Annotated in this window: 48 protein-coding genes; 27 read left to right on the forward strand and 21 right to left on the reverse strand. The window is 37.4% G+C overall.

Features of this window, described 5'->3' with window-relative positions; translation table 11 throughout:
• The 3 genes from FFR48_RS01720 to FFR48_RS01730 all read left to right on the forward strand — a co-directional run.
• Positions 1–187 (forward strand): hypothetical protein (locus FFR48_RS01720; RefSeq protein WP_162501829.1); only part of this gene is annotated, 187 nt, incomplete at its 5' end.
• 489 nt (positions 188–676) lie between these two features.
• Positions 677–1,336 carry a tRNA (adenosine(37)-N6)-threonylcarbamoyltransferase complex dimerization subunit type 1 TsaB gene (gene tsaB, locus FFR48_RS01725; RefSeq protein WP_137666148.1) on the forward strand — a complete coding sequence of 220 codons (660 nt, stop codon included), beginning with the start codon at positions 677–679 and terminating at the stop codon, positions 1,334–1,336.
• A gap of 41 nt (positions 1,337–1,377) precedes the next feature.
• The gene (locus tag FFR48_RS01730) at positions 1,378–2,061 is read left to right on the forward strand and encodes a Uma2 family endonuclease (RefSeq protein ID WP_201277555.1); all 684 of its coding nucleotides are present in this window, start codon (positions 1,378–1,380) and stop codon (positions 2,059–2,061) included.
• 384 nt (positions 2,062–2,445) lie between these two features.
• Here the strand turns inward: FFR48_RS01730 and FFR48_RS01735 are convergent, their stop codons facing one another.
• The gene (locus FFR48_RS01735) at positions 2,446–3,714 is read right to left on the reverse strand and encodes an aspartate aminotransferase family protein (RefSeq protein WP_137666149.1); all 1,269 of its coding nucleotides are present in this window, start codon (positions 3,712–3,714) and stop codon (positions 2,446–2,448) included.
• Between the two features lie 350 nt (positions 3,715–4,064).
• Between FFR48_RS01735 and FFR48_RS01740 the strand changes: the two genes are divergently transcribed.
• Positions 4,065–5,129 (forward strand): potassium channel family protein, encoded by a 1,065-nt coding sequence (locus tag FFR48_RS01740; protein ID WP_307722500.1) that lies wholly within the window; start codon positions 4,065–4,067, stop codon positions 5,127–5,129.
• Positions 5,130–5,195: 66 nt separating this feature from the next.
• On the opposite strand, the gene FFR48_RS01745 is transcribed toward FFR48_RS01740, so the two are convergent.
• The 7 genes from FFR48_RS01745 to FFR48_RS01780 form a co-directional block, all read right to left on the reverse strand.
• Positions 5,196–5,756: a methylmalonic aciduria and homocystinuria type D protein gene (locus FFR48_RS01745; protein WP_096571640.1), complete on the reverse strand. Its 561-nt coding sequence runs from the start codon at positions 5,754–5,756 to the stop codon at positions 5,196–5,198.
• A 144-nt stretch (positions 5,757–5,900) separates the two neighbouring features.
• Entirely contained in the window at positions 5,901–6,107 is a 207-nt protein-coding gene (locus tag FFR48_RS01750) for a glycogen debranching protein (protein ID WP_096571641.1), read from the reverse strand.
• A gap of 296 nt (positions 6,108–6,403) precedes the next feature.
• Entirely contained in the window at positions 6,404–9,709 is a 3,306-nt protein-coding gene (locus tag FFR48_RS01755; protein WP_137666150.1) for a response regulator, read from the reverse strand.
• 199 nt (positions 9,710–9,908) lie between these two features.
• Positions 9,909–10,613: a DevA family ABC transporter ATP-binding protein gene (locus FFR48_RS01760; protein ID WP_137666151.1), complete on the reverse strand. Its 705-nt coding sequence runs from the start codon at positions 10,611–10,613 to the stop codon at positions 9,909–9,911.
• A gap of 104 nt (positions 10,614–10,717) precedes the next feature.
• Positions 10,718–11,899: an ABC transporter permease DevC gene (gene devC / locus FFR48_RS01765; RefSeq protein ID WP_137666152.1), complete on the reverse strand. Its 1,182-nt coding sequence runs from the start codon at positions 11,897–11,899 to the stop codon at positions 10,718–10,720.
• A gap of 120 nt (positions 11,900–12,019) precedes the next feature.
• A complete protein-coding gene (locus tag FFR48_RS01775) occupies positions 12,020–13,309 on the reverse strand; it encodes an ABC exporter membrane fusion protein (RefSeq protein WP_137666153.1) in 1,290 nt (429 codons plus the stop codon).
• Between the two features lie 67 nt (positions 13,310–13,376).
• A complete protein-coding gene (locus FFR48_RS01780; RefSeq protein ID WP_137666154.1) occupies positions 13,377–13,955 on the reverse strand; it encodes a TetR/AcrR family transcriptional regulator in 579 nt (192 codons plus the stop codon).
• A 340-nt stretch (positions 13,956–14,295) separates the two neighbouring features.
• Here FFR48_RS01780 and FFR48_RS01785 point away from each other — a divergent pair, with 340 nt between their 5' ends.
• Positions 14,296–15,531, forward strand: coding sequence for an HhoA/HhoB/HtrA family serine endopeptidase (locus FFR48_RS01785; RefSeq protein WP_096571646.1), 1,236 nt, complete (start codon positions 14,296–14,298; stop codon positions 15,529–15,531).
• A 1,074-nt stretch (positions 15,532–16,605) separates the two neighbouring features.
• On the opposite strand, the gene FFR48_RS01790 is transcribed toward FFR48_RS01785, so the two are convergent.
• Entirely contained in the window at positions 16,606–17,292 is a 687-nt protein-coding gene (locus FFR48_RS01790) for a LabA-like NYN domain-containing protein (protein WP_137666155.1), read from the reverse strand.
• A gap of 386 nt (positions 17,293–17,678) precedes the next feature.
• Positions 17,679–18,206 (reverse strand): universal stress protein, encoded by a 528-nt coding sequence (locus FFR48_RS01795; RefSeq protein ID WP_137666156.1) that lies wholly within the window; start codon positions 18,204–18,206, stop codon positions 17,679–17,681.
• Between the two features lie 443 nt (positions 18,207–18,649).
• On the opposite strand from FFR48_RS01795, the gene FFR48_RS01800 reads away from it, so the two are divergent.
• Positions 18,650–19,306, forward strand: coding sequence for a phosphoribosyltransferase (locus tag FFR48_RS01800; protein ID WP_137666183.1), 657 nt, complete (start codon positions 18,650–18,652; stop codon positions 19,304–19,306).
• 152 nt (positions 19,307–19,458) lie between these two features.
• The gene (locus FFR48_RS01805; RefSeq protein WP_096571651.1) at positions 19,459–20,187 is read left to right on the forward strand and encodes a dienelactone hydrolase family protein; all 729 of its coding nucleotides are present in this window, start codon (positions 19,459–19,461) and stop codon (positions 20,185–20,187) included.
• A gap of 163 nt (positions 20,188–20,350) precedes the next feature.
• Here the strand turns inward: FFR48_RS01805 and FFR48_RS01810 are convergent, their stop codons facing one another.
• Entirely contained in the window at positions 20,351–20,737 is a 387-nt protein-coding gene (locus FFR48_RS01810; RefSeq protein WP_137666157.1) for a response regulator, read from the reverse strand.
• Between the two features lie 113 nt (positions 20,738–20,850).
• Entirely contained in the window at positions 20,851–24,846 is a 3,996-nt protein-coding gene (locus FFR48_RS01815) for a response regulator (RefSeq protein ID WP_137666158.1), read from the reverse strand.
• Between the two features lie 886 nt (positions 24,847–25,732).
• Between FFR48_RS01815 and FFR48_RS01820 the strand changes: the two genes are divergently transcribed.
• From FFR48_RS01820 to FFR48_RS01850, 7 genes are all read left to right on the forward strand, one after another.
• Positions 25,733–26,230 carry a universal stress protein gene (locus tag FFR48_RS01820; RefSeq protein WP_137666159.1) on the forward strand — a complete coding sequence of 166 codons (498 nt, stop codon included), beginning with the start codon at positions 25,733–25,735 and terminating at the stop codon, positions 26,228–26,230.
• Positions 26,231–26,318: 88 nt separating this feature from the next.
• Positions 26,319–26,828: a bidirectional hydrogenase complex protein HoxE gene (gene hoxE, locus FFR48_RS01825; RefSeq protein ID WP_137666160.1), complete on the forward strand. Its 510-nt coding sequence runs from the start codon at positions 26,319–26,321 to the stop codon at positions 26,826–26,828.
• The gene (locus tag FFR48_RS01830) at positions 26,815–28,419 is read left to right on the forward strand and encodes a NuoF family protein (protein ID WP_137666161.1); all 1,605 of its coding nucleotides are present in this window, start codon (positions 26,815–26,817) and stop codon (positions 28,417–28,419) included. The genes hoxE and FFR48_RS01830 overlap by 14 nt, the downstream gene beginning before the upstream one ends.
• Positions 28,420–28,463: 44 nt before the next feature.
• Complete coding sequence (gene hoxU / locus FFR48_RS01835) at positions 28,464–29,180, forward strand: bidirectional hydrogenase complex protein HoxU (protein WP_096571655.1); 717 nt, start codon at positions 28,464–28,466, stop codon at positions 29,178–29,180.
• A 51-nt stretch (positions 29,181–29,231) separates the two neighbouring features.
• Positions 29,232–29,753: a DUF3122 domain-containing protein gene (locus FFR48_RS01840; protein WP_096571656.1), complete on the forward strand. Its 522-nt coding sequence runs from the start codon at positions 29,232–29,234 to the stop codon at positions 29,751–29,753.
• 19 nt (positions 29,754–29,772) lie between these two features.
• Positions 29,773–30,318: an NADH-quinone oxidoreductase subunit B family protein gene (locus tag FFR48_RS01845; RefSeq protein WP_137666162.1), complete on the forward strand. Its 546-nt coding sequence runs from the start codon at positions 29,773–29,775 to the stop codon at positions 30,316–30,318.
• 100 nt (positions 30,319–30,418) lie between these two features.
• A complete protein-coding gene (locus FFR48_RS01850; protein WP_137666163.1) occupies positions 30,419–31,033 on the forward strand; it encodes a CP12 domain-containing protein in 615 nt (204 codons plus the stop codon).
• Here the strand turns inward: FFR48_RS01850 and FFR48_RS01855 are convergent.
• Entirely contained in the window at positions 31,030–31,191 is a 162-nt protein-coding gene (locus tag FFR48_RS01855; protein WP_162501828.1) for a hypothetical protein, read from the reverse strand. The genes FFR48_RS01850 and FFR48_RS01855 overlap by 4 nt on opposite strands.
• A 26-nt stretch (positions 31,192–31,217) precedes the next feature.
• On the opposite strand from FFR48_RS01855, the gene FFR48_RS01860 reads away from it, so the two are divergent.
• The gene (locus FFR48_RS01860) at positions 31,218–32,666 is read left to right on the forward strand and encodes a Ni/Fe hydrogenase subunit alpha (protein ID WP_137666165.1); all 1,449 of its coding nucleotides are present in this window, start codon (positions 31,218–31,220) and stop codon (positions 32,664–32,666) included.
• 63 nt (positions 32,667–32,729) lie between these two features.
• On the opposite strand, the gene FFR48_RS01865 is transcribed toward FFR48_RS01860, so the two are convergent.
• Both FFR48_RS01865 and FFR48_RS01870 read right to left on the reverse strand, forming a co-directional pair.
• Positions 32,730–32,924: a dihydrofolate reductase family protein gene (locus tag FFR48_RS01865; RefSeq protein ID WP_137666166.1), complete on the reverse strand. Its 195-nt coding sequence runs from the start codon at positions 32,922–32,924 to the stop codon at positions 32,730–32,732.
• 89 nt (positions 32,925–33,013) lie between these two features.
• Positions 33,014–33,400 (reverse strand): Alr5209 family pentapeptide repeat protein, encoded by a 387-nt coding sequence (locus tag FFR48_RS01870; RefSeq protein ID WP_137666167.1) that lies wholly within the window; start codon positions 33,398–33,400, stop codon positions 33,014–33,016.
• A 278-nt stretch (positions 33,401–33,678) separates the two neighbouring features.
• Between FFR48_RS01870 and pflA the strand changes: the two genes are divergently transcribed.
• The 8 genes from pflA to FFR48_RS01910 all read left to right on the forward strand — a co-directional run bounded on the left by pflA (position 33,679) and on the right by FFR48_RS01910 (position 44,897).
• Positions 33,679–34,467: a pyruvate formate-lyase-activating protein gene (pflA, locus tag FFR48_RS01875; protein ID WP_137666168.1), complete on the forward strand. Its 789-nt coding sequence runs from the start codon at positions 33,679–33,681 to the stop codon at positions 34,465–34,467.
• 56 nt (positions 34,468–34,523) lie between these two features.
• Positions 34,524–37,118: a bifunctional acetaldehyde-CoA/alcohol dehydrogenase gene (gene adhE / locus FFR48_RS01880; RefSeq protein ID WP_137666169.1), complete on the forward strand. Its 2,595-nt coding sequence runs from the start codon at positions 34,524–34,526 to the stop codon at positions 37,116–37,118.
• A 117-nt stretch (positions 37,119–37,235) separates the two neighbouring features.
• A complete protein-coding gene (gene pflB, locus FFR48_RS01885) occupies positions 37,236–39,512 on the forward strand; it encodes a formate C-acetyltransferase (protein ID WP_137666170.1) in 2,277 nt (758 codons plus the stop codon).
• 304 nt (positions 39,513–39,816) lie between these two features.
• Complete coding sequence (locus FFR48_RS01890) at positions 39,817–40,281, forward strand: hydrogenase maturation protease (RefSeq protein WP_201277556.1); 465 nt, start codon at positions 39,817–39,819, stop codon at positions 40,279–40,281.
• A gap of 93 nt (positions 40,282–40,374) precedes the next feature.
• Positions 40,375–43,143 carry an acetate--CoA ligase alpha subunit gene (acs, locus tag FFR48_RS01895; protein ID WP_137666172.1) on the forward strand — a complete coding sequence of 923 codons (2,769 nt, stop codon included), beginning with the start codon at positions 40,375–40,377 and terminating at the stop codon, positions 43,141–43,143.
• Between the two features lie 126 nt (positions 43,144–43,269).
• Positions 43,270–44,022 (forward strand): DUF6920 family protein, encoded by a 753-nt coding sequence (locus tag FFR48_RS01900; RefSeq protein ID WP_199291150.1) that lies wholly within the window; start codon positions 43,270–43,272, stop codon positions 44,020–44,022.
• A gap of 81 nt (positions 44,023–44,103) precedes the next feature.
• Positions 44,104–44,475, forward strand: a complete 372-nt coding sequence (locus FFR48_RS29240; RefSeq protein ID WP_228051886.1) for a FitA-like ribbon-helix-helix domain-containing protein — start codon at positions 44,104–44,106, stop codon at positions 44,473–44,475.
• The gene (locus tag FFR48_RS01910; protein WP_137666173.1) at positions 44,475–44,897 is read left to right on the forward strand and encodes a type II toxin-antitoxin system VapC family toxin; all 423 of its coding nucleotides are present in this window, start codon (positions 44,475–44,477) and stop codon (positions 44,895–44,897) included. Before FFR48_RS29240 ends, FFR48_RS01910 begins: the two co-directional genes overlap by 1 nt.
• Positions 44,898–44,928: 31 nt before the next feature.
• On the opposite strand, the gene FFR48_RS01915 is transcribed toward FFR48_RS01910, so the two are convergent.
• From FFR48_RS01915 to FFR48_RS01930, 4 genes are all read right to left on the reverse strand, one after another.
• The gene (locus FFR48_RS01915; RefSeq protein WP_137666174.1) at positions 44,929–46,383 is read right to left on the reverse strand and encodes a tetratricopeptide repeat protein; all 1,455 of its coding nucleotides are present in this window, start codon (positions 46,381–46,383) and stop codon (positions 44,929–44,931) included.
• The gene (locus tag FFR48_RS01920) at positions 46,343–47,686 is read right to left on the reverse strand and encodes a P-loop NTPase fold protein (protein ID WP_096571664.1); all 1,344 of its coding nucleotides are present in this window, start codon (positions 47,684–47,686) and stop codon (positions 46,343–46,345) included. The genes FFR48_RS01915 and FFR48_RS01920 overlap by 41 nt, the downstream gene beginning before the upstream one ends.
• Positions 47,687–48,047: 361 nt before the next feature.
• Positions 48,048–48,503, reverse strand: coding sequence for a hypothetical protein (locus tag FFR48_RS01925; RefSeq protein ID WP_137666175.1), 456 nt, complete (start codon positions 48,501–48,503; stop codon positions 48,048–48,050).
• 16 nt (positions 48,504–48,519) lie between these two features.
• Positions 48,520–49,002, reverse strand: a complete 483-nt coding sequence (locus tag FFR48_RS01930) for an adenosine-specific kinase (RefSeq protein WP_137666176.1) — start codon at positions 49,000–49,002, stop codon at positions 48,520–48,522.
• Positions 49,003–49,047: 45 nt separating this feature from the next.
• Here FFR48_RS01930 and FFR48_RS01935 point away from each other — a divergent pair, with 45 nt between their 5' ends.
• The gene (locus FFR48_RS01935; protein WP_096571667.1) at positions 49,048–49,695 is read left to right on the forward strand and encodes a PAP/fibrillin family protein; all 648 of its coding nucleotides are present in this window, start codon (positions 49,048–49,050) and stop codon (positions 49,693–49,695) included.
• A gap of 52 nt (positions 49,696–49,747) precedes the next feature.
• On the opposite strand, the gene FFR48_RS01940 is transcribed toward FFR48_RS01935, so the two are convergent.
• Positions 49,748–50,653: a CoB--CoM heterodisulfide reductase iron-sulfur subunit B family protein gene (locus FFR48_RS01940; RefSeq protein ID WP_096571668.1), complete on the reverse strand. Its 906-nt coding sequence runs from the start codon at positions 50,651–50,653 to the stop codon at positions 49,748–49,750.
• Between the two features lie 266 nt (positions 50,654–50,919).
• Here FFR48_RS01940 and FFR48_RS01945 point away from each other — a divergent pair, with 266 nt between their 5' ends.
• From FFR48_RS01945 to tkt, 3 genes are all read left to right on the forward strand, one after another.
• Positions 50,920–51,159, forward strand: a complete 240-nt coding sequence (locus FFR48_RS01945) for an acyl carrier protein (RefSeq protein WP_137666177.1) — start codon at positions 50,920–50,922, stop codon at positions 51,157–51,159.
• A 170-nt stretch (positions 51,160–51,329) separates the two neighbouring features.
• Entirely contained in the window at positions 51,330–52,577 is a 1,248-nt protein-coding gene (fabF, locus tag FFR48_RS01950) for a beta-ketoacyl-ACP synthase II (protein ID WP_137666178.1), read from the forward strand.
• A gap of 318 nt (positions 52,578–52,895) precedes the next feature.
• Entirely contained in the window at positions 52,896–54,908 is a 2,013-nt protein-coding gene (gene tkt / locus FFR48_RS01955) for a transketolase (protein WP_137666179.1), read from the forward strand.
• Between the two features lie 255 nt (positions 54,909–55,163).
• On the opposite strand, the gene FFR48_RS01960 is transcribed toward tkt, so the two are convergent.
• Positions 55,164–56,644, reverse strand: a 1,481-nt coding sequence (locus tag FFR48_RS01960; protein WP_137666180.1) for a DUF4114 domain-containing protein, incomplete at its 5' end; no start/stop codon positions are given.

Below are 56,644 nucleotides of genomic sequence, written 5' to 3' on the forward strand. Positions count from 1 at the left end.
CGCCCACCGCATTGGACAACAACGCCCGGTGACTATTTATAGGTTGGTAGCAAAGGACACTATTGAGGATAAGATTGTGGAGTTGCATCACCATAAGCGGGATTTGGCGGATAGTTTGCTGGAGGGTGCTGATATGAGTGGTAAGATTTCTACTGAGGCTTTGTTGCAATTGATTCATGAAGGTTAAAGGTTGAGGGATTTGGTGTTTGGCTATTTATTTCGGTTCTTCGGTACTTTTTATGGAGAACCCAGTTTAAAATCATTGAAAGTCTTATTATGTGGGCATTTAATGCTCGTTTGGTGGTAACTTTACCTCAAAATGGGACATACTGGATATTTGCTAATGCTTTTGAACAAGGAGAAACCGGAGATTATCAACTAAGAGCATTTTGACAGTAAAATCAATTACATATAACTTATTTAATCAAGGATAATTTGACAATGAAACTTAAACTATTCTCTCTTGTAGTCAGCATTATTTCCTTAACAAACTTGTGTTTATTTAACATTAAACAGTGCTGGCTTTGAGAGGTTGAGTGGACAAGACAAAACTTTTTTCCAAATTACCGTTGTCACGTTTGAGGTAATATCAAACCACAGAGGACACAGAGAAATGATGTTTTTATTTGATATTATATTATAATTTACTTTGTTTATTTATTTTCCATCAACTACCTTGAACAATAATCTAGAAACTCTACCGGAAAAAAAATACGCTTTAGCACTGCACACTACTACACCGGAATTAGGTTTAGTAATTAGCAATTTTGCAGATGATACTCGCAGCAATGTTTGGAATTTAGGACGTGAGGTATCTAGTCATATTCATCAATATTTAATTGATTTAATTAAACCCCAAAAATGGCAAGATTTACAATTTATTGCTGTGGCTAAGGGTCCGGGAGGTTTTACAGGTACTCGCATCGGTGTTGTGACTGGCCGCACTTTAGGACAACAGTTAGAAATTCCGGTTTTTGCAGTTTCTACTTTAGCTGCATTTGCTTGGTATGAAAAAAGTAAAAATCCAGAAATTCAACCAATTTTAGCTATAGAAATGCCCGCCCAAAGAGGTCAAGTTTTTGGGGCAATTTATCAAATTAATGCTGATAATTCTGGTATTACTGCTTTATTATCAGATACTGTTTTTACACCAGAAAAATGGCAGGAAACTTTAAATAATTGGCAAACAGAATATCAATTAATGCAAGCTACATCTGGTTTAGCAGCAACTGTCACCAGTATTTTAGAATTAGCTTATTTAGATTGGCAACAAGGTAAACGTCCTCATTGGTCTGAAGCTTTACCCTATTATGGTCAACATCCTGTAGATGTTTAATAATAGAATTAATTAATGGTTGAATTAGTGGGTTAAACATTATGACGCTGACTCAAGATACTATCAAACCTGTGCAATTAATTCCACCTTTGGAAAATGGTGATAGACTTACTCGTTCTGAGTTTGAACGTCGTTATCATACCATGCCAGATGTGAAAAAAGTAGATTTAATTGAAGGAATTGTTTATATGGCATCACCTGTAAGAATTAGAAGTCATGGAAAACCTCATGCTTATATCATAACTTGGTTAGGTTTCTATGAGTCAGCTACACCAGGTGTAGAACTCGGTGATAATACCACTGTGCGTCTAGATGCAGATAACGAACCTCAACCAGACGCACTATTAAGAATTGAAAATGGGGGACAGTCGCGGATAAGTGAAGATGATTATGTGGAAGGTGCGCCAGAATTGATTGTAGAAATTGCGGCTAGTAGTGCGGCTATTGATGCCCATGATAAACTTAAAGTATATCGGCGAAATCAGGTACCAGAATATTTAATTTGGCGAGTTTATGACGGTGAGTTTGATTGGTTTATTTTAAAAGATGGAGAATATCAACGGTTAGAAGCTAATGCTGATGGGGTTTTTTGTTCTCAAGTGTTTCCTGGTTTATGGTTAGATAAATCTGCTTTGTTAGCTGGGAATTTAGCTAAGGTATTAGAGATTTTGCAGCAAGGTTTAGCGAGTCCAGAACATCAAATTTTTGTGGAACACTTAGGATAATTATCAATTGATAATTGATAATTGACAATTGATAATTGGGGTTTGCTGAATAAACCTAAAACCTTGATATATCAAAGGTTAGAGGCTGATAAACACAGAAATTAGTGCAAGGGTTTTGAAGGGTATACCGGAAAAAGTGTGCATTTTTTGGGATTTCAAGAGATGGCAAAGAAATTTTCAAATCTCCTCCTGACTCCTGACTCCTGACTCCTGACTCCTATGCCCTCACGGAAAGACTTTCTCAGCAACCCCTAATTGTTTGATTTTTCACACTTAACGAAAAGTCTTGAAAATGATGTAGAAAAATTCGTAATTGATAATCCTAAATTTACGAATTACGAATTACGAATTACGAATTACGAATTACGAATTACAAATTACAAATTATGCTGTAACTTTAGCTAATGCCTTTTCTACTGTGTGTAATGCTTGATTGATGTCTGTATCTGTGACAATTAAAGGAGGTACAAACCGCACGACTTTAGGACCTGCTGGTACTAATAATAAACCTTCATCCATCGCCGCTTTCACAACATCAGCCGCAGTTAAAGAACTATCTTCTTTTATTTCCATCCCATTGATTAAACCCCAACCCCGCACTTCGGAAATATGATGAGGATATTTACGGGCAATCATTTTTAACCCTTCCCGTAAATGTGCGCCTTGTTCTTGGACGTTCTCTAAAATATTCTCTTTTTCCAAAGCTTGGCACACACTTAAAGCTACACCACAAGCAAAAGGATTTCCACCAAATGTACTAGCGTGTTCTCCTGGTTCAAAAATATCACAGAATTTCTTACTCATCATTGCACCGATGGGGATACCACCACCTAGTCCTTTGGCACTGGTGAAAATATCTGGTTCTACTCCCAGATGTTCATAACCCCATAATTTACCACTGCGTCCCATCCCTACTTGCACTTCATCGAAAATCAATAAAATGCCGGTTTCATCACAAATTTCCCGTAATCTTTGGAAATACTTCTTATCTCCAGGACGAACTCCGCCTTCTCCCTGTAAGGGTTCAAGTAAAATTGCACCGACGCGATAATTTCCTTCATCCAACTCAGTAACAGCCGCTTCCACTTCTTTAATATCGTTATATTTGACATAGTGGAAACCAGGCACTAAAGGATCAAAGTTTTTTTGATACTTTGGTTGTCCGGTAGCGGTGACAGTGGCTAATGTCCGGCCGTGAAAACTGGCATGGGCGGTTAAAATAATGGGGTGGGCAATTTCTAAAACGGTGTGAGCGTATTTTCTCGCTAGTTTAATTGCTGCTTCGTTGGCTTCAGCGCCAGAGTTGCAGAAAAACACCCGATCTGCACAGGAATGATCTACAATCCATTTGGCTAATTCCCCTTGTTCGGGAATATAGTATAAATTAGAGACATGATGCAGTTTTTGAATTTGGCGTGTGACTGCCTCTACCATGACAGGGTGGGCGTGTCCCAAAGTACAAGTAGCTATTCCGGCCACAAAATCGAGATATTCCCTGCCTTGGGTATCCCAAACGCGACAGCCAGCACCTCGTTCTAAAGCTATGGGAAAGCGTCCGTAGGTAGACATCACCACTTGATTAAAACTGTCTGCACTAAAGGCAGTCATATTTGAGGGATGTATCGGCTGTTCAACTAAACTTTGGATACTCACTACCGCACCTCCTGAAATTTTTAATTCTATAATCTATTTAGCAGGTTTTTCTAAATAATTCAAAATTTACTATAGTATGAGGAAGAAGTTTTTTTAACTTTTAATTTTTAAGTTTTAATTTTTCAGTCAGCATTTAACTTTTTGCTGATAGCTTAAGGTTGATTGGTTACGATAATTAACCAATTTATCAAACCTTCTGACTCCTGTAAGGGCGTTCGCGAAGCGTGCTGGAAGCATCAGCATTCGGGCGAACAATGAGCAATTTTATGAAAAGGCTGTTTTCCGAATGCTTCGCCCCTACTTCGCCCCTATAACTTCTGACTCCTGAATTTTTACAATTGTCATTACCTGTGTATTCTACCCTTGAGCAAAAATATAAACGTATTCAACAAGAGTTAATGGCTGGGGCTGTAGCCCTAGTCTTTGTGTTCCTTAGTGGCACTTTATGGTATTGGTTGGTGGAGGGCTGGTCATGGGAAGATGCGGTTTACATGACAGTCATTACTTTAGCTACTGTAGGATATAGCGAAACTAACCCGCTAGAGAGTCGGGGACGTTTGTTTACAATTGTCCTGATTTTAATGGGTGTAATCAATCTCGGTTACATTGTCAATAGATTTACTCAAGCAGTAATTGAAGGTTATTTTCAAGAGGGTATTCGACTCAGACAACAAAGGCGTTTAATGGAATCATTAACTGGACATTATATTATCTGTGGTTTTAGTCGGACTGGACGACAAATCGCTAAGGAATTTCAGGCTGAAGGTGTGTCTTTTGCAGTGATTGATTCTGATTTTGAATCTGTGCAACAAGCTCAGTCAGAAGGTTATATTGTCTATCAGGGTGATGCTACCCTGGATGATACTTTGTTGAAGGTTGGTATTGAACGGGCAATTTGTATTGTGGCAGCTTTGCCTTCTGATGCGGAAAATTTATATACTGTTTTATCAGCAAAAACTCTCAATCCTAATATTCGGGCGATCGCACGGGCAAGTACAGAAGAAGCTGTACAAAAATTACAAAGAGGTGGGGCAGATGCGGTGATTTCCCCTTATATTACTGGAGGTAAACGCATGGCTGCGGCTGCACTCAGACCACAGATTTTAGACTTTGTAGATGGGATGCTTTCTGGTGCAGATCGTCAATTATATATGGAAGAATTTTTATTAGATGCGGCGTTCTGTCCTTTTGTGGGGCAAACTTTACAAAAAGCGAAATTGCGATCGCAAACTGGCGCATTAGTTTTAGCTATTCGTCGCAGTGATGGTAATCTCATTGGTGGACCAACGGGAGACACTGTTTTAATGTCAGGAGATACGCTAATTTGTATGGGTACGGCTGAACAACTGCGAAGTTTAAATCAAATTCTTGGACCTATTAATTCTCAACAACTAAGAAGACCAAAACAAAGTTAAGATTTGGGTTAAGATTGGGGATTTTCAATAGTTGTCACTGCTTAAATAATATGGGAGCAGAATTAACTAAACATCAACTTCCATCCATCCATGTAAAGGAGCGATCGCTTTCATTACCGATACCATAATATCTGGTGGTGCTGCCGAAAGTAACACACTGGGATAAACAGCAGCACCCCATTGAGGATGCACCAGTACACAGCATTTGTTTTTGATCACAGGATAATTTAGTAAAGCTTTAGCAACTGCTGTATCATCATGGGGAACAGGACCGGGATGGGAAAGTAAAGGATAACCTGTACGGGGATCAATTAAATCTGTGACATAACCGCGATCGCGCAAATTAAAAGCCACATCACAACCGAACCGCATAAACTTTTCCCGTAACCTTTCTTTTTCTGTTTCTGTTTCCGCAGTAATTTCTAAAAGTGGATATTTTGATTGTTGTAAAACAACCACCACCCACAAAAACTGTTGCTGTGTCCAATCTGGTAATATCTGTTCGCAGTTGGCACAGATATATTGACTGGGGTTATGAATAGAAATTTGTACAGCTTGTCCCGTTTTGCCAACTAAATTAATGGGATAGCCTGGCTCAGAAGTGCAAACACTGGAATAGTTCACCACATTTAATCTGTTTTTGCAAGTTTGTTTAATTATTCCTTGCTTATGATAATAACTCTGAAAACTTCTAAAAAATCATCAATATTTGATGTCAGGAGTTAGGAGTCAGGAGGAAACAGATTTGAGGTTTTATCAAGCAACTCTAAATTAATTGAGTTTTAAAGCATTGACTGGAACTTCATCCCAAGAATTTACAGTACGTAACTGTGCAACCCAACCATCTGCTTTTTGCTTATCAGTCAACCCTTTTTGAAAGGACTCATGACAATCTTGAGCTTGACTCTGATCACAACAAGCAATACAAGCATGAATCATTCCTGATGGATCAATTTGCTCATTTACCCAAATAGTCATAGATACCTCTTTTTAAATCTTGTGGTAAACTTTTGGTAAAACTGTTATATCATGTCCATCTGAAAACTTATCATATCTATAGTGATCCAATTTGATTCCTGAAATTATTTGTTTAGGCAGACAAGAGGCAGTCATGCAAAAGGCAAAAGGGTTTTAGAGAATTTCGGTGTACGGAGTTTTGTTCAATAATCAAATAGGAGTCCTATATTACGGCAGGTAATAGGCAATAGCATAAACAGAGGAGAAAAATTAAAAGCAAAATTAAATAACTTCTGCCTCCTGCCTCCTGCTGTGATTTAAAGTAAGGCTTGTTGGAGTGTTTCCAGTTTGACAGGTTTAGAGATAAAATTATTCATACCCATAGCCAAACATTTATGACGGGTTTCTGAAGAAATATCGGCAGTGAAGCCAATAATAGTGAGTTGTTGGCGATCGCTGTACAAAGTCCGAATTCTTTGGGTTGTTTCCAGTCCATCCATACCAGGCATTTGTATATCCATTAATATCACATCAAAATGCTGATGTTGCAATATTTCAATTGCCTCTTCTCCACTATCTACTGCTTGAGCTTGGTATCCCAAACGTTTCAACATCAATAAGGCAAATTTGCGGTTTACGGCATTATCATCCACAACCAAGACTTTTGCAGAATTCAAGGAACTTGGTTGAGAATTTACATCTTTCAAAGCTGGTGACTCAACCTTCTTGGCTTGAATATCAAACCGGAATTTACTACCAACACCCAAGGTACTTTCTACTGTTAATTGTCCACCCATGATTTCTACAAACTTGCGACTGATCGGTAGCCCTAAACCAGTTCCTGTTTGCGATCGCCTTCCTGCTTCCGATTGTCCAAAAACTTCAAAAATAGTTTCTATTTCTTCCCCAGCAATACCCACACCTGTATCTTCTACTGCAAAAAGTAAGTGATAACCTTTATCCAATGATTCCATATTTTCCACTACTAGGGTAATACCTCCATGCTCAGTAAACTTAATAGCATTACCCAACAAATTAATCAGCACCTGACGCAACTTAGCATCATCTGTAATAATGAAATCTGGCAAATTTTCCCCCAGTTCCAACTCCAAAGATAATCCTTTAGATTCTGCTTGCTGTCTTAGCATCTTCATCAAAGTAGTTACCAACTGGCGCAGGTGACAGGATTTTTCATTTAAGAAAACTTTCCCCGCTTCAATTTTGGACATTTCTAACACATCATCAATCAGTGAAAGTAGATGTTCAGCACTTTGATTGATGGTGTTAATAAAATCCCTTTGTTCTGCTTGTAGACTGGCATCTTTTTCTAATAGCTGACTAAATCCAATAATGGCATTTAGGGGAGTCCTTAACTCATGACTCATACTAGCAAGAAACTGACTTTTGGCACGGTTGGCAGTTTCAGCTGCCTCTTTGGCCTCTACAAGTTCACGTCTAGCTTGTTGCCGTTCTAGATGTGCCGAAATCGCTGCTGCTGCTGCACTGAGCAAGTTTACCTCTGCCCTTTCCCAAATTTCAGCAGTTGTACAATTATCAAACCCAATAAAACCCCAAAACTGACCATTCACCAACAAGGGTAAGACTAAGATAGCCAAAATTCCCTGGGGTTGTAAAATTTCCCTTTCTGAATTGGGAAAATCACTAACCACACCATTGATAATCTTGCCACTAGAAAGAGTTTCTACCCATCTGGGAAAGAACTGGCCGTAGGGAAAATTTTGCAAGTTAGGGTTATCAATTTGTGAATCAATGCCTTGATTACACCATTCAGATTTTTGGCTTGTCAAAAAATTACCATCTGCATCATCATGATTGGCAAACAGATAAACACGGGATGCAGATGATGTTTCTCCTAACCATTGCAGAATTTGTGTGTAGTAGTTAGTGTCAAATTCATTAACTAACAGGTAATTCTGAACATTTACCAAAGTTGAAAGATAACGTTCCCTTACGGCTAAGGCTGCTTCTGCAAGTTTACGATCCGTGATATCTCGACCTACATATTGCATTTCTGCCCATACTGCTGTTGGTTTTATCTTGCCATTGCTGTGAATTTCAATTTCTTCAATTTGTATATACTCTCCCTCTAATGCCCGCACAAATGGTAATCTATCTTTAGGATAAAGTTGGTCTGTTCCCATTACATAAAGTTGATCAACCGTAGCCAAATTATCTAAGTCTTGCTCACTAATTGTTTCTATTCCTAGTAAGGATTTAGTAACTTGGTTTAAGTAAACTACAGAACCATCAATTTGATGAATCGCTACTCCTATGGGCAAACTTTCCAAAAATTGGTTAAGTTCTGCTTTACTCTCAGTCAATTCAATAAATGATTGCTGTAATTGTTCTGCCATTTGGGTAAATGAATCAGACGGTTCACGAACTTCAATAATGGGAGTCGAAATTGGCGATATTTTCTGAAAGTCTCCTTGAGCAATTTGTCTAGCTGCTAAATTTAATTTCAGTAATGGTTGGGCAATTAACTGTGTAGTGAAGAATCCCATTGCTGTGGACAATAAAAAAGCTAGACCGCACAAGAAAATGGTTTTTTCAGTAGCAGATTTAATTTCTGCCATAAAATTTGATTCTGGCAAAACGATCACTATCAACCAATCTAAACCAAGATCATCTTGCCAAGGAGAAATGATCACAAAATATTTTTGATGTTTAATTTTGACTTGTATTTGTTCCTCATTGACAATATTTGTGAAACTGCCCCATTTTTTATTAATTTTTGTCCCCACCTCCCGAATAATTAAGTCTTGACTGTTAGAAACTTGCAATCTTTGTGCTTTACCATTAAGCATTTGAAATGGGCTTTCTTGGGTAGAACTGGCAACTAGCATTCCTGACCGTTCTAGAATAAATGCTTTACCTAAAGATTCTGGTTTTAGCTGTTGCAAAAAATTATTGATGTAAGTTAAACTTAAATCTGTGTCAAAAGCGCCAATAAATTTTCCTTGACGATCATAAAGTGGATAGCTGGCAGCAATTGACATAACTTCTGGATTTGTGTCCCAATTGTAGATTTTGCTCCAGATTGGTTTACCTACTTTCACCACTTGAGAAAACCAAGCTTCGTTTCTGGGTTCATAAGCTTGCACGGCAACTAATTTTGTGCGATCGCCTGCCAAATTTGTATTATATTTATAAGACTTTCCCTGTTCTTTCCCTAGAGGAATTTCTGCAATTTGCGCTATTCCAGCACCGTAATCACCAGCACCAATATATTCGCCTCTCGCTGTAGCAAATTGAATATAACTAGCTCCAAATGTTCGTAACTGTTTGACAAAATACTTACCGGTAGCTGAAAAATTCAATAAGTTCAGTTGTCCAGATTCGTAAGCATCTACATTTAATTGATTGATCTTAACAGGTGTTTCCAAATAATTACTAATTTTCTGCTGAATGCGATCATTAATTTCTAACTGTAAATCAACAACTAGTTTGTTAACTGCCAAGGAGCCGTTTTGATAGGAAAAATATCCCACTAGGGCAACAACACAGACAATTTGTAAAACAAATGGAACTATTAGTATCCGTCGTAATGGTGCTGTCCCTAATTTTTTAATAATCCACTGTTGATCAGTATGGCTCTTCATGTTTTCAACAGAGTACAAATTCTTTGATTATGATTGTCAGATGCTTTAGTCTGACAGGTTGTTTCAGATGGCCGTTTGCTAATAATAACTGAATGCTTACCATCAAATTAGTTTGAGGCAACTATCCCAGAGGAAGTCTCAAAAATCTCAACCTACTGCTGGGATGTAAACACTCCAGACTCAATGAAGTAGTCTATCTCTAGTTCATTTTTCCATCTTCCATATAAATAATCCGATCTGCTATATCTAAAATGCGGTTATCGTGAGTCACAAGCAAAATGGTACAACCTTGCTCTTTCGCTAATTTTTGCATTAATTCTACCACATCCCGTCCTGATTGTTTATCTAATGAAGCAGTAGGTTCATCTGCTAATACTATTTTAGGATGACTCACTAAAGCACGGGCGATCGCTACTCTTTGTTTTTGTCCTCCTGATAAACTCTCTGGATAGTAATCTACACGATCTCCTAACCCAACTTCTTCTAACATGGAAATAGCTTTAGTATTAATATCTTGATTTAAATATTCTTTATGCAACTCTAAGGACATTCTCACATTTTCTTTAGCTGTTAAAAAGGTCATCAAATTATGCGCTTGGAAAATATAACCAATTTGACGACGCAATTTAGTTAACTTGCTTTTACTTGCTCCCCGCATTTCTTGATTTAATATTTGCAAACTTCCTGCTTGAGCAGAACGTAACCCACCCATTAATGATAATAAGGTGGTTTTACCTGAACCAGAAGGACCGGTCATAATCACAATTTCCCCGGCTTTAATTTCTAAGTTTATATCAAATAATACTTGTTTTTTTAAATTTCTTTCACCAAAATAATGATTGAGTTGAGTAACATGAATTACTGTATCTGAAGCAATTTTTGATTGAGTATTAATTTTTAACATGGTTTGTTGTGAGTATTTTGTGATGGTTTGTAGTCAGTAATTTATTGCCTATTCTTGCTGAACACATCAGGACTAAAGTCCTGACTACGAACTTTTTAGCAACTTTAAAAAATGTCCGCAGGGTCAGCAGAACGAAGTTTTTTCAGGGCGATCGCTCCTGAAACACTACACATAATTACCGTCATAATAAACACTGTAATTGCCCGATCTACTTTCATGGAAATGGGTAACATAGTGGCTGCAAAGGTGAGTTGATATAATCCAAAAGAAAGAAAAAATGCCGGTAAATAACCTAAAATAGCTAATAATAAAGCCTCTTGTATTAAAACTCCTAAAAGATAACTATCTGTATAACCCATTGCTTTAAGAGTTGCATATTCTGGAAGATGATCGGAAACGTCAGAATAAAGAATCTGATAAACAATCACAATACCAACAATAAATCCAACTCCTACACCCAAACCAAAAATAAAACCAATACCTGTACCATTAGCCCAATAATTCTTTTCTTTTTGGGCAAAATCTTCTGGTGTTCCTATTTCTACAAAGGGATTTTTAGGATCTGGATTTAATCCTATTCTCAGTTGTGTTTTGATTTTCTCCACATCTGCACCCGGTTGGAGATTAATTAAACCTACTTCAATTTGATCGGGTTTACGTTCAGGAAATAATTGCAAAAAAGTGGAATCACTCGTAATCACATTACCATCAGCAGCAAAGGAAGCACCATTACTAAATACACCTTTAACACTCACAGATTTGCTATTTAATTCTGTTTGAAAATTGCCTGTTTTTTGGAATATTTCACCTACAGCACCATATTCTGGACGGCCAGCTTGATCAAACATCACTTGATTTAGTGGTTTGAGAGCATCATTATTTTTTTGCACTTCTGGAAATTTCAATCCTGGTTGATTTGGATCGACTCCCCAAACTAAAATAGCTCGATCAATTCGTGTTTCAGGATTGCGCCATTGTCCTGTACCAATATAAACAGAATTAACTGATTTTACTCCATTATAACTTAATGCTTGATATAGTTTATCTCTGGAAAAACTTTTTACAGAAAACAAGGTATTAAACTGAGGATTAATCAATACTAAATCTGCGGATAAATTGCGATGTGGTTGAATAGCTGCATCAAACAATGCACTTTCAAAACCCATCTGAATAAAAATCAACATATCAGCAAAAGTAATTCCCGCGACTGCAACAGCTAACCGCGTTTTTTCTTTCATTAACTGACGCAAAGCAAGAGGTGTTTTCAGAAATAGTTTTTTAGTCATTAGTTGTTAGTCAGGAGTCAGGAGTTAGAATTTAGAAGAGGAAAACATTTTAACCAATTAGCAATTACCAATTACCAATTACCAATTACCAATTACCAATTACCAATTACCCATTACCCATTACAATTCAATTGCTGTTTGTACTTGTAAGTTGGTTAAACCTGCAACTTTTTTACTATCTTCAGGAGTGAGTTTAATTTTAACTTCAATAACTCGACTGTCTAAATTTTCCCCTGGTTGGTTACTAAACACATTTTGACGATTGACTTGTAAACCAATTTGGGCAACTTCTCCGAGCAGTTCACCTGTAAATGTAGGACTGATAATTACAGCTTTTTGTCCAATCTTTATCTTACTAATATCAGTTTGATAAACTTCTGCTACTGCTAACATTTGTTCTGTTTGTGCAAAGTCAGCAATACCAGATTCACTTATTTTCTCACCGACACGGGTATGAATTTTGAGAATTTTTCCTGTCATGGGAGCGCGAATAAATGCTGCTTGGAGTTCGGTTTGGGCGCGTTTAAGATCAGCGATCGCACTTTCAACTTCTGTTTGTGCTAAGTTCACATCTACAGGACGAACTTCGGCAATACTGTTAAGTGTAGCTTTGGCTTCGCTAATTTGTTTATTGCTAGTAGTGTTAATTCTATTTAATGCTACTTTTGCTTCTGCTAATTGTTTGGTTGCTGTAGAATTTATACGTTCAATAACTGCTTTTGCTTCACTTAATTTTTGTTTGGCAGTTTCCACATTTAACCGTTTACTATCAATTAAAGAATTAGAAATTGCACCCTCTGAATATAACTGTTGATAACGTTGATATTCTGATTCTGCATTATTTAATTCTGCGGTTAATTTATTAATAGTTGCTTGTTGGGCAATTCTATCACCTTGCCATTGAGCTTCTATTCTGGCAATATTTTGTTGTTGGGCGTTTTTATCACCTTCATACTGGGCTTTTATTCTCTCAACATTAGCTGTTTGTGCTTGAATTTCTCCAGTTTTAGCTCCAGCTTTTATTTGCTCAAGTTTGGCTTGGGCAACTCTCACTTGTTTCTCAGCTTGTTGGACAGCATTTTCTAAGGCATAACGGGATGTTAAAATCGCTATTACCTCTCCTGCTTTCACTATATTACCTTCTTTAAAGAGGATTTTTTCTACTCTATCTCCATCTAATGCTAAAGGTGCAGATAGCTTAATTACTTCTGTTTCTGGTTCTAATCTTCCTAAAGTTGTCACCTTACTAGGAATAGCACCAGTTTCTGTTAATTCTCCAGTGGTGGCATTGCCAATTTTACTAAAATTAGAAATACCGTAAATTACAATTCCCGCAGTTATAGCTGTGGCGGCTAAAACCAAAACAATTAACCCTTGATTTCCTGGTTTCAATAATAATTTATAACTCATTTTCTTGACTCCCCACAATAAAAAAATCTGCGTTTATCTGCGTCTATCTGCGTTCAATTAATGATATTTACTTTTTCTTTGTCTGTAAATAAGCTGTTAACATTTCCCCTAAAAGTTGGCATTGTTCCAGGAAATCAATTGTTTCATCACCCCATAATTTTTCCAGAATTACACCGTTGACAAAACTCAATACAAATGATGCTAAAACTTGATCTTCAATACCCAAAAATTCACAAGCTGCTTGTTGATATCTTTTGTTAGCACGTTTAAAAACTTTGCTATTATTCAGCATGGTTTTTGAGTCTTGATTTTGACAAAAATCAACCCAAACATAGGTCCATTTAATTAGGTAATCTTCATTGTTGACAAGATAATTACCCAAAGCTGTCATCATTTCTGAAATGTTGTTTTTCCCTCCTAATTCTGCTAAAGCTGCAATCACATCTTGCTGACTAATTTCTTCTACCAGTTGCTCAAATAAAGCTTGTTTACTGGGGAAGTAATGATAAAGCGTACCCGTGGAAACCCCTAAACTCTGGGCAATTTGCCGCATGGTAATAGTGCCATAACCTTTTTCAGCAAATAAATTAAAACACTTGCCGAGTAATTCTTTGCGGTATTGTTCATGATCCACAATTTTCGGCATAGTTGATGTTTTGTTGTTTGTTTTATATCGAACGGTCGTTATTTTAACTTAATATCAAAGATAGAGTTTTGTCAAGGTGTGAGTTTTTAACAAACTGCTATCCGGTTTACCGAAATTTCCAGTTGGGTAAGTCCTAATATTGTGAAATGAGTAAAGTTGGTATAATGTTAACAGATTTTATAGATTTTTTGGAAAAATTTACATTTGTGAGTGTATCTCACTAAATACTGGTGCTGATTAATAGCAGCTAAAAAGTTGACCCTGCTGGAATTGGGCAACAAAATCTGCCAAAAAAATATCTACATTAGTAACAACTCTAAATATCCTTTCAGATAAAGAAATGCAAAACCAACCTCAAGACAAAGATAATCTGTTAACCAAAAGCCATGATCATGCGCCTTGGAAAAAAGCAGCGGCTTCTTTATCCTTGGTGTTGCTGGGATCAGGGATGACTTTTGCAGGAGGCTATTTAGCAAATAACCAACAGCAAGTTGCTGAAACTGCATCTAAACTAGCTGTACAAAGTGTAAACGCAGCGCCGCCATTACCAGGAAACACAGATCCGAATTTTGTGACTCAGGTTGTACAGAGAGTAGGACCTGCGGTGGTGCGAATTAATTCTTCCCGCACTGTGCAAAGCAGGATACCGGAAGAATTTAATGATCCGTTTTTCCGGCAGTTTTTTGGGTCAAGATTACCGCAAGGAGGAAACCGGGTAGAAAGAGGTGCGGGTTCAGGTTTCATCATAAGTGCGGATGGTCGTATTCTTACCAATGCTCATGTGGTTGAAGGTGCGGATAGGGTGACAGTCACTTTAAAGGATGGACGCACTTTTCAAGGTAAAGTAGTAGGAAAAGATGAATTAACTGATGTGGCAGTGGTAAAGATTGAAGCGAATAATTTACCGACGGTGACTTTGGGTAATTCTGATCAGTTACAACCGGGACAATGGGCGATCGCTATTGGTAATCCCTTGGGTTTAGATAATACTGTAACTACAGGTATTATTAGCGCCACAGGACGTTCTAGCAACCAAGTAGGTGTTCCTGATAAACGAGTAGAATTTATTCAAACCGACGCAGCAATTAACCCTGGTAACTCTGGCGGTCCATTGCTAAATGCTCGTGGAGAAGTGATTGGTATGAATACAGCAATCATTCAGGGAGCGCAAGGTTTAGGATTTTCAATTCCTATTAATACAGCAAAACGAATTTCTGATCAATTAATCACTACAGGTAAAGCGCAACATCCATATTTAGGCATTCAGATGGTAGGGATCACACCTGAGTTAAGGCAACGGATTAATTCAGATCCCAACAGTGGTTTAACTGTGAATGAAAATCAAGGAGTATTAATAGTTAGAGTCATGCCCGACTCACCCGCAGCGAAAGCTGGAATACGTGCTGGGGATGTGATTCAAAGGCTAAACGGTGAAGCAGTAACAGAAGCATCTGCTGTACAGAAAGCGGTAGAAAAAGCACAAGTGGGAGGGAATTTACGCTTAGATTTACGTCGCAATGGACAAAGTATTAATATCGCTGTTAGACCTGGAACTTTTCCCACAAATCTCCAATAATTAGAGTGGGCAGGAAGCAGGAGTTATTTATTTTGGATTTTGGATTTTGGATTGTTTTTGTTATCTCCAATCTCAGAGGATGTTGGAAAAGTATTAGAATTCATGGAGATACACCCAACCACCCTTACAAAGCAGGGCGTTTTCATTCTCTAAATTTGCGATCGCTAGAACCTTTTGACCATCAATATTTGGGCTTGTTTTTCATATTAATTAATCAAAAATTAGAAAAAAAAGCCTCTATTGACCTGTGGAAAAGGGTTTTGGGGAAATGATTTTGCAATTTACCCCCGACTTGGAAAATGCCCTGCTTTTTCAGGGGGATAATGGGGAATCTGCGGGTGTCAAATCCCACACGAAAAAGTTTTCAAACAACCTCTAAAATCTAAAATCTAAAATTATTTTGCCTCTTGTCTTTTGCCTTCTGTTACCTGTTACCTGTTACCTGTTACCTGTTACCTTTCCAAACAGATATGATAACTATTCAAAGAGAGGTGATATAGTAGGAAAAGCTAAGAGCAAAAATAGCTAAAAGCACAGGAATTATAGTATTAGATTCCAATTGGCGATTTTTGAGGATTTTGAAGCAAGATATGGGAATAATTACAGGCCAGAAAATGGTAGTGATTACAAACATAACAAAGGATAAAAATTTATCCTCTGGTGTATATGTAGGGTGAAGAAGGGAAAACTTTAACCAATTGGTAAAAAAATAGCAAGTCATTAGTAGGTAACTAATCACTAATGTTAATTGGATCTGGGTCACTATTTGCACTCCTAAATAATTTTTTGGTTCTGATTACTTCCTCTCATACATTTTGCGCCAAGTCTTTCACAATGGAAAATTATCAATTGATAAGGTAGTTAGGATAGCAATTATACATATAAATGTTAATCAGCTATTCCTTTTTTGGTATAGCACAGGTCTAAAAAAGTGGCAAATAAAATGCAGCATCAGCTACATCCTCATTAGATGTACTAGAACCAGTTAATTTGGAACAGACAAAATAGCTGGGAAAATGCTGACCTCAAAATTCAGGAGTGAAGAGTCAGTAGTTAAAGTAATTAAATGGGAATTTAAAGTTGGGAAGTAGACGAAGACCGATAAGTATAACCGACTTGAGAATCTTTTTGAATGTACTGTTTAATACTGTCGAAATCAATGAAATAATCAGCCACATCAATCAGGCTATCACTGGTCATGCTTTGTAGGCCAATTACTTCTACTCTAGATCCCAAGCTGGTAACTGCATTGACAGCATAGGCTAAATCTCCATCTCCACTGACTAACACAGCAGTATCGTAGTAGGGAGCTAGAGTAATCATATCCACAGCAATTTCCACATTGAGATTGGGTTTTTTACCATTCTCGGAAACTGCAAGTATATCTTTGGTGACTACACGATAGCCATTGCGACGCATCCACAACAGAAACCCCTGTTGCTTTTCTTTGCTGGCATCAACACCAGTATAAAAGAAAGCCCGTAAAAGCCTAGAGGTTTGAGTTAAACGACAAAGTAATTTAACATAGTCAATTTCAATGCCTAGTTGCAAGGCACAGTGAAATAAGCTTAAACCATCAATAAAAATGGCTACTCTACCGCGATTAAGATCATCACCAATGCTCATATCGTTAATAGCCTCTTGTGGCTTGATATCTCGACCTTTGACAGTTGTTTTGATTGCAGTTGGTCCTTGCCAATGTGGTTTTTCTTTAAGTTCTTTATATTCGTTTGTTTTTTTGTGAACATTAGTAAAATTCATTGATGCCTCAAGATTTTAAATTGGGATGTCTTTGATAAATTGCTATTATCTAGTATAGTCGCTGCTAAGTTCATAACCTTTGTAGTAAACTTAGCAAGAAACTCTCTCAAGAGAAGATTTGCAAATAAACTTAACTTACAGCAGAATTCATGAGTCAGTAGAGAAGTTTGGGCGGAATGTCTGTGCAGTAAGTAGTCAGGAGTAAACCAGGCTTGATACTGGATTTTGAAGGGAAATTTTCTAAAATTCTGTAGTTCATTTACCTGCACTGGTGTATTTGGACTTATGGCTGATATTGAAGTGATAACCCAGAATTTGGGAGTATTTCAAGATCCCTGTTGGCACAGGGACAAATATTAAAAAAATATTAAAAAATTGTGATCATTTCAGGTGGAAGTTACTTTTGTATTTTCGGTGTTTTCTATGGTAAGAGGCGTGAGGCCTTGTATGGTGAGAACAGAGCAATAAGCATGATGTAAAACGTAGTTGCTGACGCTGCCTAATAAAACTTCACTGATGCCAGTACGTCCCCTGCGACCGACTATAATTAAGTCAGCTGGCCAACTTAAAGCTAATTCACAGATCACTCGGCCTGCATCACCTACTGTTTGGGTAAATTCAGTTTTGACACCTGCCTTAATTGCCGTTTGAGTTAGCGATCGCATCCAATCTAGTCTATCTTGTTTTAGTTTATCCCAAGCTTGCATATATTGATTAATAGTTTCAGTATGCAAGGTAGGATAAATTGTTTCTGGTTGCAAAAATATGGGATTGATGTAAGGATCTTCTAAGGGGGATAGAACGTGAAGCAACATCATTTCTGCCTCACTTGCCTGAGCCAAAAATAGAGCTTGATCAAAAATATACTGACTTCTTTCTGAGTTGTCGAGAGCAACTAAAATTTTGTGAAACATAGTTAGTCTTCCTTGGGGAGTATTTTAAATCTATACCTATTGTGGTTTTTATCTGATATAACTTCGGCTATATTGGCCATGTTAATCAATTTTTGGGAAATATGCAGGAATAATAAATCATCAACTCGCTGAGTATCAATATTGTAAACTTGTTGTAAGAATTCAGGAGTCGGGAGTCAGGAGCCAGGAGTCAGGATCAGAATTTTTAAATCAGGAATTAGGAATGAACTGATTCGAGATTTTATAAGAAAATAGGCTGTATCTTTAACAGTGCAACAAGGATCACAAATTTAAAAGTTTTCTGTCTGTTACGAAGATTTACAAAAATCATAGGTAATACTTAGGGGAAAAGATTGATTACCAATCACCAATTATCAGTTACCCATGCAAAATCCTTGCAGCTAAAATCCGAAATCCAAAATCAGTATCAGGAGGTGATGGTGATGGTGTTAAGATTTCGCAACCGTAAAGAAGCAGGAAAAATGTTAGCGCAAAATTTGACCGCTTATGCTAACGAAGAAAACTTGTTGGTGTTAGCTTTACCGCGTGGGGGTGTGCCAGTGGCGTTTGAAGTAGCGAAAGCTTTAAATGCACCTTTAGATGTTTGTATAGTGAGAAAATTGGGTGTACCTGGTCATAAAGAATTGGCAATGGGGGCGATCGCTTCTGGGGGAATAGGGGTACTAAATTCTGATGTGATAAATACGTTGGGAATAGATAAAGAAGCGATTCAGGCAGTTGCGGCTGAGGAGTTGCAAGAATTACAGCGGCGCGATCGCACTTATCGCGGGGATGCTCCACCTCTAAACGTCGAAAATAAAACTGTGATTTTGATAGATGACGGTATTGCTACTGGTTCAACTATGCGTGCTGCTATTGCGATTCTTCAACAACAACAACCTAAAAAAATAGTTGTTGCTATACCAGTTGCACCGACAAGCACTTATAAAGAATTGCAGTCAGAAGTAGATGAAATAGTGTGTTTGCAAATTCCAGGAATCCTCTCTGCGATTGGATTATGGTATGAAGACTTTTCCCAAACTACTGATGAGGAAGTGAGAGAAATTTTAGATTTACAGAGTGTAAACTTCCTCAATTAATGCTGCTAAATCTTTGTTTCTGCCATTATCAGCTGATTATTGATTACTGATAGCTGAATACTTACGATTTTAGATTTTACCAATCACCAATCACCAATCACCAATCACCAATTACCAATTACCAATCACCAATCACTTAAAAGGTTAAACCAATGAAAGCTCAAGAATCTGGGAATGTTTTAGAGCAAATAGTTACTATTGAGGTAGGACTACTAAGACTCAAAGGAGAATTAGTTGTACCGCCAGAAGCTCAGGGAATTGTTGTATTTGCTCATTGTAGTGGCAGTAGTCGCTATAGTAGCCGCAATCATTATTTAGCTCATTTGTTGCGTCAGCAAGAAGGATTGGCAACTATATTAATAGATTTATTGACGGAAGAAGAAGATGCAATTGATCAGCGTACTCAACATTTACGTTATGATATTAGTTTTCTGGCTTCGCGGTTAATTACCGTCACAGACTGGTTGTTTGAAAATACCCTGACTCGTGATTTAAAAGTTGGTTACTTTGGTGTAAATAGAGGTAGTGGGGCAGCATTTTTAGCTGCATTAGCTCGTCCGATGAATGTGGGGGCGATTGTTTGCCGTAGTGGTTATACTGATTTGGTAATTGAAAGTCTTGGTTATGTACAAACTCCAACTTTGTTGATTGTTGGTGGTAATGATTGTGCGATAATTGCCATGAATGAGGATGCAATAGTAGAAATTCCCACTCAGCATAAACAATTAGAAATTATTCCTGAAGCTAGTCACAAGTTTAGCGAACCTGGTGCTATGGAGGAAGTAGGAAGATTAGCGAGTCAATGGTTTAAATATTATCTTTCACCTGTTGAGGAAAAGGAATTGCATTTACACGCAATGTCGTTATTAATTGATAATTGACAATTGATAATTGATAATTGTTTCATTCAATGTTAAAAACCTCCCCTAAGTTCATTCCTCAATTAAATTCAATTATTTCACTTAGTCTCTGATTGAAAACACTTATAGTTAAGATTCAGCTAAGGAAATAAGAGTAAATCAATAGTTGATATAATTAATTGTTTTAATTTTCCAAATTCCAACCCAAGGCAGATGCTACTTGACTGGCTAATTCTAGAGGATTAAATGGTTTGGCGATCGCACTTTTCATACCTAACTGAGCATAGCGACGACGATCAGCGGCTTGAATTTTGGCAGTTAACAAAATCACAGGAATTTCTTTTGTATTTGGATTTGCTTGTAAATTTGCAAAAGCAGCAATTCCATCCATATCTGGCATCATGACATCTAGTAAAATAGCATCTGGTTGATGATTTTCTGCTTGTACTATTCCCTCTTTCCCAGAACTAGCTGTCAGCACTTCCCAACCTGCAACAGTTTCTAAACAAATTTTGGCTACTTCTTGAATATACTGCTCATTATCAACTACTAAAATTCGCTTTTTGTTCATAATTTCTATCCCCTGATAAATTTTGGATTTTAGATTTTAGATTTTAGATTTTAGATTGGGAATGTGAGATACTGATGTTGATTGTAACATCATTTTCCCGATCTGACTCTTGACTAATGATTATGGGTAATTCTTTGTAGCAGATCCATCACCCGTTGTTCAAATTCTTGGGTAGTAACTCTTCCTTTAGTCAAAAATTCTGTATGTCCTAATTTTAGTCGATGGCGTTCCGAATCATCCAAATCCTTAGCAGAATAAACAACTACGGGAATACTAAAAAGTTGATTATGTTGTTTTAACCAATCTACAACTGTAAAACCATCACTCTCTGGCAAGATTAAATCAAGAATTAGTAAATCAGGATTTACCTTTTGACTGAGATGAATAGCTTCTCTACCAGTTTTAGCCAGGAAAGTTTCAATATCATGTCTAGCAAACAAAGTTGCTAATAAATCTGCCAAATCATGATCATCTTCAACAATTAAAATCTTAACTTTGCGAGAAGGTTCAGATACAACTTTTCTCAAGGAATTTAACAGGGAATTTTCCTCTACTGGCTTGCTTAACCAATCAACAAAATTAGCACTGGGTTGATTATTTTTATTGGGTTTGTAGACACTACAAATCACAATTGGTATATCCTGAGTATCTGGACGTTTCTTTAATAGTGCCATTGTTTCCCAGCCATTCATACCGGGCATGACTAAGTCTAATACAATGACATCGGGATGTTGAGCAACGGCTTGAGCGATCGCCTCTTCACCACTATCTACTGTAATTACCCGATATCCCCCTTGTTCCAATAAGTTTTTTAATTCACTACGAATTACCGCATCATCATCACAAACTAAAACCAAAGGAGAATGCTGATTATTAATGATAATTTCTTCAGTTTCTTCAGTGGCTAAATTTTCTAATTCAAGTGTTTGATCAATCTGGCCAATTGGCAATGTAAAATAAAAACTACTACCTTTGTTTAACAAACTTTTTACCCAGATTTGTCCGCCGTGCTGCTGTACAATACTCTTACAAATCGCTAACCCTAAACCAGTACCATCGTGGTTGCGTGAATCTGAAGAATCAACTTGTTGAAATCGTTCAAAAATACTATCTAACTTATCAGATGGTATTCCCCGTCCAGTATCTGTAACTGTCACCAGCACCTCATTTTCTTTTAATTCTGTCAGCAAGGAAACTGTAGCCCCAGATGTGGAAAATTTAATCGCATTACTCAACAAATTTGTTAAAGTTTGAATGATCCGATCCGGATCAGCCCAGAGTTTTACAGATACACTAGAAATAGATAATTTTACCCCAGCTTTATTGGCTAGAGGCTGCATAATATTCACAGCCGAGTTAATTAAATCTTCTGAATTACAAGTTTCCCGTTCCATTTTGACTTTACCCGACTCGATGCGCTCAATGTCGAGAATGTCATTAATTAATCTTACTAAACGCTCGGTGCTATCAGTGGCTATTTGCAACAAGCGTTTACCCTGTTCTGAATCTGTTGGTAATAAACCACTAGCTAACATTCCTAAAGATCCGTGAATTGATGTTAGGGGAGTACGCAATTCATGACTAACAACAGAGACAAATTCATCTTTCATTTTTTCCACTTGTCTACGTTCAGTTATATCTCGCAATATTACTGTGTAAACACATTCTTCACCCACTTCTAATTTAGAAATAGAAGCTTCTGCGGGAAATTCAGTACCATCTTTGCGGCAACCAAATATTTCTCTTCTTTCTCCCATTCTGCGAGCAGAACCTGAAGATTTACCAAAATCAGATACATGATGGCGATGTTGTTCAGCAAAGCGCATAGGTAAGAGTAAATCTAGTTTTTCTCCTAGCACTTCTTGAGCAGAGTAGCCAAAAATCTTTTCTGCACCTTGATTAAATAAAGTAATTTTTTGATTACTATCAATAGAAATAATGGCATCATCAGCTATACTTAAAATGCCTTCAAATCGAGTTTGAGAAATTCGCAGGGCTTCCTGTGTCCGTCGTCTTTCATCGAGTTGTGATTGTAATTGGTGATTAACAGTAATTAACTCGGCTGTACGTTCTGCTACTCTTAATTCTAGTTCGTCTTTAGCTTTGTGCAGTGCTAATTCTGTTTGCTTGCGTTGAGTAATATCACGAGCAAATATTTGGGCTGCTGATTGACCTTGGTAGGTGAGAGAAGCAACCACTATTTCTACATGAATTTTCCTACCGTCTAATCTGACAAACTTAACTTCATGCAAGGAAATTGATTGTTTATTGATTTGGATATTTTGCAGTTCTTTGTTCATTTCCCTGTGAAAATCGGGATGTACAAAGTCAATAAATTTCTTACCTAATAATTCTGCTGTTGATGTAACACCAAAAAGTTTCACTGTGGCACTGTTGACAAAGACAAATTTATCTGCACTGACAATCAAAATTGCTTCTGGATAAACTTCTACTAAATTGTGATAACTTTCCTGAATAAATCTACTTTGATTTTCTAGGTTATTAACTTGCTTGTTTCGATTTTGCGCCATTCTTCTTAACAGTTTCACCCGTTCTAATCTGTTAATAATGCGGTTAACTAGCTCCGATTCTATGATGGGTTTGCTGACAAAATCATCAGCACCTGCGCTAAAAACTTGATTCACTATTTCGACATCGTTATGGACAGTAAGAAATAAAATTGGTAGTTCACTACCTTGGGGATCATTGCGAATCATTTGACATAATTCAATCCCATTTGTACCAGGCATTTCTATATCTAAAATTAGCATATCTGGCTGGACGCTTTGCCAAGTTTGCCAAAAATGCAGGGTATAATTAAGTGGAATAATTTCCATTCCCCAAGGTGTAAGTAATGTTTGTAATAATGCTAAAATTTGTGGGTCATCATCTACGACTAATATTTTGGCTTTAGTGGTTGTTTGGTCTAATGGTTGTGGTAAATTTAAAGAATGTTTATGGTTATTATTATGGCAGGGTAGATTTTCCTGATTTTTGCTATCAATTTCTTGACGGAGTAATTTAACCCAATTTTTGAGATTGGTTGTATCACTTGTAGTTAGGGTTTTACCAGATTTGAGTAATTTCTCAATTTTTCTCGCTAATTCTGAACCATTAGGTAAACCAAAAGTGCCTAAAGATCCCGCTAAAGTGTGGGCTTCTTTAATAGCCTGTGATAGCGCAAGTGATGAATTTTCAGTTTGCACTTCTGAGTTTAAGCTTGAGTTTAAGCTTGAATTTACAATTTGTTGTACTGCCTGTTCTATGATAGTAACTTGTTCCTCTACCCGTCCACGAAATCGCTGCCAAATTGCCCCAATAGCTGTCAGAGTTTGCTGAGATTTTAAATTGCTTTTCTGATCCTTTAATACCCCTGTTTCTCCTGTTTCTTTGGTCTTTTTATTTCCCCTGTTTCCTAATTGCTTTCCTTCATCTTCCTGGGGTTTAAGACGATAACCAATACCATATACTGTTTCTACTAAATCGTGAGGCGCTCCCACTGATTTTAGCTTCATACGTAAACCTTTAATGTGGGTGCGAACGGCTTCTTCTCCCGGTGTGTCTTCATAGGACCAAAGATGCTCTAAAATCATGCCACAGCTAAAGACTCGGCGATTATTTCGCATCAAGAGTTCTAACAAAGCATACTCTTTTGGTGTGAGTGAGAGGAGATTCTGCTGATATATTACTTCACAACTACTGGGATCTAATCTTAAGTTACCCCATTCTAATACAGGTTGTGAAGCGATGCTTCCCCGTCTTAATAATGCCCTAACACGAGCTATAAGTTCTTCTTGATTGAAAGGTTTAACTACATAATCATCAGCACCTGCATCTAAGCCAATGGCTTTATCGTGAGAGCTATCACATCCTGTTAATAATAAAATCGGTACTTGCCGACCACTAGAGCGGATTTTCTTACATAAACTAATACCATCCATTTTGGGTAGTATAACATCTAAAAGAATTAAATCATAGTCGTAAGTTTCGACTAAATCCCAGCCTGCATCACCATCATTGGCCACTTCTACTGCATAATTTTGCTCAGTGAGAAAGGTGGTAAGTGCATAGGCATTTAACTGGTCATCCTCGATCACTAAAATCTTCATATTAAAAGCTTCCCTAATCTAGTAGCTTTAAAAGCTGGTAATAGTGGAAAACAACTTAATATTAAATTATGTTTTCCTAGATATAATTTAAACAAGTTTAACTCTATACATTAAATAGTAACATAGTAACATTGATGTAGAAATATAAATTTATATCAAGCTGAAAATATATATTCTGTAATAATTCGGTGGTAACAAGTCAGAATAATTGATAAATCAGTAGATGATGAAATATAAATTAAATATAAATTAAATATAAATTAAATATAAATTAAATATAAATTAAATATAAATTAAATATAAATTAAATATAAATACTAGCCTGTAAATTGCTTTGATTATCAGTAAGCATTCAGCTAACAGCCCTCAGTAGTCAGCTTTTTCAGGCTTACGCCAAACATACCTATTGGATACAGCAGATTGCAGATCAATGAGGCTTCGCCGTGAGAGTCAGCCGATAGAGTAGCGTGGCGTTAGCCATACGGTACAGAATCTAAATTAAAACCTATACACAAAGCCAGTTTTACTCCTGACTCCTGCTGTAATTAACCAATTTCTCAGATGAATACTGACTGAATTACCAATAATCCAGGACTTACGCAAAAGGGAACGAAAGTAGGGGTAATTCATGAATTACCCCTACGCAAGAATAAGGTTTTTAGTCATATCTTGCGTAAGTCCTATAATCTATCCTCACAAGTTCCTCAAATTGTTTGCCTATAAGCATAAGTGTAAAACCAAGTCACAGGGCAGGTGTGAAAAATTAACGAATTGTGAAGATTAGTGTCAAGAAATCCAAATGAAATAAACATATTTTGACTAACCAAGAATCTAGAAAGCAGAAAGAGCTATTTTCAATAATTGGCGAGCTAAGATGGGGGTAGCGATGTTTAACAAAATTTTAGTTGCATTGGATCGCTCGGACATGGGAAAGCAAGTTTTTGAACAAGCCCTGTCTTTAGCAAGGTTAACATCAGCCAAATTAATGCTATTGCACGTTTTATCACCTGATGAAGACGGCATTCATGATGTAATGGTTATTTCTCAGATGGATTACTATCCAGGCTGGGGTGATGACAGCATGAAAAGGTACTTGCAAAAGCTGGAAGTGCGTAAAGACGAGGGTTTGGAAATGTTACAAAAATTCTGCGCCCAAGCAAATTCTGAGAACATTAATACTGAATTTTCGCAAAATGTTGGTAGTCCGGGTAAAGTAATTTGTAACTTTGCCAAAGAATGGAATGCGGATTTGATTGTGATTGGACGACGTGGACTGTCTGGAATCACCGAATTTTTAATCGGTAGTGTTAGTAATTATGTTTTACATCATGCACCTTGTTCTGTGTATATTATACATTTTGAGGGAATAGGGAATAGGGAATAGGGAATAGGGAATAGGGAATAGGGAAGATTTTTAAATATTACCAATTACCAATTACCAATTACCAATCAATCAACAATTATCAATACTTATGAAAACTACAGATTCACCTCCTAAGAATCATCCGAGTGGAGATAAACGTTTGAAAATGTTGGACGCAACTATCAAACGGCATCAATATCAACAAGATGCACTGATTGAAATTCTCCATCGGGCTTCAGAATTATTCGGTTATTTAGAACTAGATTTATTGTTGTACATTGCCCACCAATTAAAATTACCACCCAGTCGGGTTTATGGGGTAGCAACTTTCTATCATTTATTTTCCCTTGCGCCCAAAGGTAAACATAATTGTGTAGTTTGTACAGGTACTGCTTGTTATGTAAAAGGCGCACAGGAGATTTTAACAAGTTTAGAAAATACCACCAAAATTAAAGCTGGAGATACAACACCTGATGGGGAAATTTCCCTGTTAACTGCAAGATGTTTAGGTGCTTGTGGTATTGCACCGGCGGTAGTTTTTGATGGTGCTGTTTTAGGAAATCAAACTTCAGAAACAGTTTGTGAAAAAGTGGGAGAATGGCAGAATGGAACTAAATGAATTATTAGAAATTGCCAGAATAGAACGTTCTCAGGCGAAACCTGTACAGATTCGTTGTTGTACTGCTGCGGGTTGTTTGTCTTCTGGTTCTCAAATGGTGAAAGATAACTTAGAAAAATCTGTAAAAGCTGCGTGTTTAGAGGATGAAATTCATGTTTCTGGTGTGGGTTGTATGCGGCTTTGTTGTCAAGGTCCTTTAGTTCAGGTGGATCAAGAAAACAACAAAGAAACGAAACTTTATGAACAAGTTACCCCAGAGGATGCAGCAAAAGTGATTGAGGCTGTACAGGGTAAGGAAACAGATTTAAAACAGCAAGATTTGAGCCAACCATTTTTTACTAAACAATTGCCCATTGTGTTAGAAAATAGTGGTAAAGTTGACCCGGATAGGATTCAATCTTACATTGTGGAAAATGGTTATCAAGCCCTTTACCAAGTGCTAAGAGAAATGAAACCTACTGAAGTAGTAGAAACTATTACTAAAAGTGGGTTAAGAGGAAGGGGAGGTGCTGGTTATCCCACAGGTTTAAAATGGGCGACAGTGGCAAAATCTCAAGGTGAGAAAAAGTTTGTTATTTGCAACGCGGATGAAGGTGATCCGGGTGCATTTATGGACAGGAGTGTATTAGAAAGTGATCCTCATCGAGTATTAGAAGGAATGGCGATCGCTGCTTATGCTGTGGGGGCAAGTCAAGGTTATATTTATGTGAGGGCAGAATATCCCACCGCTATTAAAAGATTAGAAACTGCTATTCGCCAAGCCCAAAGATTAGGACTTTTAGGGTCACAAATATTTGAATCACCCTTTGATTTTAAAATAGAAATTCGTATTGGTGCAGGTGCGTATGTTTGTGGTGAAGAAACAGCATTAATGGCTTCTATTGAAGGTAAACGTGGTGTTCCTCACCCCCGGCCACCTTATCCGGCGGAATCTGGTTTATGGGGTTATCCCACCTTAATTAATAATGTAGAAACCTTTGCGAATATTGCACCAATTATGAGAAATGGTGCGGAATGGTTTGCGAGTATTGGCACAGAAAAAAGTAAAGGGACAAAGGTTTTTGCACTAGCTGGAAAAATCCGCAATACAGGGTTAATAGAAGTACCTATGGGGACAACTTTAGAAGAAATTGTTCAAGAAATGGGTGGTGGTGTTCCTGATGGTGGTATTGCTAAAGCAGTACAAACTGGAGGACCTTCCGGGGGATGTATACCTGCGTCAAAATTTGCTACACCTGTAGATTATGAATCATTGACTGCTTTGGGATCAATGATGGGATCTGGTGGGATGATTGTCATGGATCAAACCACAAATATGGTAGATGTGGCGAGATTTTTCATGGAATTTTGTATGGATGAATCCTGTGGAAAATGTATTCCTTGTAGGGTGGGAACTGTGCAACTTCATGATTTATTAGTGAAGATTGGTGATGGTAAAGCTGCACAAGCTGATTTGCAATTATTAGAAGAATTGTGTGACATGGTGAAATATACCAGTTTATGTGGTTTAGGACAGTCTGCACCAAATCCAGTTTTTAGCACTTTGCGATATTTTCGAGATGAGTATTTAGCTTTGATAATTGATAATTGACAATTGACAATTGATAGTTACTAATTGCAAAATCTAAAATTCGTATGACAGTAAAAACATTAACAATTAACGGGCAAATGATTAGCGCCCGTGAGGATGAAACCTTACTAGAAGCAGCACAGGAAGCGGGTATACATATTCCTACACTTTGCCATTTAGAAGGTGTGGGAGATGTGGGTGCTTGTCGTTTGTGTTTGGTAGAAATTGCTGGTATGAATAGACTTTTACCAGCTTGTGTTACCAAAGTTTCTGAAGGAATGGAGGTGAATACAAATAGCGATCGCCTCCAAAAATACCGCCGGACAATTATCGAAATGTTATTTGCCGAAGGTAATCATATTTGTTCTGTTTGTGTTGCTAATGGCAATTGTGAATTACAAGATTTAGCCATAGAAATGGGCATGGATCATGTACGTTTAGAATATCAAAATCCTAAACGTTCTGTTGATACTTCTCATGATAGATTTGGCATAGATCATAATCGTTGTGTGCTTTGTACTCGCTGTGTTCGTGTGTGTGATGAAATTGAAGGCGCACATACTTGGGACATGGCAGGTAGAGGATCAAAATCTCACGTAATTACTGATTTAAATCAGCCTTGGGGAACTTCTCAAACTTGTACTTCTTGTGGTAAGTGTGTAAATGCCTGTCCTACAGGTGCGCTGTTCTATCAAGGTTCTAGTGTGGGAGAAATGGTACATGATCGAGGCAAAATTGAATTTTTAGTCACTGCCAGAGAGAAAAAACAATGGAATGTTTAGAAGGTTGGGTATCGGGGAATATTTCCTACCAATTACCAGGAGGTAAAACCAATGTTAAACCGTATTGGCAACATCTTTTTACGGTTGCTATTCCTGGGGATATTGACAACATTGATATTCCTGGGTTTAGGAAGTTTCACCTTCCAGACTGCAATTGCTGTTGTTACGCAAATAGAAGAAACTCCAGGAGAAGTTCTTTATCGCTCACAAACAAAATTAGATGATCACTTAGGTAAAGTTTGGCAAGTTGTTTTGTTTAAACAAGTTTACTCTGGGCAAACATCTAATATTAATTTGCGCTTAGTTGGTTTTCCTGGTTCTGCGGAATTAATTCACCCCCAACCGTTAAGAATTACCTCAAAAACTGGTCAAATTTGGAACGCTCCTGATATATTTTTAGATGAAGCACCAGCGCCCACAATTGGTCAATATAATTTCACTGAAATATTGCCCCAATTACCGACCGAACCTTTAAATTTGGCAATACCTTTACCTGGTGCGAAGTCTATTGATATTTCAGTTCCAATTAATGTTGTGAAAGAATGGAAAATATTACTTACAAGTAACAAATAAAAAATAAAAAGGTACAAAGATGGATAAAATAAAATTAGCAACAGTATGGTTAGGTGGATGTTCTGGATGTCATATGTCCTTTTTAGATTTGGATGAATGGTTAATAGATTTAGCCGCCCAAGTTGATGTAGTTTATAGTCCCATTGCTGATATTAAAGAATATCCCGAAGGTGTGGATGTGGTATTAGTAGAAGGGGCGATCGCTAACGAAGAACATTTAGAATTGATCCACAAAATTAGGAAACGCACCAAAACAATTATTTCCTTTGGAGATTGCGCTGTTACTGGAAATGTAACCGCTATGCGTAACCCAACAGGAAATGCAGATGTGAGTCTGCAATTAGCTTATATTGAAGGTGCAGATGTTAATCAACAAATACCCCATTCACCTGGTATTGTTCCACCCTTAATTGATAAAGTTGTACCCGTTCATTACATAGTACCAGTTGATATTTATTTACCCGGTTGTCCTCCTTCAGCCCCTCGCATTCGTGCGGCACTTGAACCATTATTAAAAGGAGAATTACCAGTAATGGAAGGACGGGAAATGATTAAATTTGGCTAATAGTTGATAGTTGATAGTTGATAGGTAAACATCAAATTAATTACCCAATCACCAATCACCAATCACCAATCACCAGTCCCTATTTTTTAAGAGGTGAATTATGTTAAAAGCAGCAGATGTAATGACAAAAGATGTAGCAATGATTCGCGGTTCTGCTACAGCTAAAGAAGCAATTGATTTAATGAAAGCTAGAGACTGGAGGGCGTTAATTGTAGATCGTCGTCATGATCAAGATGCTTATGGAATTGTAACTGAAAGCGACATTGTTTATAAAGTCATAGCCTACGGGAAAGATACAAATAAAATCCGTGTTTATGAGATTATGACTAAACCTTGTATTGTCGTCAATCCCGAACTAGGTTTAGAATATGTAGCCAGATTATTTGCTAATTATCGTTTACATCGTGCGCCGGTAATTAGTGGCGAATTAATAGGAATAATCTCATTAACTGACATCTTAGCTGGCAGCAGTGCTTTAGAAAAACCCCATGCAATTTTGTTAGAACAAGAATTACAAGATGAAATTAGAAAAGCTCGTCTTGTTTGTTCAGAAAAAGGAATTAATTCCCCCGAATGTGCAGCCGCTTGGGATGTGGTAGAAGAAATACAAGCGGAAATAGCCCACCAACGGGCAATGAAACCTTTAAAAACAGCTTTTGAAGAATACTGTGAGGAGTTTCCAGAAACCGAAGAAGCTAGGGTTTATGATCTCTAGGTGATTGGTGACTGGGGACTGGGGACTGGGGACTGGTGACTGGTGACTGGTGACTGGTGACTGGTGACAGTGAATAGATAATTATTTATTCCCAATTCCCAATTCCCAATTCCCAATTCCCAATTCCCAATTCCCAATTCCCAATTCCCAATTCCCAATTCCCAATTCCCAATTCCCAAATAATATGAAAAAAATCGTTATTGATCCGGTTACGAGAATAGAAGGCCACGCCAAAATTAGTATTTATTTAGACGATGACGGTCAAGTAAATGATGCGCGGTTTCATGTGACAGAATTTCGCGGTTTTGAAAAGTTTTGTGTGGGTCGTCCTTTCCCAGAAATGCCTGGAATTACTGCAAGAATTTGCGGTATTTGTCCAGTAAGTCATTTATTGGCATCAGCAAAAACAGGTGATCAAATACTGGCTGTCACTATCCCCAAAGCCGCGACAAAATTACGCAGGTTAATGAATTTAGGGCAAATTGTCCAATCTCATGCTTTGAGTTTCTTTCACCTTAGCGCCCCAGATTTATTATTAGGAATGGACAGCGAACCAGCAAACAGAAATGTGTTTGGTTTGATAGCAGCCGACCCAGAATTAGCTAGAGGTGGTATTCGTTTACGGCAATTTGGACAGGAAATTATTGAACTATTAGGAGGTAAAAAAGTCCATCCTTCTTGGGCAGTTCCTGGTGGTGTCAGTGATCCTTTAACCCAAGAAAATCGCACTCATATTCAAAACCGCATTCCTGAAGCAAAAACCACGGTTTTAAATGCCATAGATTTATTTAAAGGTTTACTAAAAGATTACGAAAAAGAAGCGCAAACTTTTGGTAATTTTCCTAGTTTATTTATGGGTTTAGTGACTCCTGATGGTCTATGGGAAACATACGATGGACATATCCGCTTTGTTGATAGTGCAGGAAATATTGTTGCTGATAAATTAGATGCTGCTAATTATCCTGAATTTATCGGTGAAGCTGTGCAAGCTGATTCTTATTTAAAATCTCCTTACTATCGTCCTTTAGGTTATCCTGATACAAGCGATCATTGCCATTTAGATAGTGGAATGTATCGCGTTGGACCATTGGCAAGGTTGAATGTTTGTAGCCACATTGGTACACCGTTAGCAGATAAAGAATTAAAAGAATTTCGCAGTCATGGAACTGGTACTGTTAAATCTTCTTTCTTTTATCACTATGCACGGTTAATTGAAATTTTGGCTTGTATTGAACACATTGAAATTTTACTGGATGACCCAGATATTTTATCAACTCGTTTGCGGGCGGAAGCTGGTATTAATCAATTAGAAGCTGTGGGTGTCAGTGAAGCACCAAGGGGGACTTTATTCCATCATTATAAAGTTGATGAAAATGGTTTGATGGCAAAGGTAAATTTGATTATTGCTACTGGTCAAAATAATTTAGCAATGAATCGTACAGTTGCCCAAATTGCCCGTCATTTTGTCAATGGTAGTGATATTCAACAGGGAATGTTAAACCGGGTAGAGGCTGGTATTCGGGCTTTTGATCCTTGTTTGAGTTGTTCTACTCATGCGGTGGGACAAATGCCTTTATTGATAGAATTGGTGAATAAAGATGGGAATGTGGTAAATCAAATTTGTCGGGATTAAAGAAGGCAGGGGGCAGGAGGCAAGAGGCAAAAAGAAGTTTTTATATTATAGATACCCGACTTCTCAAAGAAATCGCTTATATATTGTTGATTGAACATCGTAATAAACTTGTAATAATCCCGAATCATAAGTTTTAATATTTCTGAGATGTAGGGTTTTATTGATGTTGTTACTATTTAGGAATAAAGGAATACCATCACCCAAAATCAGGGGATGAATAGCAATAATCATTTCATCTAAAAATCCGGTTTCTAGCAAAGATTTGATAAATAGTTTAGGTATTTGTTGAATATTTGTTTTATTATAAAAAATAAGCGGCTGATGTAGCCGCCTCAGTGTTTTGACAATTAATTGCTCATTTTTACCCCTGCGGCAATAGCATCAAAATTTGGGGGAAAATGGGTATTATGATCGCAATCTGCTTTTTCTAAATGAGTTCCTTGTAAATCTGCTTGACGCAAATCCACAGAAAACAACATTGCACCCCGCAAATCTGCATTTTGTAGATTTGCTTGACTCAAATTAGCAAAACTTAAATCACATCCACGCAGATTAGCACGACTGAGGTTAGCTTTACTTAAATCAGCATAGCTAAGATCACACCCTTTTAAATCTACACCTTGCAGATTAGCATCACTTAATTCTGCTTTTTCAAAGTCTCGTTTTCCCACTGCGTATTCCTCTACAAGAGTAGCAGCACTATCAACTGGCTGTTGAAAATTGACTTCAGGCATAAAACAGCCTCACAACTGATATCAATTTTTTATGGATTTTATGAAAGTATCGGAATCAATAATATAACGAATAAGTCAGAAAATAAATATCCTGTTCACATAAGTTTGTTTTTACCGTTGTTCTGTTTCCTCACGAGTTCCTCAAATTTTTCTGGTAGTTTGAAAATCAAAGTTAAGAATTCAGGAGAATACTCACTTTTTATCCTGACATTGGCTTCTCCAAAACAAGAAGTATAATGAGAAGTGTTTGCTTTGAACCAAGATTCGAGGATTTGTGTATGAATACTTCAATTTATGAAAGTCCAAATAGGTTCGTTCAAACCGTTTCACAGTCTTCTCATATATCAGGTCATATTCACTCTGTAGAAACTTGTGGCACAGTTGATGGTCCAGGGATACGGTTCGTTATTTTCACACAAGGCTGTTTACTTAGATGTCTCTATTGTCACAATCCTGACACGCGAGATACCGCAGGTGGAATCACTGTCACTCCAGAGGAATTAATTGCGGAAATTGAAAAATATCGGTCTTATATGCAGTTTTCTGGTGGGGGCGTTACCATTAGCGGTGGTGAACCTTTACTACAACCAGAATTTGTCAGAGAAATTTTTCGCCGCTGTAAAGAACTGCAAATTCATACCGCTCTTGATACTTCTGGATTTCCCGATTTAACAGCATCTAAACCTGTACTGGAATTTGTGGATTTAGTCTTACTAGATATCAAATCTTTTGATCCGAAAACGTACCTGCATTTAACAGGAGTTTCTGTCGAACCAACATTAAGATTTGCTGAATATTTACGAGACATTAATAAACCAACATGGATTCGGTTTGTTTTAGTTCCCAACCTAACTGATGATTTGGAAAATGTTACCAAATTAGCTGAGTTTATTTCCAAATTAACGAATATAGAAAAATTGGAAGTTTTGCCTTTTCACAAATTAGGTGAATACAAGTGGCATCAGCTTAAATATCACTACGAGCTAGAAAATACTCAACCTCCTACTCCTGAACAAATTCAAAAAGTGCAAGAGATTTTTATTGTCCACGGTATTCAGGTACAATAAATTAAATTTATTTGTAACAATCTGAACTTCAAATACCAAAAAAATACCATACCTTTATGAATATTACAGTCACCAATTTACAAGAACTCAAGGTTTTAATTGAACAAGTTAAAGCTGCTCAATTTCAATATGCAGAATATACCCAAGATCAGGTAGATCACATTTTCAAAGAAACTGCTCGTGCTGCCAATGCTGCTCGCATTCCTTTAGCCAAAATGGCTGTAGAAGAAACTAGAATGGGTGTTCTGGAAGATAAAGTTATTAAAAATCACTTTGCTTCCGAATATATTTACAACAAATATAAAAATGAAAAAACCTGTGGGATCATTGAAGATGATAAACAATTTGGCATTCAAAGAATTGCTGAACCTGTAGGCATATTAGCCGGAATTGTTCCTACCACCAACCCAACTTCTACTGCTATTTTTAAAGCTTTATTAGCTCTTAAAACCAGAAATGGGATTATTTTTTCACCCCACCCCCGCGCCAAACAATGCACAATTAAAGCGGCACAAATTATCCTAGAAGCTGCTGTTGAAGCGGGATCGCCTCCAGGAATTATTGGTTGGATTGATGAACCCACAGTGGAACTTTCTCAAGAGTTAATGCAGCATCCCGATATTAACCTGATTCTGGCTACAGGTGGACCGGGAATGGTTCGGGCTGCTTATTCTTCTGGTCATGCTTCCTTGGGTGTGGGTTCAGGAAATACTCCTGCTTTAATTGACTCAAGTGCTGATATCAAAATGGCAGTTTCTTCAATTTTGATCAGCAAAACTTTTGATAATGGCATGATTTGTGCCAGTGAACAATCAGTGATTGTTTTAGATGATATTTACGAAAGTGTTAAGGAAGAATTTGTGACTCGTGGTGCTTATTTATTGAATGAACAGGAAAAGCATCAAGTCAGAGATTTGATTTTAGTTAATGGTCGTTTGAATCCAGAAGTTGTGGGTCAAACTGTCGCCAAATTAGCAGAAATGGCTGGAGTAGAAAAAGCGAAAGAATCTAAATTGATCATTGCTGAAGTTGAAGAGATTGGGACAACAGAAGCATTATCCTATGAGAAACTTTCCCCGATTTTAGCAATGTATCGGGCAAAAACTTTTTCAGAAGCAGTTGATAAAGCGGAAAAATTGATTGAATTTGGCGGGCTGGGACATACTTCTGTACTTTACACTGCACCGGAAAACCGCGATCACATTACCCAATTTGAAAATACACTGCATACCAGTCGGGTATTAGTCAACACCCCATCATCTCAAGGGGCAATTGGTGACTTATATAACTTCCGTCTTGATCCATCCCTAACCTTGGGTTGTGGCAGTTGGGGTAATAATTCTGTGAGTGATAATGTTGGACCCCGTCACCTCATCAATATTAAAACCGTCACCGAAAGACGGGAAAATATGCTTTGGTTTCGCGTCCCTCCCAAAGTTTATTTTAAATATGGATGTTTACCCGTTGCCCTCCGAGACTTAGCAGATAAACACCGCGCTTTGATTATTACCGATCAACCATTATTTGAACTAGGACTAGCAGAAAAAGTCACCAATGTCCTAGAAGAAATCGGCATTAAAACCCAAGTTTTTTATGATGTTGAACCTGATCCAACCTTAACAACTATTAATAAAGGTCTTGCCCAAATTAATAGTTTTCATCCAGATGTAATTGTTGCCATTGGTGGTGGTTCGCCAATGGATGCAGCTAAAGTCATCTGGTTAATGTATGAACATCCCGAAACAGAATTTGATGGTTTAGCGATGCGTTTTATGGATATCCGCAAGCGGGTATATGAATTGCCCACATTAGGAAACAAAGCCATTTTAGTGGCAATTCCTACCACATCAGGAACAGGTTCAGAAGTAACACCATTTGCAGTTGTGACAGATGATCGCACGGGCATAAAATACCCCTTAGCCGATTATGCACTAACTCCTAATATGGCAATTGTTGACCCTGAATTAGTGCTAAATATGCCCAAGTCACTCACAGCTTATGGTGGCATTGATGCACTAACTCACGCACTGGAGGCTTATGTTTCTATCTGTGCTTCTGAATATACTAAGGGCTTGGCTTTAGAAGCAATTCGCCTACTGTTTAAATACTTGCCTTCTGCTTACAAAAATGGGGCGAAAGATGCTAAAGCTAGGGAAAAAGTCCACTATGCGGCGACAATTGCTGGTATGGCTTTTGCTAATGCTTTTCTGGGAATTTGTCACTCCCTAGCTCACAAATTAGGTGCTACATTCCACGTCCCCCACGGTTTAGCAAATGCCCTGATGATTTCCCATGTCATCCGCTACAATGCCACAGATGCCCCCTTCAAACAAGCAATTTTTCCCCAGTATGAATATCCCAATGCTAAATGGCGTTATGCCAAAATTGCCGATTATTTAGGATTAGGAGGTAGCACTGAAGATGAGAAGGTGGAATTGCTAATTAATGCTGTGGAAAAACTCAAAAAAGATGTAGAAATTCCCCCCAGTATTAAGGACGTAATCAAAGCAGATGAACAAACTTTCTATGACAAATTAGAATCAATGGCAGAACAAGCTTTTGATGATCAATGTACAGGGGCAAACCCTCGTTATCCCCTAATTAGTGATTTAAAAGATTTGTACGTCAAGGCTTATCGAGGCATTAATTAATAGTAGAATCTAGATCCCCGACTGCTTATTTGCCAATGTCAATAAGTTATCACTCATGTTCATAAGTCGGGGATATTGCCCCCACATTTTTAATTTTGAATTATCAAAGAGGTAATTATGGTTGCAAATCTAGAACGTCAAAAACAAGAAAAGTCTAGCTCTAATTTATGCGAACAATGGCAAGATTTTGTGGTTGGTAAATGGAATCAAGAAGTTAATGTTCGTGATTTTATTCAGCAGAATTATACACCTTATGATGGCGATGATTCTTTTTTAGCCAATGCGACTGAACGTACTCAAAATCTTTGGGGTTTAGTTAGTGATTTGATGAAGTTAGAACGGGAAAAAGGGATCTTAGATACTGATACTCAAGTACCATCAAATATTGTTTCCCATGCGCCTGGTTATATTGATCCTACATTAGAGCAAATTGTTGGTTTACAAACTGATAAACCCTTGAAACGGGCAATTATGCCTTTTGGTGGGATTCGGGTGGTAAAAAACTCCTTGGAATCTTATAATTATCAACTTGATCCCCAAACAGAAGAGATATTTACTAAATATCGCAAAACTCACAATGATGGTGTTTTTGATGGCTATACTAAACAGATGAAATTAGCAAGGCATTCTGGTATTATTACCGGATTACCTGATGCCTATGGACGGGGAAGAATTATTGGTGATTATCGTCGGGTAGCATTGTATGGAGTTGATCGTTTAATTCTCGATAAAAAAGAGCAGTTAGAATCCATAGAATTAGACGATATGCTAGAGTCAACTATTCGACTCCATGAAGAAATTGTTGAGCAAATTCGTGCATTAGAAGAACTCAAAGTCATGGCAGCTAGTTACGGCTTTGATATTAGTTTGCCGGCTGCAAATGGCAAAGAAGCTGTACAGTGGACTTACTTTGCTTATTTAGGTGCTGTTAAAGAACAAAATGGTGCGGCCATGTCTTTGGGAAGAGTTTCTACTTTCCTAGATATCTACTTTGAGAGAGATTTAAACAATGGTACATTAACAGAATCTCAAATTCAAGAAATCATTGATCATTTTGTCATCAAATTACGAATGGTGAGGTTTTTACGCGCCCCAGAATATAATCAATTATTCTCTGGTGATCCAACTTGGGTGACAGAATGTGTTGGTGGTATGGGAGAAGATGGACGCTCTTTAGTCACAAAAACTAGCTTCCGTTTCCTCCACACTTTATATAATTTAGGTGCCGCACCAGAACCCAATTTAACTGTCCTGTGGTCAGAAAATTTGCCTGTGAACTTTAAGCACTTCTGTACTAAAGTTTCCATTGAAAGTAGTTCGATTCAATACGAAAATGACGACCTAATGCGTCCTAAATATGGCGATGATTATGCCATAGCTTGTTGTGTTTCCGCCATGCGAATTGGTAAACAAATGCAGTTTTTTGGCGCTCGTGCTAATTTAGCTAAGGCTTTGTTATATGCCATTAATGGTGCGAAAGATGAAAAAACAGGTCATCTTGTAACCACTGGTTTTGTTCCCATTACTTCAGAATATTTAGATTATGAAGAAGTGATGGAAAAATTTGACAAAATCATGGATTGGTTGGCGAAGTTGTATGTCAACACTCTGAATGTGATCCACTATATGCACGATAAATATTGTTATGAACGTCTGGAAATGGCGTTACATGATCGTGATGTTTATCGGACAGTAGCTTGTGGTATTGCAGGTTTATCGGTGGTGGCTGATGCTTTATCTGCTATTAAATATGCCAAGGTAAAACCAATTCGTGATGAGAATGGTTTAGCAATAGATTATGAAATTGAGGGAGATTATCCTCAGTTTGGCAATAATGATCATCAAGTGGATGAAATTGCAGTTAATCTTGTTCAGACTTTCATGGATAAACTGCGTCAACAAAAAACCTATCGTCAAGCTGTACCAACTCAATCAGTTTTAACTATTACTTCCAACGTTGTTTATGGCAAAATGACAGGTAATACACCTGATGGTAGAAAAGCAGGTGAACCTTTTGCTCCTGGTGCAAATCCTTTACATGGTAGAGATAAAAAAGGTGCGATCGCATCTCTGGAATCTGTGGCTAAACTACCCTATAAACACGCTCAAGATGGCATTTCGTACACTTTCTCTATTGTCCCCAATGCTTTAGGTAAAACTCCCAAAGATAAAATTAATAATCTCAGTGGAATGTTAGATGCTTATTTCCACAATGAAGGACACCACATTAATGTCAACGTTTTGGATAAAGAAACTCTGCTCGATGCAATGGAGCATCCTGAAAAATATCCTCAGCTAACAATTCGAGTTTCTGGATATGCGGTGAACTTTATTAAGTTAACCCGTGAACAACAGTTAGATGTGATTAAACGAACTTTCCACGATCACATTTAAAGTTAAGGACAAGAGATTAATTAAAATGTCTGATCTTTAACATGTTGTAGTTTTTCTATCATACCTGTTTTATAACCCCCCTTTGTACGAAAGAAGGGGGGAATCTTTTGTATAGGGATAGGATTTGATTTATAAATTTTTCGTTGAGGTAGGTAACAGGGAAGAAGGATTTCAGTGTTTATCCAGACCTGTATGGCTATGCCACGCAAGCTATCAAAAATTAAATAGGATTCCTATATAATCATTAAAATGAAGCGGTATTAGTTTCGGAAAATTAACTCCCATATCACAAGATAAAAAAATTATGCAACCTGTAATAGTGATTGGTTACGGTAACGAATTACGAGGTGATGATGCGATTGGACAACAGGTAGCAAAAGTTGTAAAATATTGGTGTTTATCATCTGTAGAATCAATTGCCATTCACCAACTAACACCTGAATTAGCTGAACCTTTAGCAAATTCTCGGTTAGCAATTTTTGTAGATGCCTGTATTAATTCCCAATCTCATGAAGTACAGGTACAACCATTATTACCCAATGAATCAAATACTATTAACCCCCATACAAGTGATCCGCGCACCTTACTTTCCCTAGCTCAATTTCTCTATGGTAATTCTCCCAAAGCATGGTTAATTACAGTCCCAGGAGAGAATTTTAAATTGTGCGATCGCATTTCACTAACAGCACAAAAAGGCATTACCACTGCACTTTCAAAAATCATGCAAATTCTAGAACAAAATAACAATTCATGGATGAATTCAGAGTGAAAAATGGGTAATGGGTAATTGGTATAACTTTTAATCAAGAACTAATAACCAATGACTAATGACTAATAACAAATCACTGATTAAGGAGTAATTATGCAAGCATCTATCACACGAAACCCAGACAAAGCTTACGACATCTTACAAACTGAGAGACTAAACCCCTTAGACGCGATTTTTGCACCTCAAACCGTTGCTGTTATTGGTGCTAGTGAAAAACCTGGAAGTGTGGGTAGAACTTTACTTTGGAATTTAATTACAAATCCGTTTAATGGAACAGTTTTTCCTATCAATCCTAAGCACAATAGTGTATTAGGAATTAAAGCCTATCCTACTATTTTTGATGTTCCTGAAAAAATAGATTTAGCGGTAATTGCTACCCCTGCACCTACAGTACCACAAATTATTACTGATTGTGTGCAAGCTGGAATTAAAGGGGCAATAATTATCTCGGCTGGTTTTAAAGAAGCAGGAGAAAAAGGAATAGCTTTAGAAAAAGAAATTCTCGACATAGCACACAAAGGAAAAATTAGAATTATTGGACCAAACTGTTTAGGAGTTATGAGTCCAATTTCCGGTTTAAATGCCACATTTGCTAGTAAAATGGCACAACCAGGAAACGTAGGTTTCCTCAGTCAAAGCGGTGCTTTATGTACATCAATTCTAGATTGGAGTTTACAGGAAAACGTTGGTTTTAGTGCCTTCGTTTCTATCGGTTCAATGTTAGATATAGGTTGGGGAGACTTAATTTATTATTTGGGAGATGACCCCAATACAAAAAGTATTGTAATTTATATGGAATCCATCGGTGATGCGCGTTCTTTTCTATCCGCAGCGAGAGAAGTAGCATTAACAAAACCGATAATTGTTATTAAAGCCGGTCGTACCGCAGCAGCAGCAAAAGCGGCCGCTTCTCATACAGGTTCATTAGCAGGAAGTGATGCTGTTTTAGATGCTGCATTTAGAAGATGTGGAGTATTAAGAGTTGATAGTATTTCTGATTTATTTGATATGTCAGAAGTATTAGCAAAACAACCGCGCCCCAAAGGTCCACATTTAACAATTTTAACTAATGCTGGTGGTCCTGGAGTCTTAGCCACCGATACATTAATAGAAAGTAAAGGCAAACTCGCACCAATTTCCCAAGAAGTCATTAATTCTTTGAATGAAATTTTACCACCACAATGGAGTCATAATAACCCGATTGATATTTTAGGAGATGCCGATCCTCAACGTTATACAAAAGCTTTAGAAATTGCAGCTAAAGATCCTAATAGTGATGGGTTATTAGTAATTTTAACACCCCAAGCTATGACCGATCCAACAAAAATTGCTGAGGAATTAAAACCCTATTCCCAAATGGCGAATAAACCAATTTTAGCTAGTTGGATGGGTGGGGAAGATGTGGCGGAAGGAAAACAAATTCTTAACCGTCAAGGTATTCCTACTTATGCTTATCCCGATACAGCAGCGCGGATATTTAGCTATATGTGGCAGTATAGCTATAACCTCAAGGGTATTTATGAAACTCCGGTATTACCAAGTTTAGAATGTGATATAAATACCCGTGATTGTGCATTGGTGGAAACCATTATTAACGATGCCAGAAAAGCAGGAAGAACGATTTTAACAGAGTTTGAATCTAAAGAAATATTAGCTGCTTATGGTATTCCAGTTGTCGCTGGAAGTATTGCTAAGAGTGCAGAAGAAGCAGTAGAATGTGCGGAGAAAATCGGTTATCCCGTGGTTTTAAAATTGTATTCTCAAACCATTACCCATAAAACAGATGTGGGGGGAGTACAGTTAAATTTGCGAAATGCCGAAGCTGTAAAAAGAGCTTATCATTTAATAGAAACTTCGGTATTACAAAAAGCCAAACTAGAAGATTTTTTAGGCGTAACCGTGCAGCAGATGGTCAAAACTAGCGGTTATGAATTGATAATTGGTAGTAGTTTAGATCCGCAGTTTGGACCAGTATTATTATTTGGTGCTGGGGGAGAATTAGTCGAGGTTTTCCAAGATAGCGCCATTGCTTTACCACCTTTAAATAGTACCCTAGCACGGCGAATGATGGAACAAACTAAAATCTACAAAGCTTTAAAAGGAGTGCGGGGTAGACAAAGTATAGATATGGCAGCTTTGGAGGAATTGTTAGTAGTATTTAGTCATTTGGTAGTTGAACAACCAGCGATTAAAGAAATAGATATTAATCCTTTATTAGCTATTCCTCCCTCTCCTGATCATCCTGGTGGTTTAATAGCATTAGATGGTAGAATAGTTTTACATTCTGCTGATGTAGGAGAAACGGAATTACCAAAATTAGCAATTCGTCCCTATCCTCACCAATATGTTAGTGATTGGACATTAAAAAATGGTACACCAATTACTATCCGTCCGATCCGTCCAGAAGATGAACCATTAATGGTAAAATTCCATAAAACACTATCAGAGGAAAGTGTTTATTTGCGGTATTTTCACATGGTTAAATTAAGTCAAAGAATAGCTCATGAAAGACTGACAAGAATTTGTTTTATTGATTATGATCGAGAAATGGCATTAGTCGCAGAACATCACAACCCAGAAACTCAAGCAACGGAAATTTTAGCCGTAGGAAGATTGAGTAAATTACATGGTAATGATGGGGCAGAATTTGCTATGCTGGTGAGCGATCGCTATCAATGTAATGGTTTAGGTACAGAGTTAGTCAAGAGATTAATAGAAGTAGGTAAAAACGAGAAAATATCCTCTATTTCTGCTGATATCTTAGCTGATAATTTAGGAATGCAAAAAGTATGTGAAAGACTCGGTTTTAAGGTGTCACATAGCAATGATGCAACGGTGTTAAAAGCTGAAATTGATTTGTAATCAGTCAGTATACTGTAGGGGTTTAGCATTGCTAAACCCTTACTATTTTTACTTCCTTAACACTCAAAGCTTACTAATATTTTTTTCTGTATACTCTGTGTCTCTGTAGTTCGTTATTAAAAAAATATGCTGCAAAACAATATTAATCAAATTTGGCAAAATCTGGAAAATACCAAAACAGAAAAACAGCCATTTACCCAAGATGTAATTAATAACTTACCAGAACCAGTACAACGTTATTTCTTACACGCTATTACTTTGGGAACACCCTTAGCAACTGGTGTGAAGTTAAAAATGCAAGGTTATTTTCAACCTAGTAAAGATAAAAAATTACCCATGCAAGCTACAGAAATTTTAACTGCTAAAGGATTTGTTTGGCAAGCAGTAATGGGTAATAAATTTTTTAATATTAAAGGAGCAGATTATTATTATAATAATTCAGCAAAAGTAGAGTTTAAAATTTGGGGGTTAATCCCATTAGTCAAAGAAGAAAATCCTGATATTAACCGTTCTAGTATTGGTAGATTTGCAGGTGAATTATTCTGGTTGCCATCTGCTTTATTACCACAAAATCAGGTAAGTTTGCAAGCTATTGATCACAATACAATTCAAGCAACTTTCAATATTGAGGGTGAAACAGTTAATCTCACTTTTATCATTGATGAAAATGGTAGAGTTTTAGAAGTAAAATTACCACGTTGGGGAAATCAAACCACAGATAAAAGTTGGCAATATATACCCTTTGGTGGTACATTTTCTCAAGAAACTAGTTTTCAAGGTTATACTATTCCTTCCCAAATAAATGCAGGATGGTGGTTAGGAAGCGAACAGTATAATGGTTTTTTTCAAGCAAGTATTGAGGAGGCGGAATTTTTTTAAGTTGTTTTTAAGCATTTGGGAAAGTTTAGATGTTAAAATATTATCAAAGAGCCAAATTTATGGAAATGTAAATACTCAACTATGACTAAGATTATTTTAGAAGATTTAGATCCCATTATTATCGAGACTTTAAAAACTCGCGCCGAAAAACATGGTAACTCTTTACAGGCAGAAATTAAGACAATTTTACAACAGGTAATTCAAGCAGAAGCGGAAAAAATAAAAAGTTCCGAAGATGAGATAATTCAGCAAAAATCTGTTTTAATGCTGCAACAAATTGAAAATCATGCTCGTCTAAATGGTAAAGAAATTAATTCATTTAGCAATGTTGCCACCATCATAAATGAACCTGAATTACTAGAAATTAAAAATCAATTAAAAGAATTAAAACAAGAAATGTCTCTGGGGGAATTATCCATTAGAGAAGCAAGAGAAGAAGGAAGAAGATATTAATGTTATTTGTTTTAGATTGCTCTGTTGCCATAAGTTGGTGTTTGTCAGATGAAGATAATAGTTACGCTAATTCAGTTTACAATATACTTGTAACTGGAAATCAGGCTATAGTTCCTACTTTTTTCTGGTTAGAAATTAGTAATGTTTTGTATGTTGCCGAAAAAAGAAATCGTAATACAAGGGAACAAAGTGATACAGCTTTAAAACTGCTTCAGAAATTGCCTATTATTATTGATTTAATACCTGTAAATGAAACTATTATCGCTACTCTAGATTTAGCTAGACAGTATAATCTTGCTGCCTATGATGCAGCTTATTTAGAGTTGGCAATGAGAGAGAAATTATTACTAGCAACTACCGATAATCGGCTGGCTAATGCAGCCAAAAATCTTAATTTGCTGCTAGAAGATCCGAATGTATAATAATTTTGATTTTAGATGTTTTTTTAAGAGCTTATTGGGGTAATTTCTCTAAAATCTCCCTCGTAATATTCGCCCTATATTCGTCGTTATATTCAATAAATATATCTAATGCTGTTTGTAAATTTACCCTCGCTTCTTGATCATTTTCCTGTAAGTGTGCCAATATACCTAAATTTTGATAAGTTAAGGCTTGAGAATATCTATCCCCATATTCGATATAGATAGCTAAAGCTTGTTGATAAAATTCCCGTGCTTGGGCATATTCTCGCATTTCTTGGGCTACTCTTCCCAACTGGTGGTAAGTTCCAGCTGTTTCATATCTATCCCCATATTCGATATAGATAGCTAAAGCTTGTTGATAAAATTCCCGTGCTTGGGCATATTCTCGCATTTCTTGGGCTACAATTCCCAACTGGTGGTAGGTTCTAGCTTCGTTATCATGATCATTTAATTCTTGATCAATTGTTAGACAGAGTTGATAATACTTTCTAGCTGCTGAAAAATGCCGTAAATTCAAATAAGCATTACCTAATTTAAATAAAACATAACCTTCACCATTACGGTTTTTTAATTTTTTGGAAATATTTAACCCTTGTTGATAAAAATCAATCGCTGTTTCAAACTTCCTTTCCTCACTATAAGCATCACCAATTTTATTTAAAACCTGACTTTTAAAATTTACATCTGCTAATTTTTCCGCAATTTGTAAAGCTTCCTCTAAACATTCCCTCGCTATTTCCGGTTGATGCTGACTAATATAAGCTGTTCCCAACTCCAATAAAATATTACCATACCTGCGTAAATTGCCATCATTTACTTGCTCACAGGTAGGCTTATATTCCATTAATAAACGTTGTAAAATCCCAATCCTTTCTTGCTTTTCCGGTGGTTCTACTCTGTCAATTTTGATTTCAGCTTGTAAAGTTTGAGCAATGGCATTTTCTCTGGTTTTTTCTAAAGTTTTAAATCTAAACACACCAGAACGCCAAGCCCAAAAGTCAGGGGCAAATTTCGCTAATCTATTAATAGCGTAATCTGGTAAAATAAATAAAATAGGATGAGGTACGGTTTTTTTATAAGCATCCCGGACAAAATTTAAATCTTGTAAAACTGGCGGATATTCCCCAGAAAGACCAATAGATTTTTCTAAACCTTGAATAATTAATACTAACTTTTTATTTGCTTCTTTTTCAACTTTTGGCAATTCCTGAATAATTGCATCTCGTAAAAATCGCAAATTCGGATCGGGAAAATTGAGAGTTACAAACTGAACTTCCTGACATTTATAATCGGTTTTTAAAGCATTAATTAATAACTCTGCATCGGTAGGAAAGTTAATTTCAATAAATCCCAAAGTTAACTTTTCGGAAAAGTCAACAAAAGTCAACAATTCCGCAAAAATATCCTCATTCAAAGCGATAAATTGCCCCAATTCAAAATTAAAATCAGGCTGTAATTTCTGCCAGTGCTTGTCTGAAAAATTCATTTTGCATTACCACTGGGTTAGGATAATTCCATCGGTTATCACCGTTATATTCTAAAACCGAAGTATTAAACAGCATTAACTGTCCAATATCATCTTTACTCACATCTTTATTAATACAAACTTGCACTAACAATGGATAATGGTCATTGGGAATAAATCTTTCAAAACTAAATTGTTGTTGTTTGACAGCATAAACAATATCTTCAGCTTGAATTTTATCATGATCATTAGTGCTGGCACGTAAACAAGCAGCCCTCATGATTTGCATAAGTTGACGTACATGGCCACCACTAGCCTTTGCTAATTCTAGCAATTCATCACGGGAATTAAACACAGCATCAATATCTACCCTTTTTTCAATTAAACTAGCTAATGCCTCCAGTCCTGTTTGATTATCTTGTAAATGGGAACTTTGCCGATCAAATTGGTAAATATTCACCATTGGTACAATATGAGGATTACCATCAAACAAAGATAGGGGATTTTTTGGCGAACACAAAACCGAAATAGGAACTGTATAAATAATTGTACAATGCAGTTCTTGTAATTGTGCCGCATATTCAAAAAATAAATGATCTGCAACTCCAGGAGGAACACGATCTAAATTATCAAAAATAATTAGTAAACCCTTGTAGTCTGGATACTTTTTCCGCAATTTAGCATAAGCGTCATCTAGTAAAAGGTTAATATCTGCTTTAAGTCGAGAAATATCTTTTTCTAAAGTTTGACGAATAGACGTTTTTTGTTTATCAGATCCTTTAATCTGTGCCAATAACTTCACCATTAATTTAGCAATAAATGGCGCGTCTGCGCCCAAGCTGGCTTCTGATTCTACACTGACAGATTTTTCTACACTCTCTTCATTTTCTTGAGTAATTTCTTTAAACCAATTCTCAAAACTTTTTAATAGTCTTTCATCAAATTTTAACCCTAATTTCCGCAAAGTAAATTCAACTTGTTTAATGACTATTAAATATAAATCTGTGAAATTAGCATCATTAATATCTGTTTCTTCATTCACTTCTAAATAAATCACATGATAATTTTCCTCCCAGATATTTTGAATCCTTTTTAACTCTGTACTTTTTCCTGAACCACGATGACCGGTAAATAAAATAGTAGTGTAATTTCCAGCTTCCTGAAAATCCAAAATTGTACTTACACCCTTAACGGCTGAAGATTTTCGCACTGCTGATAAATCAACATAGTATTTTTCTATATCTGGACCTTCTAGCGGTTCTAAACTACAAGCATTATAAGCAGCTTTGAGAGTATTAGCACGTTGAAAATTAAGCTGATTCATAGATATTTTTATTGATTTTATCATATCAATATAATTTTACAAGCCTAATATCTTAGCCTATTTTTAAAATAAAAGCAATATAGCAATCTTGAATTAAGCTGTTGGACATTTAACTTGCATATTATCTAAAATTGAAACTCTTGTGGGGTGGGCATCCTGCCCGCCTTGGTGCAAATTAAAGGTTTAAGCTGATGTGCAGCTAAACTGTATAATTAAAAAACCTGAAGTTACAGTAGCACAAGCATCTTGCTTGTATTAATTATTCAAGTTAAAGGCACAACAAACAGCTTATTTATAAACACGAAAATACCCAACTTATTCAAGAAGTCAGAGATTTAAAAATATCATCATTTGTTATCCCTTAACTGAAAGGTATAGAAATATTGCCTTCTGGCTGATTTTGTCTATTTACTGGATATTTCATCCACTGATAAGCCACAAAAATCAACAATAACCCAATCAAAAATAAAAACACCATCAAAGCAATTTGATACCAAATAACTTGGGGTAAAAGTAAATCTAAAACTAGGTGGATTAAATTCATTACACCATAAAAAATAGTTAAGCCAAAATGAATAAATCGATAACGTTTATTTTCTGTAAATGTATTCCCAATAATTGCTAACATCGGCAATATAAAGAAGCCTAACATTAACCAAAAAATACCCGATACTTCATTAAGTGATGTTGCTGGTTGGGATTCTACTACATCTAACCCGTGAAATAATGGCATTAAACCCAACTGTGTATGAAACAACGTACCTAATAAAAAAACTATCCATAGATTAATAATTTTTTGTCTATAATTAATTGCCATTTTTCTTGCACAATTACTACATTTTATAACCAAATTTACGCAGTAAATCATGACGTGATTTTATATCCTCATTTCCTTCTACACCCTTGGGTAAAAATCCATCAATCACACCAATAATACCCCTTCCTTGTTCGGTTTCTGCCAAAATTACTTGTACAGGATTAGCAGTAGCACAATAAATATTGCAAACTTCTGGACATTGTTTAATAGCATTAAGAAAGTTTATCGGATAAGCATCTTTTAACACAATTAAAAAACAGTGTCCAGCACTTATAGATTTGGCATTTTTAGTAGCTACTGCTTGCAAAGTATGATCATTGCCAGCCATTCTAATTAAACAAGCGGCGGATGCTTCACAGAAAGCAATACCAAATTTAACCTGTGAGGATATTCCTACCATGATTTCATATAAATCCTCTACGGTTTTGATAAAGTGAGTTTGTCCTAAAATCAGGTTACAACCTACAGGAATTTCTAAAGTTACGGTTTTTAGTTCCATTTTGGGTTACAATTTGATTTGTTAAGTGTAGCAAAGTATCAGTTTATGGAACGTCAAGCATTGAAAGAAAAATTACAAGTATTAATTAAGGAACTTAAAAAACAGGATGATGGTTCTCCTATTACTAATTTAAAAATTGACCCAAAGAAAGCCGCAGAAATAGAAAGTTTAACAGTTGAATTAGAAAATCTCAATCCCCATCCTCAACCACTCCAGAATGCTATTAATTTATTAAATGGAGTCTGGCAATTACAATACTCTACAGCTAGAGAAATTCGCGCTTTGGATTCTCTCCCATTAGGATTAAGTATAGGTAAGGTTTATCAAGTAATTAATGTTGCTGATGCACAATTTTTTAACCTTGCTTATGTCAAACATCCCCTAAAATTTATTTCAGGATATGTAAAAGTAACAGCTAGATTTGAACCTGATTTAGCTCAATCTAACTTACCAGATAAGCGAATTAATGTTTATTTTGATAAACGTTATTTAGCGATTGATAAAATTATAGGTGTTAACACTCCTCAACTAAATCCTTTTAAAGTTGTAGATGCTAAAGGTCCCAAAGGTAGAGTTGCAACTCTGGATATTACTTACTTAGATGAAACATTAAGGATTGGTAGAGGAGGTGATGAAAGTTTATTTATTCTCCAGAAAGCTAATGATTTACCTGATTTACAGCAGATTTTTTGACAATCTGCGCCCTCAAGGGACGCAGATTGTGGGTTCAAAGAGTCTACTTAGATTAGATTCCCAATTTTTCTAACATTGGTTTTGTGGAAACAATGTGACGTTCTAAACCCAGTAATTCAGGACTAACTCCTAAAGCCAAAGCAATTAATTGTGGTAAATGTAAAATAGGTAAACCTAATTTTTTACCAATCACCTTTTCTACCTCTGGTTGACGAGAATCTAAATTAAGATGACACAGGGGACAAGGTGTAACAATACAATCAGCACCACTTGATAAAGCTTCTTGAATGTGCATACCTGCCATTTGGAAAGATTCGGTAGTAGCATAGCTAGAGAGAGGCCAACCGCAACATTGGGTGCGTCCACGATAATATATGGGTGTTGCTCCTATAGCCCGAAACACATTTTCCATTGCTTCTGGTTGGAATGGATCATCATAGGGCATGGATTTTTGAGCGCGGAGGAGATAACAGCCATAAAAAGCTGCACACTTGAGTCCGCTTAACTTGCGGGTGACACGCTGGCTGATTTTGTCTAAACCATAATCTGTAACCAAAGCGTAAAGTAAATGTTTGACCTCTGTACTACCCCGATAAGGAGAACAACCTTCTTTTTCTAGCAACCCATTGACTTGATGAAGATAAGCTGGGTTAGTTCCTTGGCATTGCTTGAGACGTTCATCAACATGACCAATCACACCTTGACAGGTGCTGCAATGAGTAAGAAGAGGTAGATTTAATTCTTCTGCTAAAGCTATATTCCGAGCGTTAACTGTATCTTCTAACAATTGAGAATCTTCTTTAAATGTACCAGAACCGCAACAAGCAGCTTTTTTAAGTTCAATGAGTTCAATACCCAAAGCTTGGGTAAGTGATTGAGTAGAGAGATAAAGCTCCCGACAAGCTCCTTGAGCAACACAACCGGGGTAGTAAGCGTATTTTAAGGTTTGAGATAGCATAAAATTAAGTTTTGTTTACAGGCGTAGCGATCGCCCTGGTAAGACAAATTTAGCAGTTTCATTATCTCCCAACATAAGGCAGGGGAGCAGGGGAGCAGGGGAAGCAGGGAGCAGGGGGAAATATTTGTATTTTCCCAATCACCAATCACCAATCACCTTTTTCTGATAACTGTACTCAGGAACACCCTTTCCGATAAGATGTATATGCTCAAAGCAAGATTGCCCATAGAGAGCAGATCATAGCAACTGGTTAAGGACTTTTATATATGAGTGAAACAAAAACTACTTTTGACCGGGTTAAAAAAGTTATCGTCGATCAACTAGAGGTTGATGAGGAGAAAGTTGTACCAAACGCCTCATTTACAGATGATTTAGGGGCTGACTCTCTAGATATCGTGGAACTGGTAATGGCTTTTGAAGAAGAATTTGATATTGAAATTCCTGATGAAGCCGCCGAAAAGATTTTAAAGGTTCAAGAGGTAGTAGACTACATCGAAAATCAATAACTTTGCTACATCTACCTTTTAAGTTGTGAGGGAAGGGGTATCAGGGACTGGGGAGTGAGAAATATTTGATTTTGAACTGTCCCTAATTTTGATACCAATTATCCTTCATCCCTCAGCCCCAGTCTTAATATTTTTCTACCTGCTGCTTTTTCGTCACCTTTAACTGAATCATGACAGACTATAAACGTAAACGCGTTGTTGTAACAGGTGTAGGCGCGATTACACCTATTGGTAACAATCCATCTGAATATTGGGAAGGACTGTTAAGCGGACGTAATGGCATAGACTACATCACAGCTTTTGATGCGTCTAAGCATGATTGCCGCATTGCGGGGGAAGTGAAGAACTTCGATCCGCATGAATACATGGAGCGCAAAGAAGCCAAGCGCACTGATCGGTTTGCCCAATTTGCGATCGCAGGTGCTAAACAGGCTATATCAGACGCACAATTAGTTATCAATGACCTCAACGCCGAGCAAATAGGTGTCATGATCGGTTCAGGCATTGGTGGCATTAAAGTATTAGAAGACCAGCAAACAGTCTATCTAAACAAAGGACCAGACCGCTGTAGTCCATTCATGATCCCGATGATGATTGCCAACATGGCAGCAGGATTAACAGCAATTCATACTGGTGCAAAAGGTCCAAACTCCTGTTCTGTGACAGCTTGTGCCGCTGGTTCTAATGCTATCGGTGATGCCTTTCGCTTAATTCAAAATGGATATGCCCAAGCAATGATTTGTGGCGGATCAGAAGCAGCCGTTACACCATTGTCTGTAGCTGGATTTGCCGCAGCCAGGGCGCTATCCACAAAAAATGATCCAGAAAAAGCTTGTCGTCCCTTTGACAAAGATCGGGATGGCTTTGTCATGGGTGAAGGTTCAGGAATTTTAATTCTGGAAGAATTGGAACACGCAATCAGTCGTGGTGCGAGAATTTATGCAGAAATGGTCGGCTATGGGATGACCTGTGATGCTTATCATATTACTTCCCCCGTACCTGGTGGTTTAGGTGCAGCTAGAGCAATGGAACTGGCACTCAAAGATGGTCAGCTGACACCAGAAATGATTACCTATATTAATGCTCATGGAACCAGCACCCCAGCCAATGATGTCACAGAAACGGCAGCTATCAAAAAGGCTTTAGGCGATTATGCCTATAAGATAGCAATTAGTTCCACCAAATCCATGACAGGTCATTTGTTAGGTGGTTCAGGAGGAATAGAAGCAGTAGCTACAGTTTTGGCGATCGCTAATGACCACATCCCCCCCACCATCCACTTGGATAATCCTGATGAGGGTTGTGATTTAGATTATGTACCCCACACCAGCCGCGCTCAAATCGTAGAGGTGGCTTTATCCAACTCCTTTGGGTTCGGTGGTCATAATGTCACTTTGGCGTTTAAGAAACATCGCTAATGGTGACTGGTGATTGGGGATTGGTGACTGGGAAAATACAAATAATTTCCCCCTGTTCCCCTGCTCCCTGCTCCCTGCTCCTCTGCCTCCTGCCTCCTGAAGTGACCCTGTGGAACATATTATATATATCATTCCCAGCTAAACCAAGGGTTTGGCATGACCAAATTATTAGCTCTATTCATCACCTAAAACTCAGAAGATCCCGCTTGTCCTTATGCTAGTAGGAATGGGATGATGTAAATTGTGGGATCACTTGATAATGAACCCAAAAACAGAAAGCTACAAAGAGTCCTAACCCGTCGTTAACAATAAAAAATTATGGCTGTTGCAACCAAATCCATCGAAGAACTTTGTATTAACTCAATCCGTTTTTTGGCTGTTGATGCCATAGAAAAATCCAAGTCGGGACACCCTGGACTACCTATGGGCGCTGCTCCTATGGCGTTTGTCCTGTGGAACTCCTTCATGCGGTATAACCCCAAAAATCCTAAATGGTTTAACCGCGATCGCTTTGTTCTCTCTGCTGGTCATGGCTCAATGTTGCAGTATGCCTTGCTGTATCTGATGGGCTACGATAGCGTTACCATAGATGACATCAAGCAATTTCGTCAATGGGGGTCTAAGACCCCAGGCCACCCAGAAAACTTTGTGACAGATGGTGTGGAAGTAACTACTGGTCCCTTGGGTCAAGGTATTGCTAACGCAGTTGGTTTAGCTTTAGCAGAAGCACATCTAGCAGCTAAGTTTAACAAACCCGGTGCGACAATTGTAGACCATTACACCTATGTAATTCTGGGTGATGGTTGCAACATGGAAGGTATTTCTGGTGAAGCTGCTTCTATCGCTGGACACTGGGGATTAGGTAAATTAATCGCCCTGTACGATGATAACCACATCTCTATTGATGGTTCTACCGATGTAGCTTTTACAGAGGATGTTTCTAAGAGATTTGAAGCCTACGGTTGGCACGTACTTCACGTTAAAGATGGTAACACCGATTTAGAAGGAATTGCCAAAGCGATCGAAGCAGCAAAAGCTGTCACCGACAAACCCACCATGATCAAGGTGACAACCACCATTGGTTATGGTTCTCCCAACAAAGCAAATACTGCAGGTATTCACGGTGCTGCTTTAGGTGCAGATGAAACAGCATTAACCCGGAAAAACTTAGGTTGGGATTATGCACCCTTTGAAATTCCTCAAGACGTTCTTGATCACACCCGCAAAGCAGTAGAACGCGGTGCTGCTTACGAAGCAGACTGGAAAAAAACCTTAACTGAATACAAAGCTAAATATCCCCAAGAAGCGGCAGAATTTGAACGTTTCCTCAGTGGTGAATTACCAGAAGGTTGGGATCAAGTTCTTCCCACCTATACCGCCGAAGACAAAGCACAACCCACCCGCAAACACTCAGAAATCTGTCTCAACAAACTAGGGGTTGTTTTACCTGAATTAATTGGTGGTTCTGCTGACTTAACCCACTCCAACCTCACCGAACTCAAAGGTGCTGGAGACTTCCAAAAAGGACAATTCCAAAACCGTAACATTCACTTTGGTGTACGGGAACACGCAATGGGCGCGATCTGTAACGGTATAGCCTTACATCGCTCCGGTTTAATGCCCTACGGTGCAACCTTCTTAATTTTCACAGACTATATGCGGGCTGCTATTCGTTTAGCTGCGCTCTCTGAAGCTGGTTCAATTTGGGTAATGACTCACGACTCCATCGGCCAAGGTGAAGACGGTCCTACTCACCAACCCATTGAAACTTTAGCTTCTCTGCGTGCTATTCCTGATTTAACAGTAATTCGTCCCGCAGATGGAAATGAAACTTCTGGTGCTTACAAAGTAGCGATCCAAAAGTCTAAAGAAAATGCTTCCACTCTCTTAGCTTTCACCCGTCAGAACGTCCCCAACTTAGGTGGTACATCTGTTGATGGTGTGGCTAAAGGTGCATACACCATTGTAGATTGTGCTGGTACACCAGACATCATTTTAATTGGTACTGGTTCAGAAGTTAGCCTCTGTGTAACTGCTGCTGAGAAACTAACCGCCGAAGGTAAGAAAGTCCGCGTTGTTTCTATGCCTTCTACAGACTTATTTGATGCTCAAGATGCAGCTTACAAAGAATCTGTACTACCAAAATCTGTTACAAAGCGTTTAGCGGTAGAAGCTGGTTGCAGTTTTGGCTGGCATAAATATGTTGGTACTGAAGGCGATACCGTCAGTATTGATAGCTTTGGTGCTTCTGCTCCTGGTGGTACTTGTATGGAGAAATTTGGCTTTACCGTTGATAATGTTTTAGCTAAAGCTAAGGCATTGTTAGGTTAATTAACAACAGAATATTTCTCTAAATAGTTTGAAGGTGGGGTGAAAATCCTACCTTTTTTGTTTTTGTGATTTGCAATACGAATTGACACTCTGCGTTCTAAAGGAGCGCAGATTCTTGATTCAACGTTTTCATATTCATTATTGCCAAAATTACCAAAAAAATAGTCGGCTTCAGCCGACTTTTGTTATGAGACTGGGAATTCATTCCCAGACGGTTATTCATTTTCAAACGGTTATATCAATCATGCGATCGCATCATGTAGAGAAACTGATTCTAATAATCACATCATTGTAATCGAAATCTCCACCATCAGGTAAATCTTCAAAACCAAAGATGTTATTTCCTAACAAACGAATGTGATCTACTCCGTTATTTAATCCCAAATAAGGGAAATAAACTTGCGGATCATTGTCAGTATTATTATCAAGTAATTGGGATAAAGTACCATTGACAACTATCATGGGAGCTAAGATTGAACCAGTGGCAATGATGGCGCTATCTGTAAATTTACCTTGGTTATCAACAGCAAATTTGATGCGTTCACCATTTTCTGAGTTGGTGATGATATTGTTAATTGCAGCTTGTAAATAATTCGCTCTATTGGCTGCGGTTGCTGTTAATGTATCAATTGTACCTTGAGCATTATCTACTCTATAAAAGTAGACTTCGTTGTTAAATGCAGCTTCCCGGAAAACAGAGAAATTAGCTTTTACTGTAGGGAAACGTAGATCTGTTAAATCTAGTATTTCTGCTTGTATTCCCCCTTGTTGTGTTGTACCTGTTTCTAGTGGATCGTCAGTAGATTCAATTCTGACTACCAGAGAATTTAATTCGGCAATAGTGCTACTATCCTTCCAAGAAAGGATATAACTATTATTGTCTTGGGTAATGCTTTGGGTTGAGAAATCAGCAAAAACGACGTTTGAATTTGATATTGCGCCAGTTCTCAAGCCATCTATTGTACCATTTCTGACTAAAAAGAATTGGAAGTTAATATCAGAATCAAATTCTAGTATGCGTCTCAAATTATTGGTTTGAATTTCCGTCGCAAATTCATCAGGAAGATTGGCGATCGCAGAGAAAACACTTTTTCCTTGGTTTTTAGCTCTTTCTAAAGCTGCTTCTCGATAACCTTCTTGTCCTGGTTTAATACTAATCCCATCATCTCTCCTAATAGTACCTTCGTTATCATCTGTAGAAAAAATACCCAGTTCATTAACAACATTGAAGGTGTTGGAAACAAGAATTACTTTGAGTCTGACGGGTTCGCCAACTCCTCTAATAGTAAAAATGTTGTTGTTGATATTAGGAGCTAGTGCGATTTCATTATCATTGATAGTTCCTTTAGCTGTACCATTTGTAGCACTGATAGTTGCACCATTTGTAGCATTGCTCAAATTGACAGTAAAAGTCTCATTTTTTTCTAATTGAGAATCTTCTGTTGTTTCAACAGTAAAGGTTTTCTCGGTTTCTCCCTGTGCAAAAGTCAAAGTTTCGGTTTTGGGTGTGAAGTCATCTTCTTCTGCTGTATCTTCTTCTGCAATAGATGTGGTTACGGTTACATTTTGTTCAGTTAAGTTATCTGTGGAACGAGTAACTGTAAAAGTGATACTATTACCTTCTGTTGCTGACGCTGCTGCAATACTAAATTGAGGAGTAGAATCATCGTTATTAATAGTACCTTTGGCTGTACCATTGGTAGAACTAATAATTGCACCACTCGTAGGATTACTTA

Origin of the sequence: Sphaerospermopsis reniformis (genome assembly GCF_005402885.1) — a bacterium.
GTDB lineage: Bacteria > Cyanobacteriota > Cyanobacteriia > Cyanobacteriales > Nostocaceae > Sphaerospermopsis > Sphaerospermopsis kisseleviana.

Coding starts and splice junctions, on each gene's coding strand:
- FFR48_RS01730 (WP_201277555.1), top strand. CDS start 1,378: ATGACGCTGACTCAAGATACTATCAAACCTGTGCAATTAATTCCACCT.
- FFR48_RS01750 (WP_096571641.1), bottom strand. CDS start 6,107: ATGACTATTTGGGTAAATGAGCAAATTGATCCATCAGGAATGATTCAT.
- FFR48_RS01755 (WP_137666150.1), bottom strand. CDS start 9,709: ATGAAGAGCCATACTGATCAACAGTGGATTATTAAAAAATTAGGGACA.
- FFR48_RS01760 (WP_137666151.1), bottom strand. CDS start 10,613: ATGTTAAAAATTAATACTCAATCAAAAATTGCTTCAGATACAGTAATT.
- devC (WP_137666152.1), bottom strand. CDS start 11,899: ATGACTAAAAAACTATTTCTGAAAACACCTCTTGCTTTGCGTCAGTTA.
- FFR48_RS01775 (WP_137666153.1), bottom strand. CDS start 13,309: ATGAGTTATAAATTATTATTGAAACCAGGAAATCAAGGGTTAATTGTT.
- FFR48_RS01780 (WP_137666154.1), bottom strand. CDS start 13,955: ATGCCGAAAATTGTGGATCATGAACAATACCGCAAAGAATTACTCGGC.
- FFR48_RS01785 (WP_096571646.1), top strand. CDS start 14,296: ATGCAAAACCAACCTCAAGACAAAGATAATCTGTTAACCAAAAGCCAT.
- FFR48_RS01790 (WP_137666155.1), bottom strand. CDS start 17,292: ATGAATTTTACTAATGTTCACAAAAAAACAAACGAATATAAAGAACTT.
- FFR48_RS01795 (WP_137666156.1), bottom strand. CDS start 18,206: ATGTTTCACAAAATTTTAGTTGCTCTCGACAACTCAGAAAGAAGTCAG.
- FFR48_RS01800 (WP_137666183.1), top strand. CDS start 18,650: ATGGTGTTAAGATTTCGCAACCGTAAAGAAGCAGGAAAAATGTTAGCG.
- FFR48_RS01805 (WP_096571651.1), top strand. CDS start 19,459: ATGAAAGCTCAAGAATCTGGGAATGTTTTAGAGCAAATAGTTACTATT.
- FFR48_RS01810 (WP_137666157.1), bottom strand. CDS start 20,737: ATGAACAAAAAGCGAATTTTAGTAGTTGATAATGAGCAGTATATTCAA.
- FFR48_RS01815 (WP_137666158.1), bottom strand. CDS start 24,846: ATGAAGATTTTAGTGATCGAGGATGACCAGTTAAATGCCTATGCACTT.
- FFR48_RS01820 (WP_137666159.1), top strand. CDS start 25,733: ATGTTTAACAAAATTTTAGTTGCATTGGATCGCTCGGACATGGGAAAG.
- hoxE (WP_137666160.1), top strand. CDS start 26,319: ATGAAAACTACAGATTCACCTCCTAAGAATCATCCGAGTGGAGATAAA.
- FFR48_RS01830 (WP_137666161.1), top strand. CDS start 26,815: ATGGAACTAAATGAATTATTAGAAATTGCCAGAATAGAACGTTCTCAG.
- hoxU (WP_096571655.1), top strand. CDS start 28,464: ATGACAGTAAAAACATTAACAATTAACGGGCAAATGATTAGCGCCCGT.
- FFR48_RS01840 (WP_096571656.1), top strand. CDS start 29,232: ATGTTAAACCGTATTGGCAACATCTTTTTACGGTTGCTATTCCTGGGG.
- FFR48_RS01845 (WP_137666162.1), top strand. CDS start 29,773: ATGGATAAAATAAAATTAGCAACAGTATGGTTAGGTGGATGTTCTGGA.
- FFR48_RS01850 (WP_137666163.1), top strand. CDS start 30,419: ATGTTAAAAGCAGCAGATGTAATGACAAAAGATGTAGCAATGATTCGC.
- FFR48_RS01860 (WP_137666165.1), top strand. CDS start 31,218: ATGAAAAAAATCGTTATTGATCCGGTTACGAGAATAGAAGGCCACGCC.
- FFR48_RS01870 (WP_137666167.1), bottom strand. CDS start 33,400: ATGCCTGAAGTCAATTTTCAACAGCCAGTTGATAGTGCTGCTACTCTT.
- pflA (WP_137666168.1), top strand. CDS start 33,679: ATGAATACTTCAATTTATGAAAGTCCAAATAGGTTCGTTCAAACCGTT.
- adhE (WP_137666169.1), top strand. CDS start 34,524: ATGAATATTACAGTCACCAATTTACAAGAACTCAAGGTTTTAATTGAA.
- pflB (WP_137666170.1), top strand. CDS start 37,236: ATGGTTGCAAATCTAGAACGTCAAAAACAAGAAAAGTCTAGCTCTAAT.
- FFR48_RS01890 (WP_201277556.1), top strand. CDS start 39,817: ATGCAACCTGTAATAGTGATTGGTTACGGTAACGAATTACGAGGTGAT.
- acs (WP_137666172.1), top strand. CDS start 40,375: ATGCAAGCATCTATCACACGAAACCCAGACAAAGCTTACGACATCTTA.
- FFR48_RS01900 (WP_199291150.1), top strand. CDS start 43,270: ATGCTGCAAAACAATATTAATCAAATTTGGCAAAATCTGGAAAATACC.
- FFR48_RS29240 (WP_228051886.1), top strand. CDS start 44,104: ATGACTAAGATTATTTTAGAAGATTTAGATCCCATTATTATCGAGACT.
- FFR48_RS01910 (WP_137666173.1), top strand. CDS start 44,475: ATGTTATTTGTTTTAGATTGCTCTGTTGCCATAAGTTGGTGTTTGTCA.
- FFR48_RS01915 (WP_137666174.1), bottom strand. CDS start 46,383: ATGAATTTTTCAGACAAGCACTGGCAGAAATTACAGCCTGATTTTAAT.
- FFR48_RS01920 (WP_096571664.1), bottom strand. CDS start 47,686: ATGAATCAGCTTAATTTTCAACGTGCTAATACTCTCAAAGCTGCTTAT.
- FFR48_RS01925 (WP_137666175.1), bottom strand. CDS start 48,503: ATGGCAATTAATTATAGACAAAAAATTATTAATCTATGGATAGTTTTT.
- FFR48_RS01930 (WP_137666176.1), bottom strand. CDS start 49,002: ATGGAACTAAAAACCGTAACTTTAGAAATTCCTGTAGGTTGTAACCTG.
- FFR48_RS01935 (WP_096571667.1), top strand. CDS start 49,048: ATGGAACGTCAAGCATTGAAAGAAAAATTACAAGTATTAATTAAGGAA.
- FFR48_RS01940 (WP_096571668.1), bottom strand. CDS start 50,653: ATGCTATCTCAAACCTTAAAATACGCTTACTACCCCGGTTGTGTTGCT.
- FFR48_RS01945 (WP_137666177.1), top strand. CDS start 50,920: ATGAGTGAAACAAAAACTACTTTTGACCGGGTTAAAAAAGTTATCGTC.
- fabF (WP_137666178.1), top strand. CDS start 51,330: ATGACAGACTATAAACGTAAACGCGTTGTTGTAACAGGTGTAGGCGCG.
- tkt (WP_137666179.1), top strand. CDS start 52,896: ATGGCTGTTGCAACCAAATCCATCGAAGAACTTTGTATTAACTCAATC.